The 55,206-nt window shown below is 61.2% G+C and carries 57 protein-coding genes and 1 riboswitch (2 of these 58 running past the window's edge); of the genes, 37 read left to right on the top strand and 20 right to left on the bottom strand.

Annotated elements, in window-relative coordinates; genetic code table 11:
* The 4 genes from NA8A_RS01900 to NA8A_RS01915 form a co-directional block, all read left to right on the top strand.
* On the top strand, window positions 1-347 hold the end of the coding sequence (locus NA8A_RS01900) for a sensor histidine kinase (RefSeq protein WP_009755696.1). It extends 1,192 nt beyond the left edge of the window; 347 of the gene's 1,539 nt are visible here — the last part of the coding sequence; its start codon lies beyond the left edge, outside the window; its stop codon occupies window positions 345-347.
* Complete coding sequence (locus tag NA8A_RS01905; RefSeq protein ID WP_009755697.1) at window positions 344-952, top strand: response regulator transcription factor; 609 nt, start codon at window positions 344-346, stop codon at window positions 950-952. The genes NA8A_RS01900 and NA8A_RS01905 overlap by 4 nt, the downstream gene beginning before the upstream one ends.
* A gap of 87 nt (window positions 953-1,039) precedes the next feature.
* Window positions 1,040-1,522 carry a GlcG/HbpS family heme-binding protein gene (locus NA8A_RS01910; RefSeq protein WP_009755698.1) on the top strand — a complete coding sequence of 161 codons (483 nt, stop codon included), beginning with the start codon at window positions 1,040-1,042 and terminating at the stop codon, window positions 1,520-1,522.
* A gap of 75 nt (window positions 1,523-1,597) precedes the next feature.
* Window positions 1,598-2,263 carry an ankyrin repeat domain-containing protein gene (locus tag NA8A_RS01915; RefSeq protein WP_009755699.1) on the top strand — a complete coding sequence of 222 codons (666 nt, stop codon included), beginning with the start codon at window positions 1,598-1,600 and terminating at the stop codon, window positions 2,261-2,263.
* 13 nt (window positions 2,264-2,276) lie between these two features.
* On the opposite strand, the gene NA8A_RS01920 is transcribed toward NA8A_RS01915, so the two are convergent.
* Window positions 2,277-2,780 carry a DUF4405 domain-containing protein gene (locus tag NA8A_RS01920; RefSeq protein ID WP_009755700.1) on the bottom strand — a complete coding sequence of 168 codons (504 nt, stop codon included), beginning with the start codon at window positions 2,778-2,780 and terminating at the stop codon, window positions 2,277-2,279.
* A 234-nt stretch (window positions 2,781-3,014) separates the two neighbouring features.
* Here NA8A_RS01920 and phnC point away from each other — a divergent pair, with 234 nt between their 5' ends.
* From phnC to phnN, 7 genes are all read left to right on the top strand, one after another.
* Entirely contained in the window at window positions 3,015-3,854 is an 840-nt protein-coding gene (gene phnC, locus NA8A_RS01925; RefSeq protein WP_040671608.1) for a phosphonate ABC transporter ATP-binding protein, read from the top strand.
* 82 nt (window positions 3,855-3,936) lie between these two features.
* Window positions 3,937-4,845, top strand: a complete 909-nt coding sequence (gene phnD, locus NA8A_RS01930) for a phosphonate ABC transporter substrate-binding protein (RefSeq protein WP_009755702.1) — start codon at window positions 3,937-3,939, stop codon at window positions 4,843-4,845.
* Between the two features lie 192 nt (window positions 4,846-5,037).
* Window positions 5,038-6,006 carry a phosphonate ABC transporter, permease protein PhnE gene (phnE, locus tag NA8A_RS01935; RefSeq protein ID WP_009755703.1) on the top strand — a complete coding sequence of 323 codons (969 nt, stop codon included), beginning with the start codon at window positions 5,038-5,040 and terminating at the stop codon, window positions 6,004-6,006.
* Between the two features lie 2 nt (window positions 6,007-6,008).
* On the top strand, window positions 6,009-7,559 hold the full coding sequence (gene phnE, locus NA8A_RS01940) for a phosphonate ABC transporter, permease protein PhnE (RefSeq protein WP_009755704.1): 1,551 nt from the start codon (window positions 6,009-6,011) through the stop codon (window positions 7,557-7,559).
* A gap of 148 nt (window positions 7,560-7,707) precedes the next feature.
* Window positions 7,708-8,415 (top strand): DUF1045 domain-containing protein, encoded by a 708-nt coding sequence (locus NA8A_RS01945; protein ID WP_009755705.1) that lies wholly within the window; start codon window positions 7,708-7,710, stop codon window positions 8,413-8,415.
* 2 nt (window positions 8,416-8,417) lie between these two features.
* Window positions 8,418-9,557, top strand: a complete 1,140-nt coding sequence (locus tag NA8A_RS01950; protein ID WP_009755706.1) for an alpha-D-ribose 1-methylphosphonate 5-triphosphate diphosphatase — start codon at window positions 8,418-8,420, stop codon at window positions 9,555-9,557.
* The gene (phnN, locus tag NA8A_RS01955) at window positions 9,554-10,186 is read left to right on the top strand and encodes a phosphonate metabolism protein/1,5-bisphosphokinase (PRPP-forming) PhnN (RefSeq protein ID WP_009755707.1); all 633 of its coding nucleotides are present in this window, start codon (window positions 9,554-9,556) and stop codon (window positions 10,184-10,186) included. The genes NA8A_RS01950 and phnN overlap by 4 nt, the downstream gene beginning before the upstream one ends.
* Window positions 10,187-10,246: 60 nt before the next feature.
* Here phnN and bfr read toward each other — a convergent pair whose 3' ends face one another.
* The 9 genes from bfr to phnG form a co-directional block, all read right to left on the bottom strand.
* On the bottom strand, window positions 10,247-10,732 hold the full coding sequence (bfr, locus tag NA8A_RS01960; RefSeq protein WP_009755708.1) for a bacterioferritin: 486 nt from the start codon (window positions 10,730-10,732) through the stop codon (window positions 10,247-10,249).
* Entirely contained in the window at window positions 10,698-11,012 is a 315-nt protein-coding gene (locus NA8A_RS01965) for a hypothetical protein (protein ID WP_009755709.1), read from the bottom strand. The genes bfr and NA8A_RS01965 overlap by 35 nt, the downstream gene beginning before the upstream one ends.
* Window positions 11,013-11,315: 303 nt before the next feature.
* Entirely contained in the window at window positions 11,316-11,930 is a 615-nt protein-coding gene (locus NA8A_RS01970; RefSeq protein ID WP_009755710.1) for a DapH/DapD/GlmU-related protein, read from the bottom strand.
* Window positions 11,927-12,634, bottom strand: coding sequence for a phosphonate C-P lyase system protein PhnL (phnL, locus tag NA8A_RS01975; RefSeq protein WP_009755711.1), 708 nt, complete (start codon window positions 12,632-12,634; stop codon window positions 11,927-11,929). Before phnL ends, NA8A_RS01970 begins: the two co-directional genes overlap by 4 nt.
* Before the next feature lie 2 nt (window positions 12,635-12,636).
* Window positions 12,637-13,413, bottom strand: a complete 777-nt coding sequence (phnK, locus tag NA8A_RS01980; RefSeq protein ID WP_009755712.1) for a phosphonate C-P lyase system protein PhnK — start codon at window positions 13,411-13,413, stop codon at window positions 12,637-12,639.
* A gap of 118 nt (window positions 13,414-13,531) precedes the next feature.
* Window positions 13,532-14,419 carry an alpha-D-ribose 1-methylphosphonate 5-phosphate C-P-lyase PhnJ gene (locus tag NA8A_RS01985; protein ID WP_009755713.1) on the bottom strand — a complete coding sequence of 296 codons (888 nt, stop codon included), beginning with the start codon at window positions 14,417-14,419 and terminating at the stop codon, window positions 13,532-13,534.
* Window positions 14,416-15,531 carry a carbon-phosphorus lyase complex subunit gene (locus tag NA8A_RS01990; RefSeq protein ID WP_009755714.1) on the bottom strand — a complete coding sequence of 372 codons (1,116 nt, stop codon included), beginning with the start codon at window positions 15,529-15,531 and terminating at the stop codon, window positions 14,416-14,418. Before NA8A_RS01990 ends, NA8A_RS01985 begins: the two co-directional genes overlap by 4 nt.
* Before the next feature lie 3 nt (window positions 15,532-15,534).
* Window positions 15,535-16,146, bottom strand: a complete 612-nt coding sequence (gene phnH / locus NA8A_RS01995; protein WP_009755715.1) for a phosphonate C-P lyase system protein PhnH — start codon at window positions 16,144-16,146, stop codon at window positions 15,535-15,537.
* Complete coding sequence (gene phnG, locus NA8A_RS02000) at window positions 16,146-16,613, bottom strand: phosphonate C-P lyase system protein PhnG (protein WP_009755716.1); 468 nt, start codon at window positions 16,611-16,613, stop codon at window positions 16,146-16,148. Before phnG ends, phnH begins: the two co-directional genes overlap by 1 nt.
* 125 nt (window positions 16,614-16,738) lie before the next feature.
* On the opposite strand from phnG, the gene phnF reads away from it, so the two are divergent.
* The 9 genes from phnF (at window position 16,739) to NA8A_RS02045 (ending at window position 27,342) form a co-directional block, all read left to right on the top strand.
* A complete protein-coding gene (gene phnF / locus NA8A_RS02005) occupies window positions 16,739-17,482 on the top strand; it encodes a phosphonate metabolism transcriptional regulator PhnF (protein ID WP_009755717.1) in 744 nt (247 codons plus the stop codon).
* A gap of 145 nt (window positions 17,483-17,627) precedes the next feature.
* Window positions 17,628-18,833: an ABC transporter substrate-binding protein gene (locus NA8A_RS02010; protein ID WP_009755718.1), complete on the top strand. Its 1,206-nt coding sequence runs from the start codon at window positions 17,628-17,630 to the stop codon at window positions 18,831-18,833.
* A gap of 120 nt (window positions 18,834-18,953) precedes the next feature.
* Entirely contained in the window at window positions 18,954-20,633 is a 1,680-nt protein-coding gene (locus tag NA8A_RS25415; RefSeq protein WP_009755719.1) for an ABC transporter permease, read from the top strand.
* A gap of 11 nt (window positions 20,634-20,644) precedes the next feature.
* The gene (locus tag NA8A_RS24990) at window positions 20,645-21,292 is read left to right on the top strand and encodes an ATP-binding cassette domain-containing protein (RefSeq protein WP_009755720.1); all 648 of its coding nucleotides are present in this window, start codon (window positions 20,645-20,647) and stop codon (window positions 21,290-21,292) included.
* Entirely contained in the window at window positions 21,289-23,745 is a 2,457-nt protein-coding gene (gene hrpB / locus NA8A_RS02025; protein WP_009755721.1) for an ATP-dependent helicase HrpB, read from the top strand. The genes NA8A_RS24990 and hrpB overlap by 4 nt, the downstream gene beginning before the upstream one ends.
* Window positions 23,746-23,849: 104 nt before the next feature.
* On the top strand, window positions 23,850-25,199 hold the full coding sequence (locus tag NA8A_RS02030; RefSeq protein WP_009755722.1) for an ActS/PrrB/RegB family redox-sensitive histidine kinase: 1,350 nt from the start codon (window positions 23,850-23,852) through the stop codon (window positions 25,197-25,199).
* Window positions 25,200-25,237: 38 nt separating this feature from the next.
* Window positions 25,238-25,804 (top strand): ActR/PrrA/RegA family redox response regulator transcription factor, encoded by a 567-nt coding sequence (locus NA8A_RS02035; protein WP_040671613.1) that lies wholly within the window; start codon window positions 25,238-25,240, stop codon window positions 25,802-25,804.
* A 249-nt stretch (window positions 25,805-26,053) separates the two neighbouring features.
* Window positions 26,054-26,701: a S24 family peptidase gene (locus tag NA8A_RS02040; protein WP_009755724.1), complete on the top strand. Its 648-nt coding sequence runs from the start codon at window positions 26,054-26,056 to the stop codon at window positions 26,699-26,701.
* A 74-nt stretch (window positions 26,702-26,775) separates the two neighbouring features.
* Entirely contained in the window at window positions 26,776-27,342 is a 567-nt protein-coding gene (locus NA8A_RS02045; RefSeq protein ID WP_240532714.1) for a thermonuclease family protein, read from the top strand.
* 23 nt (window positions 27,343-27,365) lie between these two features.
* On the opposite strand, the gene NA8A_RS02050 is transcribed toward NA8A_RS02045, so the two are convergent.
* Window positions 27,366-29,027: a lysine--tRNA ligase gene (locus NA8A_RS02050; RefSeq protein WP_009755726.1), complete on the bottom strand. Its 1,662-nt coding sequence runs from the start codon at window positions 29,025-29,027 to the stop codon at window positions 27,366-27,368.
* 146 nt (window positions 29,028-29,173) lie between these two features.
* Between NA8A_RS02050 and NA8A_RS02055 the strand changes: the two genes are divergently transcribed.
* Both NA8A_RS02055 and NA8A_RS02060 read left to right on the top strand, forming a co-directional pair.
* Window positions 29,174-29,581 (top strand): tellurite resistance TerB family protein, encoded by a 408-nt coding sequence (locus tag NA8A_RS02055; RefSeq protein ID WP_009755727.1) that lies wholly within the window; start codon window positions 29,174-29,176, stop codon window positions 29,579-29,581.
* Between the two features lie 218 nt (window positions 29,582-29,799).
* Window positions 29,800-30,630, top strand: coding sequence for a sterol desaturase family protein (locus tag NA8A_RS02060; RefSeq protein ID WP_009755728.1), 831 nt, complete (start codon window positions 29,800-29,802; stop codon window positions 30,628-30,630).
* On the opposite strand, the gene NA8A_RS02065 is transcribed toward NA8A_RS02060, so the two are convergent.
* A complete protein-coding gene (locus NA8A_RS02065; RefSeq protein WP_009755729.1) occupies window positions 30,624-31,487 on the bottom strand; it encodes a transporter substrate-binding domain-containing protein in 864 nt (287 codons plus the stop codon). The two genes, NA8A_RS02060 and NA8A_RS02065, sit on opposite strands and share 7 nt — an antisense overlap.
* Before the next feature lie 747 nt (window positions 31,488-32,234).
* On the opposite strand from NA8A_RS02065, the gene NA8A_RS02070 reads away from it, so the two are divergent.
* Window positions 32,235-34,268 (top strand): glycosyltransferase, encoded by a 2,034-nt coding sequence (locus NA8A_RS02070; protein WP_240532724.1) that lies wholly within the window; start codon window positions 32,235-32,237, stop codon window positions 34,266-34,268.
* Here the strand turns inward: NA8A_RS02070 and ppk2 are convergent.
* Window positions 34,190-35,089, bottom strand: a complete 900-nt coding sequence (gene ppk2, locus NA8A_RS02075; RefSeq protein WP_009755731.1) for a polyphosphate kinase 2 — start codon at window positions 35,087-35,089, stop codon at window positions 34,190-34,192. The two genes, NA8A_RS02070 and ppk2, sit on opposite strands and share 79 nt — an antisense overlap.
* 101 nt (window positions 35,090-35,190) lie before the next feature.
* On the opposite strand from ppk2, the gene NA8A_RS02080 reads away from it, so the two are divergent.
* The gene (locus NA8A_RS02080) at window positions 35,191-36,462 is read left to right on the top strand and encodes an ATP-binding protein (protein WP_009755732.1); all 1,272 of its coding nucleotides are present in this window, start codon (window positions 35,191-35,193) and stop codon (window positions 36,460-36,462) included.
* Between the two features lie 101 nt (window positions 36,463-36,563).
* Window positions 36,564-37,283 (top strand): phosphate signaling complex protein PhoU, encoded by a 720-nt coding sequence (gene phoU / locus NA8A_RS02085; RefSeq protein WP_009755733.1) that lies wholly within the window; start codon window positions 36,564-36,566, stop codon window positions 37,281-37,283.
* A gap of 187 nt (window positions 37,284-37,470) precedes the next feature.
* On the opposite strand, the gene NA8A_RS02090 is transcribed toward phoU, so the two are convergent.
* Window positions 37,471-37,989 (bottom strand): GcrA family cell cycle regulator, encoded by a 519-nt coding sequence (locus NA8A_RS02090; protein ID WP_009755734.1) that lies wholly within the window; start codon window positions 37,987-37,989, stop codon window positions 37,471-37,473.
* A 373-nt stretch (window positions 37,990-38,362) separates the two neighbouring features.
* Between NA8A_RS02090 and NA8A_RS02095 the strand changes: the two genes are divergently transcribed.
* The 3 genes from NA8A_RS02095 to NA8A_RS02105 are packed head-to-tail and all read left to right on the top strand — an operon-like array spanning window position 38,363 to window position 41,476.
* A complete protein-coding gene (locus NA8A_RS02095; RefSeq protein ID WP_009755735.1) occupies window positions 38,363-39,556 on the top strand; it encodes an aspartate aminotransferase family protein in 1,194 nt (397 codons plus the stop codon).
* 19 nt (window positions 39,557-39,575) lie between these two features.
* Window positions 39,576-40,493: an ornithine carbamoyltransferase gene (gene argF / locus NA8A_RS02100; protein ID WP_009755736.1), complete on the top strand. Its 918-nt coding sequence runs from the start codon at window positions 39,576-39,578 to the stop codon at window positions 40,491-40,493.
* Window positions 40,475-41,476 (top strand): Hsp33 family molecular chaperone, encoded by a 1,002-nt coding sequence (locus tag NA8A_RS02105; RefSeq protein ID WP_009755737.1) that lies wholly within the window; start codon window positions 40,475-40,477, stop codon window positions 41,474-41,476. The genes argF and NA8A_RS02105 overlap by 19 nt, the downstream gene beginning before the upstream one ends.
* Here the strand turns inward: NA8A_RS02105 and apaG are convergent.
* A complete protein-coding gene (apaG, locus tag NA8A_RS02110) occupies window positions 41,469-41,861 on the bottom strand; it encodes a Co2+/Mg2+ efflux protein ApaG (protein WP_009755738.1) in 393 nt (130 codons plus the stop codon). The two genes, NA8A_RS02105 and apaG, sit on opposite strands and share 8 nt — an antisense overlap.
* Before the next feature lie 298 nt (window positions 41,862-42,159).
* Here apaG and NA8A_RS02115 point away from each other — a divergent pair, with 298 nt between their 5' ends.
* Entirely contained in the window at window positions 42,160-42,765 is a 606-nt protein-coding gene (locus NA8A_RS02115; RefSeq protein ID WP_009755739.1) for a CDP-alcohol phosphatidyltransferase family protein, read from the top strand.
* 70 nt (window positions 42,766-42,835) lie between these two features.
* Here the strand turns inward: NA8A_RS02115 and NA8A_RS02120 are convergent, their stop codons facing one another.
* On the bottom strand, window positions 42,836-44,026 hold the full coding sequence (locus NA8A_RS02120) for an O-succinylhomoserine sulfhydrylase (RefSeq protein WP_009755740.1): 1,191 nt from the start codon (window positions 44,024-44,026) through the stop codon (window positions 42,836-42,838).
* 48 nt (window positions 44,027-44,074) lie between these two features.
* A riboswitch (SAM riboswitch) is annotated at window positions 44,075-44,152 on the bottom strand.
* An 83-nt stretch (window positions 44,153-44,235) separates the two neighbouring features.
* On the opposite strand from NA8A_RS02120, the gene NA8A_RS02125 reads away from it, so the two are divergent.
* Window positions 44,236-45,327, top strand: coding sequence for a 2'-deoxycytidine 5'-triphosphate deaminase (locus NA8A_RS02125; RefSeq protein ID WP_009755741.1), 1,092 nt, complete (start codon window positions 44,236-44,238; stop codon window positions 45,325-45,327).
* A 6-nt stretch (window positions 45,328-45,333) separates the two neighbouring features.
* Here NA8A_RS02125 and NA8A_RS02130 read toward each other — a convergent pair whose 3' ends face one another.
* Window positions 45,334-46,131: an ion transporter gene (locus NA8A_RS02130; protein WP_009755742.1), complete on the bottom strand. Its 798-nt coding sequence runs from the start codon at window positions 46,129-46,131 to the stop codon at window positions 45,334-45,336.
* Between the two features lie 122 nt (window positions 46,132-46,253).
* The gene (locus tag NA8A_RS02135; RefSeq protein WP_009755743.1) at window positions 46,254-47,162 is read right to left on the bottom strand and encodes a LysR substrate-binding domain-containing protein; all 909 of its coding nucleotides are present in this window, start codon (window positions 47,160-47,162) and stop codon (window positions 46,254-46,256) included.
* A 162-nt stretch (window positions 47,163-47,324) separates the two neighbouring features.
* On the opposite strand from NA8A_RS02135, the gene NA8A_RS02140 reads away from it, so the two are divergent.
* The 5 genes from NA8A_RS02140 (at window position 47,325) to NA8A_RS02160 (ending at window position 52,288) form a co-directional block, all read left to right on the top strand.
* Window positions 47,325-47,975 (top strand): RraA family protein, encoded by a 651-nt coding sequence (locus NA8A_RS02140; RefSeq protein WP_157174126.1) that lies wholly within the window; start codon window positions 47,325-47,327, stop codon window positions 47,973-47,975.
* A 28-nt stretch (window positions 47,976-48,003) separates the two neighbouring features.
* A complete protein-coding gene (locus NA8A_RS02145) occupies window positions 48,004-48,957 on the top strand; it encodes a tripartite tricarboxylate transporter substrate binding protein (RefSeq protein WP_143087931.1) in 954 nt (317 codons plus the stop codon).
* A gap of 148 nt (window positions 48,958-49,105) precedes the next feature.
* Window positions 49,106-49,555 carry a tripartite tricarboxylate transporter TctB family protein gene (locus tag NA8A_RS02150; protein ID WP_009755746.1) on the top strand — a complete coding sequence of 150 codons (450 nt, stop codon included), beginning with the start codon at window positions 49,106-49,108 and terminating at the stop codon, window positions 49,553-49,555.
* A gap of 9 nt (window positions 49,556-49,564) precedes the next feature.
* Window positions 49,565-51,058, top strand: coding sequence for a tripartite tricarboxylate transporter permease (locus NA8A_RS02155; RefSeq protein ID WP_009755747.1), 1,494 nt, complete (start codon window positions 49,565-49,567; stop codon window positions 51,056-51,058).
* Between the two features lie 30 nt (window positions 51,059-51,088).
* Window positions 51,089-52,288: a pyridoxal phosphate-dependent aminotransferase gene (locus NA8A_RS02160; protein WP_009755748.1), complete on the top strand. Its 1,200-nt coding sequence runs from the start codon at window positions 51,089-51,091 to the stop codon at window positions 52,286-52,288.
* 195 nt (window positions 52,289-52,483) lie between these two features.
* On the opposite strand, the gene NA8A_RS02165 is transcribed toward NA8A_RS02160, so the two are convergent.
* Together NA8A_RS02165 and NA8A_RS02170 are read right to left on the bottom strand one after the other, a co-directional pair.
* Complete coding sequence (locus tag NA8A_RS02165) at window positions 52,484-52,747, bottom strand: hypothetical protein (RefSeq protein WP_009755749.1); 264 nt, start codon at window positions 52,745-52,747, stop codon at window positions 52,484-52,486.
* A 186-nt stretch (window positions 52,748-52,933) separates the two neighbouring features.
* Window positions 52,934-53,842 carry a LysR family transcriptional regulator gene (locus tag NA8A_RS02170; RefSeq protein WP_009755750.1) on the bottom strand — a complete coding sequence of 303 codons (909 nt, stop codon included), beginning with the start codon at window positions 53,840-53,842 and terminating at the stop codon, window positions 52,934-52,936.
* A 171-nt stretch (window positions 53,843-54,013) separates the two neighbouring features.
* On the opposite strand from NA8A_RS02170, the gene NA8A_RS02175 reads away from it, so the two are divergent.
* Together NA8A_RS02175 and NA8A_RS02180 are read left to right on the top strand one after the other, a co-directional pair.
* Window positions 54,014-54,427, top strand: a complete 414-nt coding sequence (locus NA8A_RS02175; protein WP_009755751.1) for a RidA family protein — start codon at window positions 54,014-54,016, stop codon at window positions 54,425-54,427.
* 87 nt (window positions 54,428-54,514) lie between these two features.
* Window positions 54,515-55,206, top strand: the 5' portion of a protein-coding gene (locus tag NA8A_RS02180) for a transporter substrate-binding domain-containing protein (RefSeq protein WP_009755752.1). The gene runs 91 nt beyond the window's last position; the window shows 692 of its 783 coding nt (coding positions 1-692); the start codon lies at window positions 54,515-54,517; the stop codon falls past the right edge of the window.

Here is a 55,206-nt window from a genome sequence, read left to right on the forward strand (position 1 = left end):
ATCCGGTGGAGATGGAGCAGGTGGTGTTCAACCTGATGCGCAACGCCATCGAGGCTCTGGAAGGAATGAAGCCGCCCCGCCGTATCGTGGTGGAACTGAAGCGCGGGGACGGCGCGGTCACACTCGATATTTCCGACAACGGTCCCGGCCTTTCGCCTGCGGTTAGGGATCGCCTCTTCACGCCTTTCACAACGACACGACCGGAAGGAACAGGCCTCGGTCTGGCGCTCAGCCAGCGGCTGGTGGAGCGCGCTCATGGCGAAATCTCTCTGAAGGACGGGGGATTGGGAACGACCTTCCGCATCGTCCTGCCGCCGGCGGACGAAATGCCGGGAGAAAAGGAATGAGCCTGCCCGTCTATCTGGTCGACGATGACGAGGCGGTGCGCTCGGCGCTCAGCCTGCTTTTGTCCACGGTCGGTATGCAGGTAACGGCTTTTGCCGATCCGCAATCCTTCCTGGCCAGAATCGGGGCCCTTGGGCCGGGATGTCTGGTGCTCGACATCCGTATGCCAGCAATTTCCGGATTGAAGCTGCAGGAACGGCTTGCGGAGCAGGGCATCGACTGGCCGGTCATCGTGATTTCAGGGCATGGCGATATCGAGGCCTGCCGGCGCGCATTTCGCAACGGCGCGCTCGACTTTCTGTCGAAGCCGGTCGATGAGCAGGATCTGATCGAGGCCATCCAGAAGGGGCAGGAGGTGCTTGGCAGGACGTTGCGCGCCCGCGCGGAGAAGGCGGAGACGCTCGATCTGCTCTCGGCCCTGACGAGCCGCGAAAGCGAGGTCCTCGCCCTTATCGCTAAGGGTTTTACCACAAGGCAGATCGCGGAAGGCCTGGGCCTTTCTCCCCGCACGGTCGAAAGTCATCGCTCGGCCATAGGAACCAAGCTCGGCACGACCTCCCAGGCCGAATTGACCCGCATCTGGCTCGAAGGGCGTGTCACTCCGTAGAACTACGGAGGCAATCGAGACCGCTACGAATATTGCCGGCCGGGTTCAGGAAGTAGCTTTTCTTCATCGCAAGAAAGGAGACCCCTGATGATCCGTGAACTTATTCTCGCAGCCGCCGTTTCAGCACCTTTCGCCGCTTCGGCGCAGGAGCTGCCAACCACTCCCTATCTGCCGCTCGACATGGCGACGACAGCTGCAAAGGCCGCTCTCGATGCCTGTGCCGCCGAAGGTCACAACGTCAGCGTTGCCGTGGTGGCGCGCGACGGCGCGACAAAGGTTCTGCTTAAGGCCGACAAGTCCGGTCCGCACACGGCAGGCAGCGCCCAGGGTAAGGCTTTCACATCTGCGGCCATGGGCCGCGACACGGCAGGTCTGGCCGAATTTATCAGCGGCAACCCGCAGAATGCGGGCCTGCGCGATATGGATAGCCGTATGGTTATTCAGGCCGGCGGCCTGCCGGTAAAGCTCGGCGGTGCGCTGGTTGCCGGCATCGGCGTGGGTGGGGCGCCCTCCGGCGCCGTCGATGCCACCTGTGCCCGCGCCGGGCTGGATGCCATCGGCGCCGAATAAAATCCTGCAAGGGAAGCGTGCGGCGGGCAATGTGGCTCGCCGCGCGTGTGCCATTCACTGAGAAGGAGCGTAACGATGCTCGCCAGAATCCTTCTGCCGCTGCTTTTGGCTCTGCCCATTCCTGCCCAGGCTCAAACTCCTCCTTCGCCCGCCGAGGCTGCAGCCTATGAGGGATTGCACAAGGCTGCCCGCGAGGGCGATGTCGCCGCGATCCGTTCGCTTGCGAAAGCGGGAGCGGATATGAATGATCGGGACAGCCGGGGGCGGACGCCCGTCCACGTCGCAGCCTTTGCGTCCAATGATGATGCTCTTCGCGCCCTGGCCGATGCCGGGGCTGACATGAATGCGCTCGAGAGCCAGGCCTATGACGCGGTCACCATTGCAGCTGTGGCGGATGATCCCGAATTGATGTCTCTGGCGATAGCACTTGGCAATCGGGCAGACCTCACCACCAGCCCCTATGACGGTACGGCGCTGATCGCGGCCGCGCATCTGGGCCATGTGGAGATCGTGAAGCGTCTTGTCGAGGCCGGCGCTCCTCTCGACCACGTCAACAATCTGGGATGGACGGCGCTGATCGAAGCCGTGATTCTGGGCGACGGTGGAAGTGATCACCAGCAGGTTGTGCGCCTTCTGGTTCAGGCAGGCGCCGACCGTTCGATCGGCGACCGCGATGGCGTCACACCGCTTCAGCATGCACGCTCCCGTGGCTATGTCGAAATGGTCGAAGTCCTCGAATGAGGCGATGGCTCGCCTAATCCCGCGCCAGCGCGGAAACCAGTTCGGCCTCGCTCTTTTGCGAGGCTGCCGCTATGTCGGTGAGCGTCTGTTCGCTACCCGCGACGGAGAAGCCGGCAGCTGCAAGCTTTGCCTGCAATGCCTCCGGCGTCATATCCAGCACGGGCGCCATTTCTGCCACCGAAGCCGTCAATGCCTTGTGCGCGAAGGCAAATTGCGGCGGCCCGCCCGCCCGGTCGCCTCGACTTGCAGAAGCCGGATAGAGAAAAACCAGCGCTGCTGCCAGAGAGGCGATGAGCGCAATCGCCATAGGCGCGTGCCGCAGATAGCTTGTCATCGGCTTCCAGTTTTTCCAGATATGGAACGCGAAGGGTAGGATCAGCACCATGCTGAGCCACTCGTGCATTCCATGGAAACCCGACGGCCCCACATGGAAGAAAAGAGCTATTCCCGAGACGAGGGAAACGAGAAACAGACCGGTGATGAAGGGGGTGGCGTAGCGCGACAAAAGCCGTGGCATGCTGGTCTCCGCATTTCATGTTGCGCTGCATCATTCTCTCAACGCTCTGTTTTGTCACATTAAATATCGGTTATGTTTGCGCGCGGGAATTCCGTTGCCAATGCCCGTTAGACCCTCTCCCTGTGAACTGTCAAAAAACCGTCATCGCGACGACATGCCGGTTTCATGCGCGCCCGCTAGGCAAATTGCATGAATGGGCCGGAAAGGCCCTCGACCTATTCGCGGGAAAACCTGATGCTGGAAATTCGCCAAGTCACGCGCCGCTTTGGAGCCAACACGGCCGTGCGCGATGTGACGCTTGAAATCGAACAGGGCCAGATGGTCGGCGTTATCGGCCGCTCCGGCGCCGGCAAATCCACCCTTCTGCGCATGATAAACCGTTTGATCGATCCCTCTTCGGGGTCGATCTTTTTTCATGGAGCAGAGGTTTCCACCTTGCGTGGCGCCGATTTGCGACGATGGCAGCGCGATTGCGCGATGATCTTTCAGCAGTTCAATCTGGTTCCCCGCCTCGATGTGCTGACCAATGTCCTGCTTGGCCGTCTCAATCACCGTTCCACGGTGCTCAACCTTTTGAACATGTTCACCCGTGAAGAGCGCATTCGCGCGATCGCAGCGCTGGAGCGTCTCGACATTGCACAGACCGCATTGCAGCGCGCGGGTACGCTTTCAGGCGGCCAGCAGCAGCGTGTGGCGATTGCTCGCGCCCTCATGCAGGAGCCGAAAGTCATTCTCGCCGACGAGCCGATTGCCTCGCTCGACCCGCTGAATGCCAAGGTGGTGATGGATTCGCTTGCCGACATCAACGCCCGTGAAGGCATCACTGTCATCACCAACCTTCACACGCTCGACACCGCCCGCGCCTATTGCAGCCGCATCGTCGGCATGGCCAAGGGCGCCGTTGTCTTCGATGGCCCGCCGGAGGCGCTGACGCGCGATGCCGTCAGAATGATCTATGGCGGCGAGGAAGGCGCGGAGCTTTCCGAAGCCATCACCTCGACCAGCATCAGCCTGCCTGAAACGCGGGCCAGGAAATCTTCCGGCCACGCGGTGCCCGCACTCGCCACCGCCTGAACGCCGGGATCGCCTTGCCCGCGTAACGGGCCGCCATTCCATGAAACATTGCCGGCAAAACCGGTGTCAAAGGAGAGACGTCATGTTCAAGAAAGTCCTGATGGGCGCTGTCGCCCTTACCGCAATGATGGTTGGAGCCGCCGCGGCGGAAGACCTGAAGGAATTCCGTATCGGCATCCTCGGCGGCGAAAACGAAGCCGACCGTCTGCGCAATTTCCAGTGCATGGTCGACCAGCTTCCGGAAGTCCTCGGCGTTGAAAAGGTCTCGCTTTTCCCGGCCGCCGATTATGACGGCGTGATCCAGGGGCTTCTGGGCGGCACGCTCGATTATGCCGAGCTCGGCGCGTCCGGTTATGCCAAGGTCTATCTCGAGAACCCGAATGCAGTCGAGCCGATCCTGACCACGGTCCAGACCGACGGCTCTACCGGCTATTATTCCGTCATGGTGGCGCGCAAGGATTCGGGCCTGGCCAAGCTGGAAGACATGAAGGGCAAGAAGCTCGGCTTTGCCGATCCCGACTCCACTTCCGGCTTCCTCATCCCCTCGGTGACGCTGCCCAAATCTGTTGGCGCTTCGGTTGAAGAGTTCTTCGGTTCCACCGGTTTCGGCGGCGGCCATGAGAATCTGGTTCTCGAAGTCATGAAGGGCACCTTCGATGCCGGCACGACCTGGGCATCGGGCGTTGGCGAGTTCTCCGACGGCTATTCCTCAGGCAATCTCCGCAAGATGGTCGACAAGGGCATCCTCGACATGGATGACCTCGTCGAGCTCTGGAAATCTCCGCTCATCCCGAACGGCCCAGTCGTCGTTCGCACGTCCATGAATGCGGACATGAAGGGCAAGTTCAAGCAGTTCATGATGGAGATGCCGGAGAAGGACCCAGCCTGCTTCTCTGCCATTCAGGGCGGTGACTACAAGGGGTATGTCGAAGTGACCCCGGCCTTCTACGAGCCGATTTTCGACGCCCGCCGCTCCAAGATCGGTTCGTAAACCGGTCTCGCGAAAAAGCAAGCAAACGCCTCTTGAGCCTTTCGGCTGCGCTGTCTTTCTCTCTTGCGGGAGAAGGGCAGCGAAAGGGGCGTTTGCCGCGTTGAAGAACCAGCGCTTTTTGCATTCAGGCTGAATGACCTGATGTCCGCCTGAATGCGGAAACAAGAAGATCGAGTACGCGGAAGCCCTTCCATGACAGCAACCACTCACACGACGCTTCTTTCCGAAGCCGGACATGCGGTCGAGCGCCACTGGCGCGAGCTCGCCGGTCGCCGCCGCCTTTACACGATTGGCGGGCTTCTCTTCCTCATGCTTGCCATGGGTGGTTCGCTTTGGTTCGCAAATGAATCCAACGCCGGAAAGTTTTTCGACCGGCTTCCCTATTTTTTCGATTTCGTCGGCCAACTCGTACCGCGGGATGGTTGGGAAATCTGGCGCGCCCTGTTCGACCTGCCATCGCCCTATGACGACGGCAGCCTGAAATACAATTATCCTGCCGGCCGGATTTATCTGACCGAAACGCTCTATCTGCCCGAATATTTCTACAAGATGCTGGAGACCATCAATATCGCGCTGGTTGCCACGCTGATCGGTTTCGGCTGCGGGTTCGTTCTGTGTTTTCTCGCCGCCTCCAACATCACCACACGGCGCTGGCTGCGCTTCTTCGTACGCCGCTTCATGGAAATCCTGCGCGCCTTTCCTGAAATCGTGATTGCGGGCTTCTTCCTCGCTGTTCTGACGATCGGTGCCGTGCCGGCCATCATCGCTGTGTCGATCCACACCATTGGCGCCCTCGGCAAGATGTTCTTCGAAGTGGTGGAGAACGCCGACATGAAGGCGGAGGAGGGGCTTCGCGCTGCTGGCGCCAATTGGGTCGAGCGCGTGTGGTTTTCCATCGTTCCGCAGGTCATGCCGAATTTCCTGAGCTACGCGCTGCTGCGGCTTGAGATCAATGTGCGTGCCTCCACCATCATAGGCGCGGTGGGCGGTGGTGGCATTGGCGAGGCGTTGCGCCTGTCCATCAGCCGCACGCACGAGGCCAAGACGCTCGCCATCATCCTTCTCCTGTTCTGCACCATCGTCGCGGTGGACCAGCTTTCCGCCTGGCTGCGAGCGCGCATCGTGGGCAAGCAGGCATTCGAATTCGGCCGGGGGGCGTGATCATGACGGAAGCAGAAGAAACCGCGCTGATTGCGCGCCATACCGCCGTTTTCGAGCGACCGCTTCTGGAGCGTATACGGGCTGGCCTCATCTTTGCAGGCGTCAGCCTCTATCTCGTTTTCGCATGGTGGCTGTTCGGCATCGGGCAGGTTCTGTCCGATGGCAGATGGGACATTGCCGGTGCATATCTGGCCGATTGGGTTTCCTATGAGGTGCGCCCAGATGTCGATTTCCAGGGCGAGGCGCTGGAGGTTTCGTTCCCGCGGTTTTCCCCGCTTGGCGAGAACCCCGATCCGGACTGGCTGGTGACACAGAAGGCCATGGTTGAAAGCCGTGCCGAAACGCAGGCGGATGTCGCAGGGGCAGCCGGCGGATCGACCAGCGATGCGGGCTTCCTGGGGGCGCTCTCCGCTGAGCCCGCTCCGGCTCCGGCGGGCGATGCAGGCTTTCTGGGATCCCTGTCCGGCAGCGCGGCTTCGTCTTCCTCGACCGGCACTGCGGAGCCTGCCGCGACAGCGCCGGCCCGCAGTGAGGCTGTCGTTGCGGCAGATATTTCCTTTGGCGGCGACACGTCGGTTAGCATCGTTCCGGGGCTCGTCACCGTCACCCATGCGGGTGAGACGCTTCTGCTCGACATCGTTGAAGACAAATCCGTCACTGCGCGCGGCGATCTGCCCGAATGGGCAAGCCAGCGCGCGCCGGGGGCCAAGGTCATCGCCCGTTTCGGCTTTGCCGGCCGCGCCGAGATCGAAGATGACGAGGTAAAGCTGCGCCGTCGCTTCCTGGGGTGGGAGAATTTCGTTTTCGACACCCGCTCTCCCTTCTGGGGGCTGCCGGCCTCGCAGGTAATCGGACTGATCGTGTGGGGTGAGCGCATTCAGCCCGAACGTTCCAATTTTGCGCTTGCCTTCGAAAATGTCTGGAACAACGCCGACTGGCAGCACGGCGATGTCTGGACGAAGTTGCTTCAGACCATCGTCATGGCCTTTGCGGGAACGGTGCTTGCCTCGATGCTGGCGTTCCCGCTTGCCTTTGCAGCTGCGCGCAACATCACGCCCAACCGTTTCGTGAACCAGTTGATGAAACGCTTCTTCGATTTTCTGCGCTCGGTCGACATGCTGATATGGGCGTTGTTCTTCACGCGTGCTTTCGGACCCGGGCCGCTTGCGGGCATCTCGGCAATCTTCTTCACCGACACGGGCACATTCGGAAAGCTCTACGGTGAGGCGTTGGAGAACATCGACGACAAGCAACGCGAGGGGGTGCGTTCGGTTGGCGCCGCGCCGGCTTCGGTCCAGCGTTTTGGAGTGGTCCCGCAGGTTCTGCCCGTGTTTTTGAGCCAGTCGCTTTATTTCTGGGAGTCCAACACCCGCTCCGCCACAATCATCGGCGCGGTCGGTGCTGGCGGCATCGGTCTCAAATTATGGGAGGCGATGCGCACCAACCAGGACTGGGAGAACGTCGCCTATATGGTGATTTTGATCCTGATCGTTGTTTTCGTCTTCGACGCGATCTCAAGCGCGTTGCGTCATCGTCTCATCGGGATGCGCTGAAAACGGCAGATGCACTGAAAACGGAATGAGAGGGGTTCCGAATACCGTTCCGGTTTCCAGACCGATGCGCTAGGCTCGATACGCATACGGGATTCGTTATTTTGTCACGCAAATCGCCTATTGCATCGTGATCGGCGAGGAGAAGATCATGCGTTATGCCATTTACTTCACCCCTGAACAGAACGATCCGCTGACACGGGCCGCTGCCCGCTGGCTCGGGCGCGATGCGTTTACGGGCGAGCAGAATCCACCGGTCGAGACGGATGTATTCACGGCCGCCGAAATTGCCTTTCACACGGCTGCGGCGCGCCGATACGGTTTCCACGCGACGCTGAAGGCGCCTTTCAGCCTGGCCGAAGGGCAGACCGAGCAGGGGCTCATTGCCGCACTGGCGGATTTTGCGCAGCGCACGGACCCGCTTTTCCTGCCGCGCGGGGTGGTGCGCCGGCTGGATGGCTTTTATGCGCTGGTGCCCGAGGAACGCTCGGCGAGCCTCGACAGGTTTGCCGGAAGCGTCGTCGAATCCTTCGAGCCATTCCGGGCGCCTTTGAGCCCCGAAGACATCGAACGCCGTAATCCGGAGAATTTGAGCCCCGCTCAGCTAAAAAATCTCCACAAATGGGGTTATCCTTACGTCTTCGAGGAATTCCGCTTCCACATGACCCTCACGGGGCGCGTGCCGCAGAATGAAGCAGCACGCATGGAACGCGCCATCGACGGCTTTTTCGGTCCGCTTTTGTCGGAGCCGCTTGAAATTGCATCGCTTGCCCTCTTCGTGGAGCCGGAACCGGGAGCCCCTTTCCTGGTCAGGTCCTTCCACGAATTGGGCTGGGCCAAGACACGAAAGACCGCATGAGAATGACGACCGAACTGATATTGAAGAATGCCCGCATCATCCTGCCCGACGAGGTCGTGACGGGCAGTGTGGCGATCCGTGACGGACGCATCGTCGACGTTTCCACCGGACCGGCGAACGCCGGCGAGGACATGGAAGGCGATTACATCCTGCCTGGGCTCGTCGAGCTGCACACTGACCATCTGGAACGCCATTACGCTCCGCGTCCGAAGGTGCGCTGGAACCCGATTGCCGCCGTGCTCGCCCACGATGCGCAGATCGCTGCCTCCGGTATCACGACGGTGTTCGATGCGTTGCGCATCGGCCTCGACGAGGATGCGGACCTGGAATCAAGCGAGATGCGCCAGCTTGCGGATGCCATCGAGGGCAGCCTTGCCGCAGGCCGTCTGCGCGCTGACCACTTCTTCCATCTCCGCTGCGAGGTTTCGGCGCCTGACTGCCTGGAGGGCTTCGCGCTTTTCGACGGCGACGACCGCGTCAAGCTTGCCTCGCTGATGGACCATTCCCCGGGCCAGCGCCAGTTCACGCAGATCTCGACTTACGAGATGTACTACCGCGGCAAGACCGGCATGAGCGAGGAGGCGTTCAAGAGCTTCTGCGAAAAGCGCATGGAACAGTCGCGCCGCCATTCTTCGGTCAACCGCAAGGCGATTGCCGAGATGTGCCATGATCGCGGCATCGTGCTCGCCAGCCACGATGACGCCACGCTCGACCATGTGGACGAGGCGGCGGAGCAGGGGGTTCGCGTTGCCGAGTTCCCGACAACCGCGGAAGCCGCGCGTGCCTCCCGCGAGGCGGGCATGCAGATTCTGATGGGTGCGCCCAATGTGGTGCGTGGTGGTTCCCACTCCGGCAATGTCTCCGCGCGCAGTCTCGCCGAAGACCGCACGCTCGATATCCTCTCTTCGGATTACATCCCCTTCAGCCTTGTTCAGGCGGTGTTCTCGCTGGGCGAGACCGTGGACCACATATCGCTGCCGCAGGCTGTCGCCATGGTTACGAAGAACCCCGCCGAGGCCGTGGGGCTGGAAGATCGCGGTATCGTCGAGGAAGGCCGCCGCGCCGATCTCGTGCGTGTTCGCGTGGATGAGCATGTGCCGGTGGTCCGTTCTGTCTGGCGCGAGGGAGCGCGGGTGGCATGAGGTCGTCCGCCACGCTGGAGCGCGTCATCGACGAGCAGGAATTCCCGATCCGCAACGGCGTTTTCGTTGCCGTCGCAGGGCCCTCGGGTGCCGGTAAGGACTCGGTGATCAATTATGCGCGCCAGCGTCTCGGTCCGCTTGAAAACGAGGTGACCTTTGTACGTAGGGTCATTACCCGCGCCATGGATGGCGCGGGCGAGGCGCATGACTGCCTTACCGATGCCGCCTTCGAGAAGGCGCGCCTCAACGGATGCTTTGCCGTCAGCTGGCAGGCAAATGGCCTGCGATACGGTCTTCCCGTCAGCGTCGACGAAGTGGTGCGCGGCGGGAATGTGGCGGTTGCAAATGTGTCGCGCAGCGTCATTCCCGCCTTGCGCGAGCGTTATGAGAACGTGATCGCCGTGCTGATCACCGCAGGGCGCGATGTTCTTGCCGACCGATTGTCGCGGCGCGGCCGTGAGACGCGTGAGGAAGTTCTGGAGCGGCTGGAGCGCGCCCACGCAAAGGAGCTTGTCGTTGAGAACGCGACGGTGATCGATAATTCTGGCGCATTGGAGGAGGCGGGTGAACGCTTCCAGGATATTTTGCGCCGCGCCGCGGCATGGAGCGCGGTGAGCGATTCCATCTGAACATTGTGCGGTCTACTTCTCCCCGCGAGCGGGGAGAAGGACAATTGTGGCGCTGCGGGTTTACTCGGCCGCGTCGGCGGAAGCGGCGTTGAGCTGGCCGTATTTGGCCTCACCGATCTTCTCGAGCAATTCGAGCTGCGTTTCGAGAAAGTCGATATGGCCTTCCTCGTCGGCAAGCAGTTCCTCGAACAGCTTCATGGTCACATAGTCGCCAGCTTCGTGGCAGATGTCGCGTGACTTCTTGTAGGAGGTGCGGGCGTCATATTCTCCGGCGAGATCGGCCTCCAGCACTTCCTTGACGTTCTGGCCGATGCGCAGGGCGCCGACCGACTGGAGATTGGGGTGTCCTTCCAGGAAGATGATGCGCTCGACCAGCTTGTCGGCATGGTGCATCTCTTCGATGGATTCGGCCCGTTCCTTGGCTGCAAGTTTGGTGAACCCCCAGTCCTCGAGCAGGCGATAATGCAGCCAGTACTGGTTGACCGCGCCGAGTTCGAGGAAGAGCGCCTCGTTAAGCCGCTCGATGACCTTTTTGTCGCCTTTCATGCATTCTGCTCCCGTACCGCTCGCGCAGCGCGCGAACCTGATCTAGATAGGTCACGATCTCGGCGCCTTCGGCACCGCTGTGACGGTGGTGGTACTCTTCGGTTACCCGGATGATCGTTTCCACCACATTTGGGAAGCAGCCGCAACAGCGACCACGCTTGGAAAGTGTGTGATAGACCTTGGCCGGAACGATGAGCTGCCAGGCATCCTCGTCGAGAAGCGAGATGATCGTCTCCTCGATCTCTTTCTGGGTAATCAGGTTGCATTGGCAGACAAGCATGGCGTGTCGGTCTCTCTGGTCGATACGAAAAACGTCCCGACCTGAAGCCGATTCCCACTCTACTGGAAGCTTGCGCCAAAACCCTTCAAACCCTGCCTGGCCAGAAATGCGGCTCATAAATGCAGCATGTCGCGTGGCAGAAAGGCTGGCGACGAGGCGTCCGGTGATCGAATGGGTTAAAGGCCCAGGCATCTGTGGACGCATCCCGTGGATGCGCAGGCATTCAAACAGCGAGTCCGGGCGCCTGTCAATAAAAACCTGACAATTATGTTCAGGGTAAGCTGCGGCGCGATGGCGCGGGGCTCACGCCCCATGCTTGTCCAGAAATTCCTCCGCGCCAAGCGAACGGAAATCATCCAGCGTCTGGCGCAGTTTCCCGTGGTCCCAGTCCCACCAGCACAGCGCCTGATAGCGTTCGGCGGTGCGCCGGTCGAAGCGTTCACGGATCGGGCGTGCGGGCACACCGCCCACGATGGTGTAGGGCGCCACGTCTTTCGAGACGACAGCACCTGCTCCGACCACTGCGCCATCGCCGATGCTCACGCCGGGCAGAATGGTGGAGCCGTGCCCAAGCCAGGTGTCATGGCCGATCCGCACCATGTTGTCCCGCCGCCAGCCGAAGAAGTCCGCATCGTGCTGTGCGTCCGGCCAGTAATCGGCGGAGCGATAGGTGAAGTGATGCAGCGTCGGCCGCCAGGTGGGGTGATTGGTGGCGTTGATGCGCACCGCAGCCGCGATGTTGGAGAATTTCCCGATCTCCGCACACCAGACGCTGCAATCCTGGGTCATGTACGAATAGTCGCCGAGACTGGCTTCATGAACGCGCGAACGCTCACCGATTTCAGTGTAGCGCCCGAGTGTGGAATCGACGATCTCGGCGGTCGGGTGAACCGAGGGCTTTTCGGAAAGCTGTTTCATGCCGCTTTCCTTTCCGGCGCGAAGCCCGTCACGTCGATCACCCGGTCGGCGACGATGTCACGCACGTCCTGATCGTGAAAAATGCCGAGAAGCGCCACGCCAGCTTCCTTTTTCCGGGCGATCATATCGATCACGATCTCGCGGTTCGCCTTGTCGAGCGAGGCGGTCGGCTCGTCGAGCAGAAGCACCGGATGGTCGGTGATGAAGCCGCGTGCAATATTGACGCGCTGCTGCTCGCCGCCGGAGAATGTCGCGGGAGGGAGGGACCAAAGCCTTTCGGGAAGGTTGAGTTGTGCAAGCAGTGTTTCGGCTTTCTGACGTGCAGTTTCCGCCGCTTCACCGCGTGCGATCAGGGGCTCGGCCACGACGTCGCGGGCCGATACGCGAGGCACGGCCCGCAGGAACTGGCTGACATAGCCGATCGTGTCGCGCCGGATGGCTATGATGGTGCGTGGATCGGCGTTGGCGAGGTTCACAAGCGCTTCGCCATGGCTCACGATGATCTGGCCGCTGTCGACGGCATAGCTGCCATAGATCATCTTGAGGATCGAGCTCTTGCCCGCGCCCGATGGGCCGCCGAGCACCGCGCATTCGCCCGCGCGCAGCGCGAATGCCACATTCTCGACCACCGGGAGCTTGATGCCGCCGCGCAGATGCATGGTGAAGCTCTTGCAGACTTCTGAAACGACGAGGGGGGTCGACATGATCACACCTGCAGGATGGAGGAAACGAGAAGCTGCGTATAGGGCGCCTGAGGGTCGTCCAGCACCCGGTCGGTGAGCCCGCTTTCCACCACATGGCCGTCCTTCATCACGATCATGCGGTGGGAGAGCAGGCGGGCGACGGCCAGGTCATGGGTCACGACGATGGCCGACAGGCCGAGTTCGTGCACCAGCCCGCGCAGGAGGTCGAGCAGGCGCGCCTGCACCGAAACGTCGAGCCCGCCGGTCGGTTCGTCCATGAAGACGAGGCGCGGCCCGGTCACGAGATTGCGCGCGATCTGCAGGCGCTGGCGCATGCCGCCGGAGAAGGCGCGCGGCTGGTCGTCGATCCGGTCGGCGGAAATCTCCACCCGGCCAAGCCAGTCGGTGGCCGTGGCGCGGATGTCGCCATAATGGCGCTGGCCGACCGCCATCAGGCGCTCGCCCACATTGGCGCCGGCCGAAACAGTCATGCGCAGCCCGTCGGAAGGGTTCTGGTGCACGAAGCCCCAGTCCGTTCGCATCAGGAAGCGCCGTTCCGCCTCGCTCATGCGGTACAGGTCGTGAAACAGCCCGTCCCGCATCCTGTAGGAGACGGAGCCGGATGTCGGCAGCAGCCGGGTCGAAAGGCAGTTGAGCAGGGTGGTTTTGCCGGAGCCGGATTCGCCCACGACCGCCAGCACCTCGCCGGGGTAGAGATCGAAGGAAATGTCGCTGCAGCCGATCCGGTTGCCATAGAATTTCGAGATGGAGCGAACGCGAAGCAACGGTTCGTCAGTCATTGGATTTCTCCACGAATATTCAGAAGTTTGCGCAGCCCCTTATCCGCCTGCCGACGCCTTCTCTCCTTCTTCGAGGGAGAAATGGAGGATGACCGCAACGCTGACGCGCTGTCGTTTCTCACGTTGCAGCCTCCTCGCCAGACAGATGCCCGCGATGGCCTTCGGCGCGGCGTTCCTCGCAATGATCCGTGTCGGAGCAGACAAACATGCGCCCGCCGCGATCGTCGAGCACGACTTCGTCGAGATAGACCCCATGCGCCCCACAAAGAGCGCAAGGTTCCTCGAAGCGCTGCACTTCGAAGGGATGGTCGTCGAAATCGAGGCTTTCGACATGTGTATAGGGCGGGATGGCATAGATTCGCTTTTCGCGCCCCGCCCCGAAAAGCTGCAGTGCCTTCGACATATGCATCTTCGGATTGTCGAATTTCGGTGTCGGCGAAGGATCCATCACATAGCGCCCCTCGACCTTCACCGGATAGGCGAAGGTGGTGGCGATATGTCCGTGCTGAGCGATGTCCTCATAGAGCTTCACATGCATGAGCCCGTATTCTTCGAGCGCGTGCATCTTGCGGGTTTCGGTCTCACGCGGTTCCAGAAAACGCAACGGCTCGGGGATCGGCACCTGGTAGACGAGCACCTGGCCTTCCTTCAGCGGTTCCTCGGGGATGCGGTGGCGCGTCTGGATGATGGTGGCCTCACCTGTATGCGTGGTCACCGAAACCTGCGCCACCTTCTGGAAGAAGGCGCGGATGGAAACGGCGTTGGTGGTGTCGTCGGCCCCCTGGTCAATGACCTTGAGCACATCCTGCGGCCCTATCACCGACGCGGTGACCTGCACGCCGCCCGTGCCCCAGCCATAAGGCATAGGCATTTCGCGGCTGGCGAAGGGCACCTGATATCCGGGAATGGCAATGGCCTTCAGGATCGCCCTGCGGATCATGCGTTTGGTCTGCTCGTCCAGATAGGCGAAGTTGTACTGCGCGATGGCTTCGGCGTGAGCATTCATTCGGCGGCCTCCCGGCGCTGCGGTTTTTCGGCGTCCGCCTGGCGGCGCTCCTCATATTCGCGGCGCATCTGGCGCACGAGACCGAGTTCGGCCTGGAAATCCACATAGTGGGGCAGTTTCAGATGTTCGACGAAGCCTGTCGCCTGCACATTGTCGGCATGCGAGATCACGAATTCCTCGTCCTGCGCCGGCGCGGTGATGTCCTCGCCGAGTTCGGAGGCCCGCAAGGCCCGGTCGCACAGGGCCATGGCCATCGCCTTGCGTTCCGACTGGCCGAACACCAGCCCGTAGCCGCGGGTGAACTGCGGTGGCACCTTCATGGAACCCTTGAACTGGTTGACCATCTGGCATTCGGTGACGCGGATGCGTCCGAGCGTCAGCGGAAAGTCGAGCTCAGGCACGTCGATCTCTACATCCACCTCACCGATGCGGATTTCACCGGCGAAAGGGTGGTTGCGGCCGAAGCCGCGCTGGGTCGAATAACCGAGGGCGAGGAGAAAGCCTTCATCGCCGCGCGACAGCGCCTGCAGGCGCAGGTCGCGGTCCATGGGAAACTCGGGCGCTTCGCGGGTAATGTCGCCGGGCTCGCGGTTTTCCGGCAGCGAGCCGTCCTCCTCGATCAGCCCCTCATGAGCAAGAATGTCGGATACGCGAGGCATGGCCTCGCTCTCCCGCTCGCGCGTCTCGGGCGTTGCCGGATCGCTGTCGCCGGCCAGTTCGGGGTCTAGCAACCGGTGCGTATAGTCGAAGGTGGGACCGAGAAGCTGACCGCCCGGCAAGTCCTTGTAGGTGGCTGAAACGCGTCGCTCGACCAGCATTGCCGCCGTTTCGATGGGGCGCGTATAGCCGAAGCGCGGCAGTGTGGTGCGGTAGGCGCGAAGAAGGAAGATCGCTTCAATCATGTCCCCACGCGCTTGCTTGACGGCAAGCGCTGCAAGTCCGCAATCGTAGAGCGAGCCCTCCGCCATCACGCGGTCGACCGCCAGCGCAAGCTGTCCGGTGATCTGCTCCAGCGTCAGCGCCGGCACGGAGCGGTCGCCCCGCCGGCGATCGGCAAGTAGCTTATGCGCATTGCGGATGGCAGCTTCCCCGCCTTTCACGGCAACATACATGGCTCAACCCTCCTGATTGACGATACGGGTGGTACGGGGCAGGGCGGCCATGCCCTCGCGGCTGACCAGGACAAGGTCGATCCCGCGCGGGAAACGCGCGCGGTTCTGTGCCCATTGGCGCGTGAAGTGGCGGGGCATGGGATGTGGCGCAAGCGTGCGCTGCGTCTCGATGCCTGGCCCTTCAAGAAGAAGTTCGGGGCCCCCAGAAAGGCTCTTCACCTGCAAGATGAGCGTCGCCGAACGGTCCGGATATTCCTGCGAACCCTGTGCGAAGTTCTCCAGCCCGATGAGGTTTTCAGGTTCCGCGCAAAAGGCGAAATGCGCCTCGGACGGCGTTGCGGTCAGTGGCGCGCCCGTGTGAAACGCAAGCCAGGCGCGCACGGCTTCTTCCGCTGCGAGCGGCGCGTCGAGCCAGATCGGCGTGTCCTGATCGCAGGATGTCAGCGCCACTGCCGCAGCTTCTGGCGTCAAGGGAGCGGGCGGGCGCGTGAGGCCGAGATCCCGGGCGACGGTGCCGGGTTCGGCCATCGCCTGCATGAGTGCGCGAAAGACACTCTGCGCGTCGAACACCGGGTTGCGAAAACCGCCTTCGATGGCGATGGAGGCAAGTGACATCAGTCTTCTCCCCGGACCATGGTGAAGAAATCGACCCGGGTCGCCGCGGTCTCGCTACGCCGTTCCGCATCGCCTTCCGCGAGCTTGTCGCGTAGCGGCGCGAGGATCTTTTCTTCGATGAGGGTTTCGAATTCGGGCTTTTGGCGCAGCGCGTCGACGAGGGCCGCAACCTTTGCCTTGGTCTTCTCGCGGCCCAGCATATAGGCATGGCCGACTTCGCCGGTGGCGAGCTTGACGGTGGCGCGTGTGACGGTGGCTTCGCCGAAATTGAAGGCGGCTCCGCCGCCGCCCATGCGCCCGCGAACGGTCACGAGACCTGTTTCCGGCCCGCGAAGCGTCTCAGCCTCCTCCGGCAATGCGGCAGAGGACCAGAGCTGCATCAGTGTCTCGCCGGGTGCCGCCGCCATGACGGCCATGGCCTCGCGGCGGCGCTCCAGTGTGGCCTGTCTTTCCTGGCGTGAGACCATGATGACTCCTTTCGGTAGGACTAATATTTGTCTATTGTTCTAGACAACTAAACATATTATGCTTCCTCCAATAGGGCTTGTCCATGACGTGCTTATGACAGGCGTGCGGTGTTGGAGAATTGCCAATGGCGGAAGCTGAAACCATCGAAAGGCGCAGTGGCGTGGCCCTGTGGCGGCAGATCGCCGACCGGATGCGGCGTGAGATCGCGGCAGGGCTTGCCGATGAAGCCGGCCGCATGCCGCCGGAGATCGTGCTGGCGGCGCGTTTCGGCGTTAATCGCCACACGGTGCGCACGGCCATCGCCTCGCTGGTACAGGAAGGTGTCTTGCGTGCCGAGCAGGGGCGGGGCACCTTCGTCGAGCGGCGTCAGCGTCTGTCCTATCCCATTCGTGCCCGCACGCGTTTCTCCGAAGGTCTTGCCGGCCAGACAACCGGGCTTAAGGCGGTTTTGCTCGAACATGTGGTGGAGAGTGCCTCGGTGGAAGTGGCGGCGGCGCTTGATCTGGTGTCCGGCGCACCCGTCCTCCGTCTGGAGACGCTGTCGCAGGCCGATGGCCGCCCCATTTCGCGCGCGAGAAGCTGGTTCGATGCCAAGCGGTTTGACGGCATCGTGGAAGCGTTCCGCAAGACGGGTTCCATTACCGCATCCTTCAAGATGCTGGGGCTTGCCGATTATCTGCGCCATTCCACGGTGGTGACGGCCTTGCATGCGGATGCGTCCGATCTTGCCGATCTGCGCCTTTCGCCGGGTGCGATCGTGCTTGTCACCGCAGCCATAAATGTCGATCCCGATTGCCGCCCTGTTCAGTATTCGCAGACGCGCTTTGCCGCTGATCGCATCGAACTCCAGATCGCCGGCGAGAGCTGATTTCACTGCGCCTTCACCGTGAAGTGACCTGATGCGAGGTAACGGTGCATTGATCTTGCCGGCGCGGCCATGCTCTATCGAACGACCCAGATGACGGGGCGCAAGGTCCACCCGGGAGGTTCGATTGAGAAAACTGGCTATTTCCATGGCGCTTCTGGCGCTCGGCAGCATGTCGGCCTTTGCCGGAGGTTCCGCCCCCGATCCTTCCGACTGGGACGCTGTGGTCGAGAAGGCGCGTGGCGAAACGGTCTATTTCAACGCATGGGGCGGTTCGCAGAACATCAATGCCTATATCGAATGGGCTGGCGAGAAGCTGAAAGAGCGTTATGGCGTCATGCTCAGGCACGTGAAGCTCGACGATACGGCCAATGCCGTCGCCAGCGTCGTTGCGGAAAAGGCAGCGGGACGCAATGAAGGCGGCACCATCGACCTGATCTGGATCAACGGCGAGAACTTCGCCGCGATGAAGCGGCAGGGCCTCCTGATGACGCCAGGCTGGGCGGAAAAACTGCCGAACTTCGCCTATGCCGATGTTGAGAACAAGCCGACCATCCGCACGGATTTCACCATCCCTGTCGAAGGGCTGGAAAGCCCCTGGGGGATGGCGAAGCTGGTTTTCTTCTACGATTCCGCCCGCACGCAAGCGGCGGCCTTGCCGAAGGACGCCGACGGACTGCTTGATTGGGCGCGCCAGAACCCTGGCCGTTTCTCCTATCCGCAACCGCCGGATTTCATCGGTTCGTCCTTCCTGAAACAGGTTCTGGCCGAAAAGATCGCCGATCCCGCGCTGCTCCAGAAGCCGGTGGAGGAGGCTGATTTCGAAGAGGTTACGAAACCGCTCTTTGCGTATCTCGACGAGTTGAACCCGCTGATGTGGCGCTCGGGCCGCGCCTTCCCGCAGAACTATCCGGCCATGAAGCAGCTTCTGGCGGATTCGGAGGTCGACATCATTTTTGCCTTCAATCCGGCGGAGGCATCGAGCGCCATCGCCAATGGCGAGCTTCCTGGCACGGTACGGTCCTTCACCTTTCCGGGCGGAACGCTGGCCAACACCCACTTTCTGACCATTCCATACAATGCGCCGGCCAAGGCGGGTGCGCTGGTCACCGCTAATTTCCTCCTGTCGCCGGAAGCGCAGGCGCGCAAGGAAGATCCGGCCATCTGGGGAGATCCGACGGTGCTGGCGCTCGACAAGCTCGACCCGGGTGATCGCGCGCGGTTCGATGTGATCGATCTCGGTGTGGCGACGCTGCGCCCCGATGAATTGGGCCCGGCGCTGGATGAACCACATCCAAGCTGGATGGAGCGCATCGAAACGGAATGGAAACGTCGTTACGGAGTGGCGAACTAGACAGGATGATGGGAGCGTCATGCGGCCGGCGCATGAGGGGCGGGCATCGAGACAGAACTGGAAAAGCGCCCGCATGACATTCCCGCTCCCGCATCCCGTCCCGACCGGAACCGCAGCCCCATGCTGACCCGCCTCGGCCCCGTGCTCGCAATAGGTCTCCTGACCCTGCCGGTCGCCTTCGGCCTCGCAGGCACCGTGTTGCCGGCCTTCGGCTATCTCCCGGCTCTGGGAGGAAAGCATTTCAGCCTCGATCCCTTCGCGGTGCTTGCCACCGAGCCGGCGCTGTTCGCATCGGCGGGTATGAGCCTGGTTGCCGGGCTGGGCACGGCACTGGTTTCGCTCACCGTCGTCATGCTGTTCACCGCCGCCTGGGTCGGAACGCCGGCCTTCCGGCGGATGGAACGATTGCTTTCGCCTCTTCTGTCGGTGCCGCATGCGGCTGCGGCCTTCGCGCTCGCCTTCCTGATTGCGCCCTCGGGACTGGTCGCCCGCATCGTCTCGCCGGAATTGACCGGTTGGCAGCGTCCGCCCGACATTCTGATCGTCAACGACCCGATGGGGCTGTCGATGATGGCAGGGCTGGTGGTGAAGGAAATCCCCTTCCTGCTCCTGATGACGCTCGCAGCCCTGCCGCAGGCAAGGCCCGTGCGCACGCGCGCGCTTGTCGCCTCCATGGGCTATGGGCGTGTGGCGGGCTTCGTCTTCGGCCTGTGGCCGGTTATCTATCCGCAAATCCGCCTGCCGGTTTTCGCTGTGATCGCCTTCGCCTCCTCGGTGGTGGATGTCGCCGCCATCCTTGGCCCAACGGCACCGGCACCGCTTGCCGTCCGACTGGTCGGATGGATGAGCGACCCCGATCTTTCCATGCGCTTTCTGGCATCCGCCGGAGCGCTGCTTCAACTCGTCGTCACAGCGCTTGCGATCGCCATCTGGATCGGGCTCGAAAAGGCGGCGACCGGCTTGCGGGATCGGTTCGCCTTCGCAGGTGTCCGCTTGCGGTGCGATGGCATGGTGAGGGCCGGCGCGCTGGCAATGATGCTGACTTCGGCAGCGATCATCTTTGCAGGCCTTGCCGCACTCGCGCTGTGGTCGGTTGCAGGTCTCTGGCCGTTTCCCGATGCGATGCCTGCCTCTTACAGCCTCAGGACCTGGATGCGTGCCCTGCCGCAATTGCGCGATCCCATGCTGACGACGCTTGCCGCCGCTTTTGCATCGAGCGCCGTGGCGGTCGTCATCGCAATCCTGTGCCTCGCGCACGAGGATCGCATGGGGCATGCGCCGGGACGGTGGGCCTTCTCGCTGATCTACCTGCCGTTGCTGGTGCCGCAGGTGGCATTTTTGTTCGGCCTTCAGCTTCTGTTCGTGCTGGCAGGCGTGGAGGCGACCATGCCGGCATTGATGCTCGCTCATCTCGTCTTCGTGCTGCCCTATGCCTATCTCGGCCTGAAAGACCCATGGCGCGCCTTCGACCGGCGCTACGATCAGCTTGCGGCGGGTCTTGGCAAACGCGCCTGGCTGCGTTTTCTTCACATTCGCCTGCCCATGCTGGCGCGCCCGATTTTGGCTGTCATGGCGGTCGGCTTCGCTGTGTCGGTCGGGCTATATCTGCCCACGGTCCTGATCGGGGCGGGGCGCCTCACCACTGTCACAACCGAGGCCGTGGCGCTTGCCTCAGGCGGCAATCGCAGGGTCATCGGCGTCTACGCCTTCATGCAGATGTTTTTGCCGGTACTCGGCTTTGCCGTTGCCACGCTCGTGCCGGCACTGATATTCCGGCGCTTCCGCGACATGCAGTATTGATCGGACGAAATGTGAAGGATGCCGGCCTTTTCATCGACGGGGTAAGGATCGCGCTTGCGGGCCGCGAGATCGTGTCGCTCACGCGCCATGTGGCGCCGGGCGCGGTGCTGACCGTCATGGGACCGTCGGGCGCGGGGAAGTCGACGCTGCTTGCCTTCATCGGCGGGTTTCTCGATCCGGTGTTCAGCGCCTCTGGCCGGTTCTTTATCGACGGGCAAGATATCTCCGCCCTGCCGGCCGAGGAGCGCCATATGGGCATTCTGTTCCAGGACCCGTTGCTCTTTCCGCATATGAGCGTCGGGGGCAATCTTCTCTTCGCCCTGCCGGCGGCAATTCGCGGGCGCACCGCGCGCAAACGTCAGGTGGAGGAGGCGCTGCAAGGCGTCGACCTCGAAGGTATGGAAGCGCGCGATCCCGCGACGCTTTCGGGAGGGCAGAAGGCGCGTGTCGCGCTCGCCCGTGTTCTCGCTGCTCATCCGCGCGCTCTGCTTCTGGACGAGCCGTTCTCAAAGCTCGACGCTGCGCTGCGCCAGCAGATGCGCGAGCTGGTTTTTGCCAAGGCCCGTGAAAGAGGCCTGCCGGTACTCCTCGTCACCCATGATGAGGCGGATGCGGCAGCCGCGGGCGGCGACATCGTGACCATTGGCGGGACGGAATGAGCAGGGAACTGCCGCACCTTCCTGTCACGGAGGTCCTGCCGGTCCTGCAACGGGCGCTGGAGGAAAGGGGCAAGGCTGTCCTTGTGGCGCCGCCCGGCGCGGGCAAGACGACGCTTGTGCCGCTGGCCTTGCTCGATGCGGACTGGGCATCCACCGGGCGCATCGTGCTTCTGGAGCCGCGTCGGCTTGCCGCGCGCGCGGCTGCACGCCGCATGGCGGCTCTTCTCGGCGAGGAGCCGGGCGAGACGGTGGGCTACGCCATGCGCATGGAGCGCCGCCTGTCGCCGCGAACGCGCATCCTCGTCGTCACCGAGGGCGTTCTCGCCCGCATGATCGTCGAGGACCCGGAGCTTTCGGGCATCTCGGCGGTGCTGTTCGACGAGTTCCACGAGCGTTCGCTGGACGGCGATTTCGCGCTGGCGCTGGCGCTCGATGCACAGGCCGCGCTGCGACCCGATCTCAGGCTTCTTGTCATGTCGGCAACACTTGATGGCGCTCGGGTCGCGTCGCTTCTGGGTGATGCACCGGTGATAGAAAGCGAAGGCCGCAGTTTCCCCGTCGAGACGCGCTATCGGGAGCGCCCGGCGCAGGAACCCATCGAGGATGCGATGGCGCGCGCCATCCGCGAGGTTCTCGCCGAGGAAGAGGGCAGTGTGCTTGCTTTCCTGCCCGGCCAGCGCGAGATCGAACGCACCGCCGAGCGCCTTGCAGATCGCCTGCCGAAGGACGTCGACATCACGCCGCTCTATGGCGGTCTCGAGGGCAAGGCGCAGGATGCTGCCATCCGTCCGCCGGCTACGGGACGGCGCAAGGTGGTTCTCGCGACGGCCATTGCCGAAACGTCCGTCACCATTGATGGGGTGCGCGTCGTGATCGACAGCGGTCTGTCGCGCCTGCCGAAGTTCGAGCCGGCGACGGGTCTGACGCGGCTGGAGACGGTGCGCGTCTCGCGCGCTTCAGCCGATCAGCGCGCCGGCCGCGCGGGGCGCACAGCGCCCGGCATCGCTTTGCGTCTGTGGCGGGCCGAGCAGACGGCGGCCTTGCCTGCTTTCACTCCGCCGGAAATTCTCGATGCGGACCTTTCCGGCCTGCTTCTCGATTGCGCAGCCTTCGGTGTCGCCGATCCGGCAAGCCTTGCCTTTCTCGACCCGCCGCCGCCTGCGGCCCTTGCCGAAGCGCGGGCACTTCTGGCACGGCTTGGCGCGCTCGACGGAACGGGCCGCCTGACGCCGGAGGGGGCTGCCATGCGCAAGCTCGCTCTGCCGGTACGGCTTGCGCATATGGTGTCGGTAGCGGCACGGCGCGGCCATGGCCAGGCGGCCGCCGATCTGGCGGTTCTCCTCTCCGAGCGTGGCCTGGGTGGGAATGCCGTTGATCTGGACGAGCGCCTGCAACGCTTTCGCAGGGAGCGTGGCACGCGTGCCGAGCAGGCGCGCTCATTGGCGATCCGTCTGGCGAAATCCGCCGGCGGCGACAGGGGCGCATCCGTCCCGCAGGCCGGAGCGCTTTTGATCCATGCGTGGCCCGATCGCGTTGCCAAGGCGCGGGGGGCATTCGGTCGTTTTGTGCTTGCCAACGGGCGCGGCGGTGTTCTGGCAGCGGAGGAGCGCCTTGCCGGTGCAGCCTATCTCGTGGTGGCCGATTTGCAGGGCCGGGCGGAGAACGCCCGCATCGCGTCGGCTGCGGCAATCGCTGAAGAAGAGATATTCGGCGCATTGGGCGACGATATCGAGGAGAGTATCGAAAGCGGATTCGACCGTGAGCGCGGTTCGTTGCGCCAGCGTAAGGTGCGTCGGCTGGGCGCCATCGTTTTTTCCACGCAGGCCATGCCGTCCCCGTCCGGCGTGGAGGCCGACCGGGCGCTTGTCGAGGCGGTGCGCGCTAACGGGCTCTCGCTTTTGCCTTGGGACAAGGAGACGGAGGCTTTGCGCGGTCGCCTCGGCTGGCTGCACCATGCCAAGGGCAAACCCTGGCCCGATATGAGCGACGAGGCGCTGACTGCGCATCTGGAAGACTGGCTGCAACCGTTCCTCACTGGTGAAAGCAGCCTTGCGAAGCTGAAACCGACATCCCTGCGCGAAGGGCTGGTTTCGCTGGTGCCGCATGAATATCAGCGCCGGCTGAAGACATTCGCGCCCACTCATTACGACGCCCCCTCGGGAAGCCATGTGCCGATCCGCTACGAGGCGGAGGGGCCTGTTCTCGCCATCCGCGTGCAGGAGCTTTTTGGCTTGAAGACACATCCCTCCATCGCCGAGGGCATTCCGCTGAAGCTTGAGCTGTTGTCGCCTGCACACCGTCCCATCCAGACGACGCTCGACCTGCCGGGCTTCTGGGCGGGCTCATGGGCCGATGTGCGCGCCGACATGCGCGGCCGCTATCCCAAGCATGTCTGGCCGGACGATCCGGCCAACGCTGCCGCCACGCACCGCGCCAAACCGCGAGGCACTTGAAGAGCTCAACGCTCTTGCCGACAGACTATTGAGCCATGATGATCGCTCAAAACATGCGGCAAATAAATTCTTGGAGGAACGGGAGACTTCCCGCATAAGGCGGCATGCTTGAAGATATCAGGGCCCATGACACGAGCCACGGCCTCAGGCTCAATACGCTGATCAAGCTGCGCTGGCTCGCCATTATCGGGCAGAGCGCCGCAGTGATCGTCGTCGCCTACGGGCTCGATTTTCCACTCCCGGTCGGCCTGTGCTTTGCGCTGATCGCGGCATCGGCCTGGCTCAACGTGCATCTTGCATTGCGGTTTTCCGCAGCCCACCGTCTGCCACCGCTGGCAGCTCTGGGCATTCTGACCTTCGATGCTTTCCAGCTTTCGGGCCTGCTTTACATGACCGGCGGGCTGACCAACCCCTTCGCTCTTTTGATGACGGTGCCCGTGGTCATTTCGGCTACCTCCCTGCCATTGCGATGGACTGCGCTTCTGGGGTTTCTGGTCGTCGCGCTGGCGACGGCGCTCGCCGTCTTCCACCGCCCGCTCCCATGGTTCCCGGGAACGGAGCTCGTCATGCCGCTCATCTATGTGATCGGCATGTGGCTCGCCATCGTTTCGAGCATCGCCTTTACCGGCGTCTATGCCTATCGCGTCGCAGAGGAGGCAAGGCTTCTGGCGAACGCGCTCGCCGCGACCGAGCTCGTCCTGCAACGCGAGCAGCATATTTCCGCGCTTGATGGACTTGCCGCCGCCGCCGCGCATGAACTCGGCACGCCGCTGGCGACAATTGCGCTGGTGGCACGCGAGATGGAGCGCGCCCTCGGCAATGACGAACGCTTCCGCGAAGACGTCACGCTGCTGCGCACGCAAAGCGAGCGCTGCCGTGAAATCCTGCGTCAGCTCACGAGCCTGTCGACAGAAGGCGAAGCGCATATGGCGCGGTTGCCCTTCACCTCGCTGATTGAGGAAACAGTGGCGCCGCATCGCGATTTCGGCATCGATATCCGTTTCGAGCCAGGCATCACGCAGGGGTCGGAGCCAGTCGGGCGTCGCAATCCCGGCGTGCTTTACGGGCTTGGCAATTTGGTCGAGAACGCGGTCGACTTCGCGCGCGAGACGGTCACCATCAGATGGCATTGGAATGATGACGAAATCGGACTTCTGGTGATCGACGACGGTCTGGGCTTCCCTGTCGAAATTCTCGACCGGATCGGTGAACCCTACATGTCGAAGCGCGGTGCCGCAGCCAGCAGTGGCGGCGGATTGGGGCTTGGCCTCTTCATCGCCAAAACGCTTCTGGAGCGGTCCGGCGCGACGATCCGCTTCGGCAATCTCGCCGAAAAGGGCAAGGGCGCTTTTGCCGAGGTCACATGGCCGAGATCGGTATTCGTTGTGCAGGGGCCCGCCCTGGAAGATGAGATCAAAACTCCTAAATTGGAAAAGCCGACGAATATAGGTTAGAAACATTCCAGGATGACAACGTGCTGAACGTGCTCGATATGACGAATGATACCGTGGAAGACCCCGAGACCCTTCTGGGTGAAGATCGCTCGCTTCTGATCGTCGATGATGACAAGCCTTTCCTGACCCGTCTCGCGCGCGCCATGGAAAGCCGCGGGTTCACGGTCGGCACGGCTGAATCCGTCGAGGAGGCCGTAGCCAGCGTCAAGTCGGCGCCGCCCGCCTTTGCCGTGATCGACATGCGCCTTGCCGATGGTAATGGTCTGGATGTGGTCGCAGTCATCCGCGAAAAGCGCAAGGATGCGCGCACGGTCATTCTGACGGGTTACGGTAATATCGCCACTGCCGTGACGGCAGTGAAGCTCGGCGCTGTCGATTATCTGGCCAAGCCTGCCGATGCCGACGATATCTTTTCCGCGCTCACCCGCCAGGCAGGCGAGAAGGTGGCGCCGCCCGAAAATCCCATGTCTGCCGACAGGGTTCGGTGGGAACACATCCAGCGTGTTTACGAGATGTGCGACCGCAATGTCTCGGAGACCGCCCGCCGCCTCAACATGCATCGCAGGACCCTGCAACGCATTCTTGCCAAGCGCGCACCCCGTTAAAGCATTTTGCGGCCAGATGGTAACATCTGAGGTCTGCATGAATGGGGAGAGCAAGGAGCTGGAGCGGTTGCAGGCAGGTGAAATCGCCTGACGTCCGCCAGCGGCTCCGGCGCGTTTTCGGAAATTAAAGGACCGGCATTTTCTGATCGTGCTTCCGGCACGCATCAGTTTATGGACAAGCGCGAATGAGGGCGTTAAAAGTGCGGAACAGGTATTTTTTCCTGTTTCAACTCCGGAAGGAAACCCGCCGTGCTTTCGCACCAGAAGGTCTGGGCAGCCATAGACGCGCTGGCTGAGCGTCATTCGCTTTCGGCCTCTGGTCTGGCTCGGAAGGCGGGGTTGGATTCGACCGCGTTCAACAAGTCCAAGCGGCGTTCCGCCGATGGGCGTCCGCGCTGGCCTTCAACGGAATCGATCTCCAAGATCATGGACGCGACCGGCACGTCGCTCGCCGATTTCATCGGCCTTGTGCAGAGGCTGGGTCGCCCGTCGGATGCCTATCCGCAACCACCGTCAAGCGTGCCCTTGATCGGTTTTGCACAGGCCGGCGCGGGTGGCTTCTTCGACGATGCCGGGTTTCCCGCAGGGCAGGGCTGGGAACATGTCGATCTGCCCGCCGCTGCGGCCGATGGAACCTATGCATTGCAGGTTCAGGGCGAATCCATGATGCCGCTCTATCGCAATGGCGACACGCTGATTGTCGATCCGTCCGCCCGGTTGCGGCAAGGGGATCGTGTGGTGGTGAAGACAGCCGATGGCGAGGTGATGGCAAAGGTGCTCCAGCGTCAAAGCCGCGAAGAGGTGGAGCTTCTTTCGCTCAATCCCGAACACCCGAACCGTGTTTTTACCAGGCAGGAGGTCGAATGGATCGCGCGCATCGTCTGGGCGAGCCAGTAGGCGGGCGCAGTGCCCCTTTCCATATCTGCGCATTTGGCATGGCGGCCGCGGTATTTGCAGGATTCGCGTTTCCATTGACCGCGAGCGCTCAGGATGGAGGAGGGACTGGGCAAGCGCGCGGTCCACGCGTGATAGCGCCTGAACTGGTCGCTCCTTTGCCGGTCGATCCTTCCATGCTGGAGCGCATCGAGCCGCGCCAGCCGTTGAGCGGGCTCGCCGGGCCCGCGCCCGAACCGAAGCTTCGTAAGGAAGATGCGTTGTTCTTCCGTCCGGTAGCTGTTGCCGCCGGCATGTTTGAATCCGAGGGACGCACGGTTACCATTGCCGGCATTCGCGTCATACCGCCAGACCGGACCTGCGAAGCGCGTGATGGCGGTGCATGGCCTTGCGGAGTGCAGGCGCGCACTGCATTCCGCTACTGGCTGCGCGGGCGCGCCATCGCTTGCGAAAGCGGACCCGGCGGCGAACCGCCGGACACGGACAAGCCGCTGACCTGTTCACTTGCCGGCTACGATATTGGCAAGTGGCTGATCGAAAATGGCTGGGCGATGCCCGAACCGGGCGGTCCCTATGAGCAGGATGGCGAAAATGCCCGCCGTGCAGGCAAGGGCATTTTCAGTGGCGGCCCTTCCAGTTCCTGACGGCCCAGTTCCTGACTGCTGCGTCAGCCTGCCAGCGTGCCGTCGAGTGCGGCCTCGATGAGGGCCCGCGTTTCCTTAACGCCATAAAGGGCTGCAAACGAACCGAACCTGGGCCCGCGTTCCTGGCCGAGAAGCACCTGATAGAGCATCTGGAAGAAGGCCCCGGAAACGCCGGGGCCGCCCGTCGGGCTCTTGCGCTGGAGATCCTGATAGCGCTCGATGCCGCGCGCCACGTCGAGGATCGCATCCTGGATCGCTTCGCCGTCGGCATCTTCCGGCAGGGTGGCCAGCGAATCCGAGATGGCGCGCAGTGCCGCGCGTTCCACGTCGTCGGGGGCACGGAAGGTTTTTGCCGGTCTGACGAAATCCTCGAAATAGCGCAGCGCATAACCGGTGAGCCGGTCGAGTTCGGGATGGGTCTGTGCCGTGACGCCCGGCGCATACCGCGTGATGAAGCCCCACAACACGTCCGTGTTTTCCGCATTCGAGGCGCTGACCAGATTGAGCAGCAGCGCGAAGGGAACCGGCAGCTCTGTCCTGGGCGGCTCACCGTCGTGGATATGCCAGACGGGGTTGTTCATCCGGTTCTTCCAGTCCTGCCGCCCATAAGCCGACAGGAAAGTGTAGTACTCGTCGACGGTGCGCGGGATGACGTCGAAATAAAGCTTCTTCGCCGTCTTCGGCTTCTGGAACATGTAGAGCGAAAGGCTCTCCGTGGGCGCATAGGCCAGCCAATCGTCGATGGTCAGACCATTGCCCTTCGACTTCGAGATCTTCTGCCCCTTCTCGTCCAGGAACAGTTCGTAATTGAAGCCTTCTGGTGGCGTGCCGTCGAGTGCGGAACAGATCTGCGCGGCAAGCTTCACGCTGTCGATCAGATCCTTGCCGGACATTTCGTAATCGACCTTGAGGGCGGCCCAGCGCATGGCCCAGTCGGGCTTCCATTGCAGCTTGCAATGGCCGCCGGTGACCGGCGTCTCGAAGAGTTCGCCGCTGTCGGGGTCGCGCCACACGATCGTGCCGGCATCGAGCTTGCGTTCCTCCAGAGCCACCTGCATCACCACCCCCGTCCTGGGGTGGATCGGCAGGAACGGCGAATAGGTCTGAGCGCGTTCCGCGCGCAGCGACGGCAGCATGATCTCCATCACCGCATCGAAGCGCTCGAGCATGGCCAGAAGTGTCGCATCGAAGCGCCCCGACGCGTAATATTCCGTCGAGGAGGCGAACTCGTAATCGAAGCCGAACCGGTCGAGGAAAGCCCTGAGCCGCGCATTGTTGGCCGCTCCGAAGGAGGGATACTCGTTGGAGAACGGATCGGGCACTTGCGTGAGCGGCTTGCCGAGATGTTGGCGCAGCATCTCCTTGTTGGGCACGTTGTCGGGCACCTTGCGCAGGCCGTCCATGTCATCGGAGAAGCACAGGATCTTGGTCTTCACCTTGTCTTCGGTGAGAATGCGGAACGCATGGCGCACCATGGAGGTTCGCGCCACCTCGCCGAACGTGCCGATATGCGGCAGGCCGGAAGGGCCGTAGCCTGTCTCGAAAAGCACCGTTTCCGGGAATGCGCCGGCCTCATAGCGTTTGACGATTTTACGCGCTTCTTCGAAGGGCCAGGCCTTGCATTCGGCCGCGGTCTCCAGAATTTCGGGCGAAAGTTCTAGCGCGTCTTGGCGTGCCGTCGTCATGTCGCTTTCCAGGAATTGGTTTCACTTAAGGGCCTTGCGTGTAGGACGGCCATGGCGGTGCGTCAATCGACACGACAGTTTTTCATTGCGGCGGGGGCTCCGGCTCCCTAACTTTCCGGCAAATCATACCCCTAGCGGAGCGTTAAATGGCACAGCCGACAGCCCACGAAGCCCTTATTTATCTGATGGTCGTCATGTCAGCGGCCGACCGCGACATGACCGATGCGGAACTTGCCATCATTGGCGAGACCATCCGCAACTGGCCGGTTTTCGAGGGCTTCGACGACGACATCATAGCCGTCGCGCGTCAATGCCAGCAGATTTTGCAGGAAGACGACGGGCTGGAGCGCATCCTCAATGCTGTCCGCGACGTGGTTCCTGCGAAGCTGCACGACACGGCCTACGCGATTGCTGTCGAGGTGGCCGCCGCCGACCGGCACGTGGAACCTGAAGAGGCGCGCATGCTGCATATCGTGCGCAGCCGTCTGCATCTGGAGCCTCTGGTCGCCGCCGCCATCGAGCGCACCGCGCAGGCCCGCCGCCGGCGGCTTTAGGCGCAGCACACCGCGGTCCCTCCCCTGGCTGTTTGATCTTGGGCAGATGCGTTGTGCGTGTCGAACCACGCACGGGATCGGTGTGAGGAATGCGGATCATGGCGTTCGGAGGGGCACGCCTCCGCGTGAGGGCAGCGTTTTCACACGGTGAGGGACAGGCAAGGGTAGATCAACGTCATTTGACTGGCGCCTGATCACACCCATCGGGATAATGCGGCATGAGCTCTTTTCTTTATTCGGAAGCCGCAGTCCGGCTTGCTGCTTTCCTTGGCATTTTCACGACCATGGCCGTCTATGAACTATGGTCCCCGCGTCTGGAGCGCGCCGAGATGGTGGGGGCGCTGAAGTCGCGGCGCTGGTTTGCCAATCTGTCGATGGTGCTTTTGTCTTCAATCGTACTGCGCATCGTCTTTCCGGCGGCTGCGGTCGGTGCGGCCTTGTGGGCGCAGGACATGGGGATCGGCCTTTTCAATGTCCTTGCGCTGCCGCAGGCAATTGCAGGCATCCTCGCCTTCATCCTGCTCGATTTCGCAGTTTGGCTGGAGCATGTTGCGAGCCACAAGATACCGCTGTTGTGGCGCATCCACCGCATGCACCATGCCGACAACGGCTTCGATGTCACGACGGGGCTACGCTTTCACCCGTTGGAAATCCTCCTTTCCATGGTGTGGAAGGCGGGTATCGTGGTTGCACTTGGCGCACCGGTCCTGTGGGTGCTGATCTTCGAGATTGTGCTCAACGGCACGTCGATGTTCAATCATTCAAATGTGCGCTTGCCGCTTGGGCTGGATCGCGTTCTGCGTCGCTTCCTGGTGACGCCCGACATGCATCGCGTTCATCACTCCTCGATCCCCGACGAGACGGATTCCAATTACGGTTTTAATTTCCCGTTCTGGGATCGCCTGTTCGGCACCTATGTGGCACAGCCACGTCGTGGGCACGAGGCGATGGAAATAGGGCTTTCCGAATATCGCGGCGGGCTCACCGCGAAGCTTGGCTGGATGCTTGCCTTGCCCTTTCGCCCAGGGCGTTCAAGACGCGGTCAGTAGAAGCTCACCGGGAAATAGCGCTGGTAGAGTTCGGTAAAGGCGCCGCTCGCCTCGATCTCGTGCAGGGCGAAATTGATGGCCTCCGCAAGCATGGGGTTGTCTGTGGGAACCGCGATGGCAAGCCCCTGTCCCAGATAATCCTGCGCCATATAGGGGCCACCGGCAAAGGTGCAGCAGTTTTTCGCCTCAGGGCTTGCCAGCCAGAAACTCAAACGCATTCCATCGCCGAAAACGGTGTCGATCTTGCCCGACTGCAAATCTTCGTAGAGCCATTGAGCCTTGCTGTAGGTTGTCGCACGGGCATCAGGGAAGAGGTCGCGCAGGAGCCGCTCATGTGTGGTCCGGCCGAGCACGCCGACGCGTTTTCCCGAAAGGCTTTGAGCGATCGGCTCTTCCGGCAGGGAGGAGCGCTTTGCAATCAGCCTTGCAGGAAAACGCATATATGGCTGCGAAAAGAGATAGTGCTTCCGATTTTCCGGAGTGACAGCGAGCCCGGCCACGATTGCCTCTGCGCGTCCATCTTCAAGTGCGGGCCGTAACTCTTTCCAGGGCAAAGCCTGGATCTGACAACGGTCGGTTATCGAAAGCTCGGCGCAGATGCGGCGCACCAGATCGACGTGAAAACCGGTGAGAATGCCTGCGCCATCGATATAGTTGAACGGGAAGAAATCCACCGTGGTCACAAAACGAAGCCGCGTGATGGGGGAAAGGTCCGGCTTCGCGATGCGCTGGCTGGGGCCCCAGAAACCCGGCGTATTTTTCTGCTGGGCATTGGCATCGGACAGAAACGCAAGAAGGACAGCGGCGGCCATGGCGACCGCGAGGCCGCGGATGCGGTTTCCCTGTGCGCTTTTCATGAAGTGTCTTCCGTCCGTGCCCGAACTGTTTTCCCTGTAACGGACTAGTTGGCACGTCGATAGTGGTTTGGCAAATCCCCGATACGGGAAGCAACGAACGGATTTCATCAAAAAAATGCCTGCCTGCATCGGAACGGACTGCAACCATCGATGGCAGCGCTTTTCTTGAAGCCTTATACCCTCGGCTAGTTTCACGTTTCTGTTTTCGATGCCCGGTTGCCTGCGGACGCCGATTTCGAGGCGGAAAGCATCGAATTCCGGATGAGTGGGCAATCGGGCATACTCGAAACGATCACGGGAGTTGCCGGTCAGGCATGTTTTATTGCAATTTAAAATTGCATATAATTTTTAATTCCCGAAAAAATTGAATAGTCAATATGAAATTTTGCGTTGACTCGGAATGTCCCAAAATTGATAATTTTTTTACGAAAACTGTGGATTTCAAAAATATATCTGGAAATTGTCATGCGTTGTGGGGGTGTGTGATGGGTTTCTATTCTGAAATTTTCGATTCCTTCAAAGGAAATTATTTCTTATATACCGATACTAAGCATTTAGAGGGGTTGGTTGGGGCTCAGATAATAACTTTTATATTTAAGGGGAAGCTCTTTCTTCGTTCTAAGGCAGAGGGATCTGCTTCCTGCCATGATTGAAGGTGGTGGGGGAGCAGAACGGAAAAGCTTTCATCAGTCATTCTCGGCTTCGTTGCCGAAGGCGGTGCAGCCTTCTCCCGTCGGCGATTGGCAGGTGCTGTTGAAACGGCTGAATGTGCCCGTTTTCGAGATCGAGCGTATTGCCCAGCGAGCGGAGATCTGCGGTGTTTCCTTCCAGACGGAATTGCTTGCCTCGGGTGCGGTGTCCGAGCGCGAACTCTTTCGCGCGCTCGCCGATGATCTGGGGCTTGCTTATCTAGACAGGCCGGATCCTTCCGACTTGGTAATGCGTGAGTGGCAGGGGTTTGCTGCGCTGGCGAACCGGGGCGGGGTGCGCATGGCGCTTACCCTTGATCGCGACGGTCGTTCCATTGTTCTGATCGCGCCGGACCGTCTCAATATTCCTGCTTTGCGTTCCTTCGTCAGGCGCTATCCGCGCGCGGCCCGCCGGTTGCGGGTGGTTCCTCCGTCACACTTGCGCGAGACGGTCAGAAAGCGCTTTCGCCCCGAGCTTATGCGCGCCGCGACGGATGGGCTGTTTTCTTCCCACCCGAAACAATCTTCGCGTTTCGTGGTCAATGCCTGGCAGGGGGCCGCACTTGGGGCGCTGCTCGTCACGCTCGCCTTTTTTTCCTGGACGAGGCCGGCCGCAGCTCTGCTTTCTGTTCATGGGGTGCTGTCGGTGGCCTTCCTGGCCTGCGTGGTTTTACGCATTGCAATCGGCCTGTCGCGCGAGCCGGAGAAGAAGCCAAATTTCACCGACATGGATCAGGCCGAGGCCCCTGTCTATTCGGTGCTGATTGCCCTCTACAAGGAAGCCGATGTCATACCCGACCTGCTTTCTGCGCTCGGTCGTCTGGTGTGGCCGCGTTCCAAACTGGAGATCAAGCTGGTTTGCGAGAGCGACGATCGTGAAACTCTGGAAGCCATTCGCTCCCATGAATTACGGCCTTATATCGAAGTGATCGAGGTACCCGCCGGAGGGCCACGCACCAAGCCCAAGGCGCTTTCCTACGCATTGCCGATGACCTCGGGAGAGTTCGTGGCTCTTTACGATGCGGAGGATCGTCCGCAATCCTTCCAGCTCGTCGAGGCCTGGCAGGCTTTTCGCGATGGCGACGAGAAGCTTGCCTGCGTGCAGGCCCCGCTCACCATCTCTAACAGTGGGGAAAGCTGGATTTCCTCCATGTTTGCGCTGGAATATGCGGCCCTTTTCCGCGTGGTGCTGCCCTGGCTGGCGCGCCGCCGCCTGATGCTCCCCCTCGGCGGCACCTCGAACCATTTTCGCCGCTCTGCCCTGAATGCGGTCGGAGGGTGGGACCCTTACAATGTTACCGAGGACGCGGATCTGGGATTGAGGCTATGCCGCTTCGGATACCGGACGTCGATGATCGCCAATGCGACCTATGAAGACGCACCCACCCAGGCGCGGGTCTGGGTGCCCCAGCGCACGCGCTGGTTCAAGGGTTGGGCGCAGACATGGCTGGTTCACATGCGCGATCCCGGCGCTGCCGTGCGTGAACTTGGCTTGCCTTCCTTCGTCATCATGCAGGTTTTGTTTGCGGGCATGGTTCTTTCCGCGCTCGCTTACTCGATCTTTTGGGCAACGGTTCTGGGGCTCGGGGTCTATGTCGCGCTTGATGGCGAGTTCCGCCCCGGTCATTTCTGGCTGCTCATGCTCGACGGGGCAAACGTGGTCTTGGGCCATGCGGCTTTTCTGTATATCGGATGGCTTTCCTTGAACCGGACGGAACGGGCAGGTTTCTGGAAAAAACTCCTCTGGACGCCGGCCTATTGGTGCCTGATGTCGCTGGCGGCCTGGCGATGCCTCTGGCAGCTCTACTGGAACCCGCATCATTGGGAAAAGACACCGCACAAGCCGTATCGAGGTCCCTATATCGGTACTGGAGCGTCTTCGTCGAAAAGCCTCCAGCCAGAAGCCGCAGCAATGCGTGTCGGCAGGAGCAGGAAAGAGCCCGGCCGTCACGTGGGGCCAGGGTGGCAGGCCGTGCCGCCCTTTGCCCGCTCGGTTCGCTTGCGCGCGACGCGTCAGACCAGGAAACCCGGGCCCGAACCGATGATGAGCTGGTCCTCGGCGCCGATTGCATCCAGGTCCCTTCCGTCATAGGCGACGGAGAGAAGAATGCGGCGGATGACGGCAAGCCGTGCGCGCCGCTTGTCGTTTGCGCGCACGACTGTCCACGGCGCATGGGCGCTGTGGGTCCGCTCGAGCATGAGGTCGCGCATTTTGGTGTAGTCTTTCCACTTCTTGATGCCCGCGACATCCATCGGAGAGAATTTCCAATGCTTCAGTTCGCTGTGCCGGCGGTCGTGGAAGCGTTCGAGTTGGGTTTCCTGCCCGATATTGAGCCAGAACTTGAAGAGATGGATGCCGTCATTGACGATGGCGCGTTCGAAATCGGGAACTTCGTCCAGAAACTGCTCATGCTGTGACGGAGTGCAGAAGCCCATGACCGGCTCGACGCCACCCCGATTGTACCAGGAGCGGTCGAAGGTGACGAATTCGCCCGACGTGGGGAAATGCGTCACATATCGCTGGAAGTACCACTGGCCGCGCTCCGTTTCGCTGGGCTTCGGCAGCGCCACGTTGCGCGCCATGCGCGGGTTCATGTACATTCGGATCCGGGCAATCGTGCCGCCTTTTCCGGCTGCGTCCCGCCCCTCGAAAAGGGCCATCACCCGCTCGCCGGAAGCCTGCATCCAGCTCTGGAGCTTGACGAGCTCGATCTGGAGCCGCTCCAGCTCCTTTTCATAGGTGTCCTTGTCGTATTCCTTGTCATATGGAAAGCCGCCTGCCGCAAGCGCGTTGTCCTTTACCCAGCTTGGCAGTTTCGGATCGTCGATGTCGAAGGTCCGCTTCTTGCCGTCGACCTTGATTTCGATGGGGTCGATCTTGTCTTGCGAGGGGTTTTCCAAAGGCTTGTTCATATTTCTCGTTCCTGAACCGTGGGAGAATGCATGCTATTTGCTGCCCGGCATCAGGTCTAGCAGCGATCAAATGACGTGGCTGTGTCGAGCCGCGCGGTGGTATGGAGTTCTGGGGCGCGCTGCTCCCCGATGGAGCCGATTGGCATATGAAGACGAATAATGGAAAATCCGGATCAAAGGCGCCGGAAGTCCTGCAGCCCTCTGGTCCGGACCAGCGGGGGGGCGGCAGTTTGCGGGAGCGCCTGCAAAACAGGCTGGCGGGCTTCTTTCCGCCGGATCGTCAGGAGGATGATTTGCCCGTCGCAACAAAGGGGCCGGTGAGTATAGATACGCTGCCTGCTGTCTCTCTCGCAGCCGCTGTTCCCGATCCACTTTATATTTTCGATCGCAATGCCGAAATCCTGTTTGCCAACGAAGCTGCCAACAGGGCTTTCGGCCCCATATCCTCTGGAACCTCCCTGCGCTTGAAGTTCCGCGCCCCGGAAATGCATGAACTGATCGCTGACGCGATTGCGAGCGATGGCAGTTCGCGCGCCATCAATTATTCAGAACGCGTACCTGTGGAGCGAGCATATCGCGTTTCGGCAAGCAGCATTGGCGACGGCACGGAACTGTTTGTGCTGTTGTTCAAGGACCAGAGCGAGGCGCGCCGCATCGACCGCATGCGGGCCGATTTCATCGCCAATGCCAGCCATGAGCTGCGCACGCCGCTCGCCTCGGTGTCAGGCTTTATAGAAACGCTGCGTGGCCCTGCACGCGACGACCCGGTGGCGCGTGAGAATTTTCTTCAGATCATGCACAACCAGACCCAGCGCATGGCGCGCCTGATCGATGATCTGCTTTCGCTGTCGCGTCTGGAGATGAAGCCTTATCTGAAGCCCAGCGGTCGCGTGGACCTCGTGCAGCTTCTGGATGGGGTGGTTGAATCCATGCGCCATCTTGCCGGCGAAAGTGGCGTGACCATCGAAAAGGCATTTCCCTCCACGCCGATCTTTGTCGCGGGAAACCACGATGAATTGGTTCAGGTGTTCGAAAATCTGATGGAAAATGCTTGCAAATATGGTGGTGCGGGCGGCCGGATCCTTGTTTCTGCGGAGCAGGCGGGGCCGCTCGAAGAGGTGCGCGCGACGGTGCGCGACTTCGGGCCCGGCATTCCGGAGGAGCACATTCCGCGTGTCACCGAGCGCTTCTATCGTGTGGATGTGGAAACGAGCCGCGCCCAGAAAGGCACGGGGCTTGGGCTCTCAATCGTCAAGCATATCCTCACCCGCCATGACGCGCGCCTGTCCATCCGCTCGAAAGTCGGCAAGGGTGCTGCGTTCACGGTGCACTTTCCGCCGTTGCCGCCGGGCGCGGCCAGTCGCCCCGCTTAGACGGTCAGCTACGCAACTATTTTTCTTTGCTCTTTCATTTTCCTGCAATCGCAATAGCTTAGTCATGGACGCGATTGCCAGAAAACAACGGAAAACTTATCATGCAAACCCATCATACGATGCGATCTTTCGACGACGAGCTGAAGTATCTCGTGGACCAGATCGCAGCGATGGGTGGGTATGCCGAGCGCATGGTGGCCGAGGCCATGGAAGCGCTCATCCAGTCGGATGCGGGGCTCGCCCGCAAGGTCGTGGCGGATGACGTTTTCCTGGACGAGAAGGAGCGCGAGATCGGTGAACGCGCGGTCATCATCATCGGCCGCCGTCAGCCCGTGGCCGGCGATCTCCGGGAAATCGTCGGCGCCATCCGCATATCCTCGGATCTCGAGCGCATCGGCGACCTTGGCAAGAACATTGCCAAGCGCGTCGTGGCCGTGACCGAGAGCAAGCAGCCCGTTCGTCTTTTCCGGGGGCTCGATGCGCTTGCAGGGCTTGCCCTGACCCAGCTTAAGGAGGTGCTCGATGTCTATGCCTCGCGCTCCATCGAGCGCATCGGCTTCGTGCGCGATCGCGACGAGGAAATCGACGCGATGTATACGTCCCTGTTTCGCGAACTCCTGACTTACATGATGGAGGATCCGCGCAACATCACGCCCTGCACGCATCTTCTCTTCTGTGCGAAGAACATCGAGCGCATCGGCGATCACGCCACCAATATCGCCGAGACGGTGCATCATATCGTCACGGGTATGCAGCTTCCGCTCGAACGCCCGAAGGAAGACAAGAGCCATCGGATCATTGCGGGTCCCGGAGCTTCCTGAGCCCGGAGTATTTTGCAGTCAGGTGGTATCACCTGACACCTGCATAAATAGAGCATATTCCAGTCAAGTCGTTCTGCCTGACTGCGAGGGTGTTCGGAAAACAAAAAAGCGGAACCTTGCGATCCCGCTTTTTCGTGCCCCTGCCCAGAGCCCCTTACCTTGCCAGAGCCCCTTACCTTGTAAGAGATCAGCGCGCCCGACGGCGCTCCGAAACCGGTTGATAGGCAATGCGCGAATGATAGTTGCAGTAGGGGCCGGATTCACCGGCCTCATTGCCGCAAAAGCTGAATTCCTCCGAAAGCGGATCGCCATTCGGCCATTTGCAGGTGACCTCGGTGAGCTGCACGAGGGAGAGTTTGCGCGAGATCGGCACCACGACGTCGCTCACGGGGCGAAGATAGGTGCGTGCCACCGGCTCTTCTTCGAACTGTGCCTGAAGAGCGGTCGCGCCGATGGTCGCGGTTACCGGGCGGGTGTTGCGCGGCCGGCGGGCTGTGCTCGGAGCGTTTGTAGTGGCCTGCGGCGCCTTCTTCTGACGCGTGCGCGGGCTTGCGGCGCGGCCGCGGCTGGAGAGCTTCAGGCGGTGCACCTTGCCGATCACGGCATTGCGGCTCACGCCGCCCAGCTGCGCGGCGATCTGGCTTGCGCTAAGGCCTTCGGCCCATAGCTTCTTCAAGGTTTCAACCCGCTCGTCAGTCCAGTTCATCTGGCTGCTCCTGTCCAGCGTGCGGAATCCGAATCCTTCAACGCTCGACGAGAGCCGAGCGAGCACCGTATAAAGCTGCTAGGTATGGGTTGCCGCACAAAATGTAGTTTTTGCTGGGTCAGAAGCTACCTTATCGGCTGACTCCGTGACAAGAGTCCTTACCGTAAGCTGATTCGCTTTTTGCGGTTTTCCCCAGTTTGCTTTTTTTGCTGTCATCTTCCCGTTGCGCCGTTTGAATTGACAGGCATCGGGAAAAGACAGATAAAACACAGGCTCTGCCGCCCCTTGGGCGGCATTTTGATTTCCTCATCCTCGCGCGGGGCACACGACGTGGCGTGAGGACTAACCCTCAGGCTCAGCGGAGACCGTCTGGATGCGTGAATCTGCGCTTTATGAAACCTTCGCCCGTCAACCCCTCGCCTTTGAAAAAGGCGAAGGCTGCTGGCTGGAGACGATCGACGGTGAGCGCTATCTGGATTTTGCGGCGGGCATTGCCGTGAATTCCCTGGGGCACGCCCATCCGCATCTCGTCGCGGCATTGACCGAGCAGGCGGGAAAGCTCTGGCATGTCTCCAATCTCTATGACATCCCCAATCAGCGCACGCTTGGGGAGCGTCTGGTTGCCCATACCTTTGCCGACAAGGTGTTCTTCACCAATTCCGGTGCCGAAGCGCTTGAATGCGCCATCAAGACGGCGCGCCGCTATCACTATGTGAACGGCCAGCCGGAGCGCTATCACGTCATCACGTTTGAAGGCGCGTTCCATGGCCGTACGCTGGCGACCATCGCCGCCGGTGGCCAGGCAAAATATCTGGAAGGCTTCGGCCCCAAGGTGGAAGGCTTCGATCAGGTTCCTTTCGACGATATTGAGGCCCTTCAGAAAGCCATCGGGCCGCAGACCGCCGCCATTCTCGTGGAGCCCCTTCAGGGCGAGGGCGGCGTGCGCCGCCTGCCGAACGCATCCCTGCGTCGCCTGCGTGAAATCTGCGACAAGAACGGCCTTCTGCTCATGTTCGATGAGGTGCAGACGGGCGTTGGCCGCACAGGAAAGCTGTTCGCCCATGAATGGGCTGAAGTCACGCCTGACATCATGGCGGTTGCCAAGGGTATTGGCGGCGGGTTCCCGCTCGGTGCCTGTCTTGCCACCGATGAGGCGGCCAAGGGTATGAAGCCTGGAAGCCACGGCACCACTTTCGGCGGCAATCCGCTGGCGATGGCCGTCGGCAATGCCGTGCTGGACGTTGTGCTGGAAGAGGGGTTCCTGGACGCCGTGGTCCAGAAAGGTTTACTCCTGAAACAGAGCCTCGCCGCCATTGCCGACGAATTTCCGGACGTCATCGAGACCGTGCGAGGCGAAGGTTTGCTGATCGGTATCAAGTGCAAGGTGCCGAACGCGCTTCTGCAGCAGGCCATGGCCGATCAGAAGCTGCTGGTGGTGCCCGCCGGCGACAATGTGCTGCGGCTTCTGCCGGCCCTGACGATCACCGACGAGGAGATCCGCGAGGGCGTGCGCCGTATGCACGATGCCGCCGCCGCAGTGCACGCCGCCCAAAAAGCCAATGCTTGAGAAGAACAAGGAGGCGGGCATGGTCAGCGCCCCGCGCCATTTCATCGACCTTTCGCAAATTGCGCCGCAGGAGTTACGCTCCATGCTGGACGATGCGCGAGCCCGCAAGGAGCGACTGAAGGCCGGAGAGCGGGAAAGGCCGCTGGACGGCAAGGTCCTGGCGATGATCTTCGACAAGCCGTCGACCCGCACCCGCGTCTCCTTTGATGTCGGCATGCGCCAGCTCGGCGGCGAGACGATCATGTTGACCGGTACGGAAATGCAGCTCGGCCGTTCCGAGACCATTGCCGACACGGCTAAGGTGCTGTCCCGCTATGTCGACGCGATCATGATCCGCACGACCGCGCATGAGCGTCTTCTGGAGCTCGCCGAAAACGCCACCGTTCCGGTCATCAACGGCCTCACGGATGACACGCATCCCTGCCAGATCATGGCCGATGTGCTGACATTCGAGGAGCATCGTGGCCCGGTGAAGGACAAGCTGTTCGCCTGGACGGGCGATGGCAACAATGTTCTTCATTCCCTGATAGAAGCTTCGGCGCGTATGGATTTCCGGCTGAACATTGCCGTGCCTCAGGGCAGTGAGCCGATGGCGCAATATGTCGACTGGGCCAGGGCCAATGGCGGCAGGGTCGCCTTCCAGAAAACGGCTGAAGCCGCCGTCGATGGCGCCGATTGCGTCGTCACCGACACATGGGTGTCCATGGGGCAGGAACATCGCGCCCGTGGCGACAATGTCTTCCGGCCTTATCAGGTCAATGAAGAGCTGATGAAAAGGGCAAAACCCGACGCGCTGTTCATGCACTGCCTTCCCGCCCATCGCGGTGAGGAGGTGACGGACGAGGTGATCGACGGTCCTCATTCGGTTGTGTTCGACGAGGCTGAAAACCGCCTGCATGCGCAGAAAGCGGTCATTGCATGGTGTCTCGGCCAGTGAGCGCGGACAGGAAAGAACTCGGCGAATTCGGTTTCGCCGGCGACGACAACGTCGTTCCCTTCGATGTGGAACCGCTGGATGTGCGCGGCCGTGCCGTTCAGCTCGGTCCCATGCTTGACCAGATTCTCGGCCGGCACACCTATCCCGAGCCGGTGGCATGTCTGCTCGCTGAGATGATCACCATGACCGTGCTTCTGGGCAGTGCCCTGAAGTTCGAGGGGAAATTCATCGTGCAGACCCGCTCCGACGGGCCTGTCGATATGCTGGTGGCTGATTTCTCGACCCCGAGCGCGGTACGCGCCTATGCGCGCTTCGACGAGGCACGGCTTGCCGAAGCCGTTGCCGCCGGCAAGACAAAGCCCGAGGACCTGCTTGGCGCAGGCGTCCTGGCGCTGACTGTCGATCAGGGCGCGCATATGCAGCGCTACCAGGGCATCGTGCAGCTCGACGGGTCCACGCTTGAGGACGTGGCGAGAACCTATTTCCGCCAGTCCGAGCAGATACCGACCGAAGTCCGCCTTGGCGTGGCCAAAATGGTGCTGCCCGGCGAACAGGCCGGTCGCGAGCATTGGCGGGCCGGCGGTTTAATGCTGCAATTCCTGCCCAATTCGCCCGAACGTATGCGGATGGCCGATCTGCCGGGCGGCGATGGCGACGAGGAGAACGACGGCTCATCGCATCCGGAGGACGATGCCTGGCAGGAGGCGCTTGCGCTGTTGTCCACGGTGGAGCCAACCGAACTGATCGATCCGACCGTGGGGGCGGAGCGTCTTCTCTACCGGCTTTTCCATGAGCACGGTGTGCGCGTCTATGCAGGCGTGGATGTGCGCGACGAGTGTTCCTGCTCGCGCGAAAAGATCAAGACCATTCTCGATGGCTTTACGGCAGAGGAGATCGCCGACAGCGTTGAGGATGGCAAGATCCGCATTACCTGCGAATTCTGCTCGACCGAATACGAATTCGACCCTTCCGACTTCAGTTGATCTGCACAGGTGCGCCCGGCAGGTCGAGCGAAAAGGCGGGTATGTCGATTTCGAAGAGAAACCCCTGCGGGCCGCGCATCGTGTAGCGTCCCGACATGATGCCGGAAGGTGTCGGCAGCGGGCAGCCGGAGGTATAGGTGTAGCTGTCGCCGGGATTGAGCACCGGCTGCTCGCCGACCACCCCTTCGCCGCGCACTTCCTGAACACGCCCAAGCTCATCCGTAATGTGCCAGTATCGCGAAATGAGCTGCACCGTTTCCTGCGACTGATTGGTGATGGTGATGCGGTAGGCCCAGACGAAATGGGCGGCATCGGGATCGGATTGCGCGGGCAGATAGCTCGGTTCCGCACACACCTCGATGGATTGTGTCAGCGCTCGATACATGGATTTGCTCTTTCTGAGCCGGTGGTTTTCGACCTTGTCCGATACCGAGTGAATGCGGCAAAAACATTGGGATGAGGCCGTCCTGGGAAAGCGGGAAGATGGCGCGCACCCATGGCGGCGTCAAGTGTGCTGCATGTAGGCTGCCGGTTGCCATGACGGTATTGTGAGAGGAATGAGAGCGGCATTTGGGTTAAAGCCATTCTGCGGCGGATGATGTCGCCCTGCGGGTCGCGCGGCGATCGAGGGCTGTGCGTGAGATAATATTCCGCCGCTTGCCCGCATGAATGGAGTTTTGCCGATGCTCGATGGTTGGGCGCGCAACAGGATCGATCCGGGAATATCCCTTCTGGCGAAGGCGTTCGCCCGGGCGGGCGTTCGCGCCAACGCTGTCACGTTGGCGGGGCTGGCTCTTGGATTGGCCGCGGCTGGTCTTATTGCCTTCGGACATTTCCTGCCCGGACTTGTGATGATACTCGCCAGCCGATTATGCGATGGGCTCGACGGGGCGGTCGCGCGCATCCATGGCAAGACCGATTTCGGCGGCTATCTCGATATCGTGCTGGACTTTGCCTTTTACGGTGCCGTGCCGCTTGGCTTTATCATGTTCGATCCCTCCGCGAACGCGGTGGCGGGTGGGTTTCTCCTGCTTGCATTCTATGTGAACGGCGCGAGCTTCCTCGCTTATGCGGTCATGGCCGAACGCCGCGGGCTGGAAACGGATGCACGAGGCGACAAATCCCTGTTTTTCACGACAGGTCTGGCCGAGGCCACGGAAACGCTGATCGTCTTTGTCTTGATGTGCCTATTCCCGGCCTGGTTTCCGGTCCTCGCATACGCATTCGCAGCCGTCACGGCCTACACCACGCTGTCGCGTATCGTGCTGGCGGCAAGGGAGTTCGGCTGAGCATACCCTTGTCTTTCCGCATGCATGCGGAAAGACAAAAGGACAGAGCGCGGCCAGGCTGCAAACCGTATCAGACCGCTGCCAGCGCGCGCTCTATGTCGGCCAGAAGATCGTCGCCATGTTCGAGCCCGACCGACAGGCGCAGCGTGCCGTCGCCGATGCCCAGTTCCGCGCGTGCTTCTTCTGAGAGGTTTTTGTGCGTGGTGGTTGCCGGGTGGGTGATCAGGCTCTTCGCATCTCCAAGATTGTTGGAGATCTTCACGATTCTCAGGGCATTTTCGAAGGCGAAAGCTTCTCTCTTGCCGCCTTTCAGTTCGAGGCAAAGCAGCGTCGAGCCGCCGCTCATCTGGCGGGCGATGATATCGGCCTGCGGATGGTCCTTGCGGCCGGGATAGATGACGCGGGCGACCTTGCCGTGATCGGCCAGGAAATCGGCAATGCGCGCGGCGCTTTCGGTCTGCTGGCGCACGCGCAGGGGCAGCGTTTCAAGCCCCTTGAGAAGGGTCCAGGCATTGAAGGGCGACAGGCTCGGGCCGGTATGGCGGAAGAAATCCTGGAGCTCTTCGTCGATCCATTGCTTGTCGGAAAGAACCACGCCGCCCAGACATCGGCCCTGGCCGTCAATATGCTTGGTGGCCGAATAGACAACCACATGGGCGCCCAGTTCCAGCGGTTTCTGCATCATCGGCGTGGCGAAGACATTGTCGACCACGAGACGCCCGCCTACTTCGTTGGCAAGGGCAGCCACGGCCGCGATATCCGCCACTTCCAGCGTCGGGTTCGTCGGGCTTTCGAGGAAGAAGAGCTTGGTGTTCGGGCGAACGGCGGCCTGCCATTCCTCGATCCTGGAACCGTCCACCAATGTGGCCTCCACGCCGTAGCGTGGCATCAGCGTCTCGACCACCCATCGGCAGGAGCCGAACAGGGCGCGTCCGGCCACCACATGGTCGCCCGCCCGCACCGAGCACAAAAGCGCTGCTGTGACAGCGGCCATGCCGGAGGCCATGGCGCGGGCTTCCTCTGCGCCCTCAAGCGCGCACATGCGGCGCTCGAAGATGTCGACCGTCGGATTGGCATAACGCGAATAGACGAAGCCGGGCACCTCGCCCTTGAAGCGTGCTTCGGCGGCTTCCGCGCTGTCATAGACAAAGCCTTGCGTGAGGTAGATCGCCTCGGAGGTTTCGCCGAATTGCGATCGCTGGACGCCGCCATGCACCAGCGCCGTCTGAGGATTCCAGTCGTCTTCGGAATGGTCTGTCATCGTCTCTGCACTCAACAAAAAACCGGCCGCGAAAGCCGCATGCCGGTTCGATGGTCGAGCACGGCCTTTTAGCGACTTCTTTAACGTGGCTGCAAGCCGACCGGCCAAATCACCACGGGATAAAGGGTCAATAAACCTTCAAGCGCCTTGCGTCAACGTGAGCCGGCGCTAAACCTCGTTCAGTTGGTGAGCGTGCAGGGAGACAGGCGTTGGCGAAAGCGGGCATCCTTCCGGACAAGGATATTGCGGCTCTGTTCGAGAGAGGTGCGCTGATTTCCGCCCGGCCGCTGGACGATGACCAGATCCAGCCGGCCAGTCTCGACCTGCGATTGGGCAGTGTGGCCTTCCGTGTTCGCGCAAGTTTTCTGCCGGGCCCGCAGGACCGTGTTTCCGACAAGCTCGAGCGGCTGAAGTTGCACGAAATCCAGCTCGGCGAAGGGGCTGTTCTGGAAACGGGCTGCGTCTATATCGTGCCGCTTCTGGAGGCGTTGAAGCTTCCCGCCGGCATATCCGCCTCCGCCAACCCCAAGAGCTCCACAGGTCGCCTGGACATCTTCACCCGCGTCATGACCGATCATGGCCAGGAGTTCGACAAGATTCCCGAAGGCTATAGCGGCCCGCTCTATATGGAAGTGAGCCCGCGCACCTTCCCGATTGTCGTGCGCACGGGTTCACGCCTATCGCAGGTACGGTTCCGCACGGGTAAGGCACTGCTGAGCGAGGGCGAGCTCGCCGACCTCCATGCGAGCGAAACGCTGGTCGCTTCGGAAGCGCCGAACATTACCGGCGGCGGTATCGCCCTTTCGGTCGATCTGAGCGGCGGTGAGGACGGGCTGATCGGCTACCGCGCCAAGCACCATACCGCGCTTGTGGATGTCGACCGTCGTGCCGCGCTCGAAGTTGCCGATTTCTGGGAACCCCTGCGGGGCGATGGCGCCGGCGGACTGATCCTCGACCCGGATGAATTCTATATTCTCGTGTCGCGAGAGGCGGTTCATGTGCCGCCATTGCATGCTGCCGAAATGACGCCTTTCGATCCCCTGGTTGGGGAATTCCGCGTCCACTATGCCGGGTTTTTCGATCCGGGCTTCGGCCATTCCGGGGCGGGAGGGCGCGGCAGCCGCGCCGTTCTCGAAGTACGCAGCCACGAAGTGCCCTTCATTCTGGAACATGGCCAGATTGTCGGGCGTCTGGTCTATGAGCAGATGCTTTCACGCCCGAATGCGCTTTACGGAGCGGACCTGAAATCGAACTATCAGGGTCAGGCCCTCAAGCTCTCCAAGCATTTTCGCGCGTCCTGACGCGGGCTATTTGCCGGCTGTTTCCTTTTGCGCTGCGAGTGTCCGCACGTCCTCGCGCAACGCCCTGATTTCCGCAAGGATCGTTTCCTGCTCCGCCTGTAGCGCCGTACGCTCGGCGGACGCCTCGGCATCGTGCTCTGCCTGCATGGCCGACACGATGATACCGATGAACAGGTTGAGCACCGTGAAGGTGGTGGAGACGATGAAGGGAATGAAGAAGAGCCAGGCGAGCGGATAGACCTCCATTACCGGTCGCACGATGCCCATCGACCAGCTTTCCAGCGTCATGATCTGGAAGAGGGAATAAGCCGAATGGCCGATTGTGCCGAACCACTCCGGGAAGGAGGCGCCGAACAGTTTCGTCGCCATCACCGCGAAGACATAATAGACAAGCCCGAGCAGCAGCATGATGGAGCCCATGCCGGGCAGCGCAGCGATCAGTCCGCCGACGACGCGGCGCAACGATGGCACCATGCTGACCAGCCTGAGAACGCGCAGGATGCGCAGCGCACGCAGCACGGAAAGCCCGGCTGTCGCGGGAATGAGGGCGATACCCACCACAAGAAGATCGAACACCCGCCACGGATCGTGGAAGAAGCGGCCCCGATGGACGGCGAAGCGCGCGATCAGCTCCGCCACGAAAACGCCGAGGATGATGCGGTCGAGCGCAACCAGAAGCGGCCCCGCCGCCTCCATGGCGCGGCTCGATGTTTCAAGGCCGAGCGTGATGGCGTTGATGACGATGAGGGCGGTGATGAACGCTTCGAAGCGGCGCGACTGGATCAGGTTCTTGAGGGCGGTCACGTCTGCAGTCCGGTTGGGCGGTTATGATGGATCAGGGTGGCACACAGTTGGTGTCTCCTGCTTCTCGCGTCAAGCGACAAAAGACGGCAAATCGCGCCTGTGTCTCCAAGGATCGGCTGGCGTCAGACGCCGGAAGCATCCCGCGGGAAGGATGACGTCAGCCAGTTCTTGACGGTGTTGGCAAACAAAAGGCCTGTCTGAGGTTTGATCTTGTGCGCGGGCCACAGCAGCCAGACGTTGAGATAGGCCGACGGCAGAAAGGGCTTGGCGACGACGCGCTCCGGCGAGTAATCGGCCGGCGTGAAGGGGTCGATGATGGTGACGCCCATTCCGTTTGCAACGAAGGCGCAGGCGCTGTCGGAATGTTGCGCCTCGATCTGGATGTTCCTCTGGATGCCGAGATCGTTGAACACCTTCTCAATGCCCATCCGCTCAGGATCCTCGATGCTGAGCGAAATGAAGTTCTCTCCGCGCAGGTCGTGCGGATAGACTGCCTTGGCTTGCGCCAGCCGATGGTTTGCCGGCATCACGCAAACGCGTTGCAGTCGGTGAAGGTGCTGGATCTCGATGCCCGAATGATCCGACGGCAGAATGCTGAACCCCATGTCGATCTGCTGGGCTGCGACGCTTTCCACGATGCGGCGTGAGGACATGCTGCGCAGCGATATCTTGAGGTCGGGCCGTTCTCCCAGGAAATCCACAAGAAGCCGCGGCAAGTTCCGGGAAGCGAGCGCAGGAAAGGCGGCAATGGTGAGTTGTCCGCTGCGCTGGTCGCGTATGTCGTTGGAGGCGCGACGAATCTGGTCGACGCCGAAAAACATCTGATCGACCTTGCCATAGAGCTGTTGTGCCTCGGGCGTGGGCAGGGTGCGCCCTGCCTTTCGTATGAAAAGGTCATAGCCGCATGAGGCTTCCAGATGGGCAATCAGTTTGCTGACGGCTGGCTGGGAAATGTGCAGCAGCTCTGCGGCGGCGGTGATGGTTCCGCTTTGCATGACGGCCCTGAAGGCTTCCAGCTGGCGCACATTCATCGGTCATTGCCTTTCACAACATAACTCTGGGTTATGATGGTCAGAATAAATAATATTGGATGGTTATTCCATAGGGCTTTATCCGTTTAGGAGCGAGATGGGCGCTTCCACGACGCCCGGAATTGAAGGGCATAGAGAATGAGCGGATCGCAGGAAGAGTTTTTGACCAGGCTTCAAAACGTCGAGACGGGTGTCGTTACCGATGCTCTTTCGCGTCTGGGCCTTTCGGGTTGGATGGACGCGGTCCTGCCGCTCGGTGCGGCCAACCGGATCGTCGCACGGGCAACCACCGTTAAGTTCGCGCCGCGCACTGGAATGCCCGGCCAGGCCGGCAACATCTACACGGCCATCCGGGGTGCGGCGGCGGGAACGGTGCTCGTGGTGGATTCGGGATGCTCCGACACTTGGCTCCTCGGCGAGAACGTCGCTCATGGCGCTTATTTCCAGGGGCTGGCGGGCATCATTTCGGATTCGCTGGTGCGCGATGTCGCCCAGCTCAGGGAAATGGATTTCCCGGTTTTCGCCAGAGGCATCTCCGTTCGTCCGCCAATGCTGGAGATGATTGGCATCGACGTGCCGGTCGAGTGCGGCGGCGCGCAGGTGCGTCCCGGCGATTACATCGTGGCGGATGCGGATGGGGTCGTAGTCGTGCCCCAGGCGCAGATCGAGCGCGTCATGGTGGAGATCGCAGACCTCGAGCAGCTTGAAAAGGACCAGGAACTGGCCCTGGCCGACCAGGCGCCGCTGGAGGTGATCAACGAGCTTCTCAGAAGAAAGAAGACCCGCAAGGGGTCTCAGGCCGTCAAGGCATAACCTCAAAAAGCAAACGGAGGGGAAACCCGTGAACAGACTTTTTAAATCAGCAGCAATGGCATGTGTTGCCGCATTCGGATTGGGCGTTGCTCCGGCAATGGCGGAATATCCCGAAAAGCCGGTCGAAATGGTGGTGCCCTATGCCCCCGGCGGCAGCACCGACGTTCTCGCGCGCAAATTCGCCCAGTATGCGGAAAAATATCTCGGCAAGCCGATGGTGGTGGTGAACAAGCCCGGTGCTGGCGGCCAGCTCGGCTTCACCGCGATTTCGACCGCGAAGGCCGATGGCTATACGATCGGCTGGATCAACTCGGGCATCATCACCAACGCGATTACGCGTCCCGATGTGAAGTTCAGTGTCGACACCTATGACATGGTCGCCAATCTGGTAACCAATCCGGGCGTGCTCTCGGTTACCGGCGATTCCGGCATCAACACGCTTGAGGAGTTCATCGCCGCAGCCAAGAAGGAAAAGCTGACCGTCAGCCACGAGGGCGTCGGAGGCGATGACTTCCTGGCCGTGCTGCAGCTCGAACAGGCTGCTGGCATCGAGCTCAACAAGGTGGCCTTCAACGGTGACGCAGAGGCCAAGGCAGCCCTCCTGGGTGGTCACATCAATGCGATCGAGGGCAATGTCTCCGAACAGGTGGAGATGGCCTCCGAGGGCGGACTGAAGCCGTTGGTCGTGTGGTCCAAGAAGACTGCCGCCGATATGCCTGACGTGCCGACCGGTGCCGCACTCGGCTACAATATTCTGAGTGCTGCATCCCGAGGCATTGCCGGCCCCAAGGGAATGGAGCCCGAGGCCCTCGAAAAGCTGCGTGAGGTGGCAACCAAGGTCGCCAACGATCCCGAGTTCATCGAAGATCTGAAGAAGCTCAACATGCCGATGGATGTTATGATTGGCGATGAATACCTGACCTTCATGAAGGAACAGGACAAGGCCTATCGCGATCTTTGGGAAAAGAATCCCTGGATGTAGGAAGCGATGATCGGGCGGCCCCGAGGCCGCCTGATCTCAAGTCGTCAAGGCGTCTTGGAATACGGGAACGGCTTGCCCGCGAGAACCGTTTCGCGGCGACATCAAGCCGGTTTCCGTTTCAAGACCGTGTATCTGAACGAGCTTGAATATGCGTAGAGACGTTATCGTCGCGGCCGCCCTGCTTCTTCTGGCCGTGGCATCTGCCGCCGGGGTCTGGACCCTCGAAGGCGGCGCCCGCAATTTCCCAATCACGATGGCCGGTCTGCTGGGCGCCGGCGCCGTAATCCTCATGGCGCGATCGATGCTGGGAAACCCTCCCAAGGGACAGGCAGAGGCTGACGAGGCACCTGTCGCCTATGGCCGTCTGCTGATCGTCGCCGCAATAACCGTGGGCTTCGTGCTGGCCATGCCCTGGATCGGGTTCTATCCGGCAACTTTTCTCTATCTTGCAGGTCTCTACTGCTGGCTGACGGCGATGCGCCCGGTTGCCGCCGTGGGGCTGGCAGTTGTGCTCACGGCCGCGATCTACGTGCTTTTCGGCCTGTTCCTGGCGGTCCCGACACCCGGCGGCGCCATCATCTCAACTTTGCTCGGCTAGGAGAGACCCATGGAAGCGCTCTTGGTCGCCGCTTCGAACGTATTTTCCCCGGAAGCCCTGCTCGTGCTGGTGATTGGCACGGTGGTCGGTCTTTTCGTCGGTGCGTTGCCGGGGCTTTCGTCCACGATGGGCGTCGCGCTGTGCATCCCCATCACCTTCGGCATGGACCCGGCGATTGCGCTGGTTCTGCTTGGCGCCATCTATTGCAGTTCTGTCTTCGGCGGCTCGATCACGGCAATCCTGTTGCGCACGCCGGGAACGGATGCCTCCATCGCCACCACTTTCGATGGATATCCGATGGCGCAGCGCGGCGAGGGCACCAAAGCCATCGGAATGGCGCTCGTCGCCTCGCTGGTGGGCGGTGTGTTCAGCGCGCTCGTGCTGTTGTTCGTGGCGCCGCCGCTGTCCAGGCTTGCCCTGCTCTTCGGCCCTCAGGAATATGTTTTCCTGGCGATCTTCGGCATGGTGTCGATTATTGGCGTGGCCAGCGGCCAGGCGCTGAAAGGTTTTGTCACCGCTGCGCTCGGGTTGCTGCTGGCGACCATTGGCCTCGATCTTTTCACCGGCTATCCACGCCTGACACTCGGGCAGGACGAATTGCTCGACGGTCTCCCCCTGCTGCCGGCGCTGATAGGCATCTTTTCCGTGTCGCAGGCACTTTCGTTGTGCATCTCGAATGAAGGCGCGGCTGCGGACAAGCCGATGCTCGATGTGAAGGGAAAGGTCCTGCCCGAATGGGCAGTGTTGCGCCGTGTTGCGCGCACGCTTCTGCGCTCCTCCGTCATCGGCTCGATCATCGGCATTCTGCCGGGCGCGGGGACAAGTGTGGCCGCCTTCATCAGCTATAACGAGGCCCGCAGGCATTCCGCACATCCGGAGCGCTTCGGCAAGGGCGAGATCGAAGGCGTTGCGGCCCCCGAAGCCGCTAACAACGCGGTCACCGGCGGTTCGCTCGTGCCGACCCTGACGCTCGGTATTCCCGGCAATGCGGTGACGGCGGTGTTTGTCGGTGGCCTGACGATCCACGGGCTGATCCCGGGGCCGAAACTGTTCACGCAATATGCCGATGTCACCTACACGCTGATCCTTTCGCTGATCCTCGCAAACATCCTGTTTGCCCTGGTCGGGCTCGTCTCCGCGCCGTGGATTTCGCGTGTCATTCGCGTTCCCAATGCGGTGCTCGGGCCGGCGATCATCGTCTTCAGCGTTGTCGGTTCCTATGCGTTGCGCAACAGCCTTTTCGATGTCTGGCTGGTTCTGGGGTTCGGCGTTGTCGGCTTTTTCATGGAACGTTGGCGTTTCCCCGGCGCGCCGCTGGTGATTGCACTCGTTCTGGGGCCGATCCTCGAAACGAACTTCCGCCGGTCGATGCAGATATCGGGTGGCGACTGGACAACCTTTTTCACCCGGCCGTTCTCGCTGCTGCTGATCGCGCTGATCGTCGTTTCGCTCTGCTATCCGCTGATTTCGCGGTGGCGCGGTGGCAAGCGACTGCTCGGCTGAAACTGTCTTTCTGTTTTTAATGAGGATGAGATGACACTTGTCGCCTCGCGCATGGCGCGCGTCCAACCTTCGGCCAGCGGCATGGCCGCCATGCGTGCCCGGCAGCTGATTGCCGCTGGTCACGACATCATCAGCCTCACCGTGGGTGAGCCGGACTTCGATACGCCCGACCACATCAGGGCGGCAGGAGAGGCCGCGATCCGCAACGGTCAGACCCGCTACACCAATGTCGACGGTATCCCGGCATTGAAGCAGGCTGTGGCGCGAAAGTTTCTCCGCGAAAACGGCCTGAGCTACGAGAACAACCAGATCGTCATTGCCTCCGGCGCGAAGCAGGTCATCTTCAACGCATTCCTTGCTTCCGTCGATCCCGGCGACGAGGTCATCATTCCCGCGCCCTATTGGGTGTCCTATCCCGACATGGTGCGCCTGGCCGGTGGCGAGCCGGTGGAAGTGAAGTGCCCCGCCGCGGATGGTTTCAAGCTGACACCGGAACGTCTGGAGGCGGCGATTACGCCGCGAACCAAGCTGCTGGTGCTGAACTCGCCCGGAAACCCCTCCGGCGCGGTTTACACGCGCGATGAACTCAAGGCGCTTGGTGAGGTTCTGCTCCGGCACGAGCGCGTCGGAATTGTCAGCGACGAAATCTACGAGCACATCACATTCGGCAATGTGCGGTTTGAAAGCATCGCAGCAGCCGAGCCGCGACTGGCGAACAGGACGCTCGTGGTGAACGGTGTATCGAAAGCGTATGCGATGACCGGCTGGCGCATCGGTTACGGGGCAGGACCGGCCGATCTGATCAAGGAAATCGTCAAGCTGCAATCCCAGAGCACTTCCAGCGCCTCCTCCATCAGTCAGGCGGCGGCACTTGCTGCGCTGGAAGGGCCTCAGGATGAGGTGCACAGGAATTGCAGCGTCTTCGAAAGGCGCATGAAGATCATCCGTGCCGCATTGAACGAGGCCGGCCTGTTCTGCGAGGAACCCGGTGGTGCGTTTTACGTCTATGCCGACTGCAGCGCATATATCGGCAAGAAGCGGCCGGATGGGCGCGTGATCGAAACCGACACGGATTTTGCGGAATATCTTCTTGAGGAGGCGAAGGTGGCTGTAATCGCCGGCACGGCATACGGCCTTTCCCCCTTCGTGCGTTTAAGCTTCGCCGTTGCGGACGATCGGCTTGCGGAAGCTGGCTCACGCATTTTGAGCGCTTGCCGGAAACTCGCATAGCCGAAGGCCGTTCGACGGAACCAGCTTGTTGCTAAGGGCGAGCAGGTGCTGAAATGCGCCGCTCGCCCGGAAGTCCGGGAGGCGGCTTTCTCTTGGATCGGTTCACCGTTTCGCGGAAACCCCGAACCGATCTATCTCTTTGTTTTTCCGCATTCATGCAGACGTCAGGTGGTTTCACCTGACTGCAAAATGCTCTTAGCGGGCCTTGTCGATGCGAAGGGCGTGTTCGCCGTCCCTGAAAGTGCCGAGCTTTCCATCGACGGTGCGCTCCGTGCCCCATCCGGGGTTCGGGCAGCTCACATTCGATGCCGAGCAGCTGTAACCCGCAGTCACCTCGCGCCCGCCATGCATCTCCTTGACGTAGCATTTTCCGTAATGCTTCGTTCCCGTCGCAGCCTGGGCCACGCCCAGCACCACAAGGTTGGCGACAATAGCGATTGCGATTTTCCCGACAGACATCTTGCTGCTCTCCTCCGGTTGTTGATGACGAGCGGCAAGGTGAACGATACCAAATGAACGCTTTCTGTGAGGAAGGTTCATTGCCTGTTCAGTCAAGGAGATTGGCAAAGACCCCTTATCTGAAGTTTCTTCTTCTGAAGATTTCAGGAGATGAGGTACTTTTCTCAAAAATGTGTGTTTTCCTGCTCAGAATGCGCGCTTGTGCGGTCGAAGCGGAATTGTCTTGCTTCCGTGAATTCTGTCGAGAATATCCAGGAACACTTTTATTCTATAGCTGGGAGGGCGCAGCGAAGACGCAATCGCACAGCCAGTGTGCTGGAATTTCGGGCTGTCGGGAGCTTCAACCAGGCTGAACCTCTTCTCGATCAACTGGGCATAGTTCGTCGGCAGCAAGCCCTGATAATGCCCGGTCGCAATCATCGCAGCCACGGAGTCCAGGCCGGTTGCTTCAGGCCCCCTTTGATAGCGCCCGATCCTGAGCGTTTCTTCGACATAAGGGTGTGGCCGATAGACCAGCGGAAGATACTCTATCTCCGCATCCTTGACCCGGCTTGAGACGAATATGCGATGAATTTCCGTGTAGAGCGGCAAATAGGAGAGATCGCGATCCCCTCGATAGTTCCCGCGGATGATCAGGTCGACACGCCCGTCTCTCAGCGCGAGTTCCAGCTCGGGGAATGTCATCACGTAAATCTGAGGTTCGACATTTGGAGCCCGGTCCCGCATGGCCTCCAATGCTTCAGGCAGCCTGCAGCCTGGATGGGTGAGTGTGTGCTCCCCGAGGCCAATCGCCAGCCGCCCCGACAAGACGCCGTGTACCGCATCGATCTCCGGGCGGATGCGGCTCAACGCCTGTAACGCAGCGGAAGCCAGGTCGAGCGCAACTATGCCTTCCGCAGTCAACCGGAAGCCGCTTGGCCCGCGTTCGCACAATTTCACGCCAAGCCTCTCTTCGACCTCCCGGACATGACGACTGATCGAAGGCTTTGACATCGCCAGCTTTTTCTCGGCAGCCGCGAAGCCTCCTGCCTCCGCTACCCCGCAGAACACCCGAAGAGACCGCAGATTGCGTTCATCAAAGTCAAGTTTCCTCATATTTGAAAGGTATTGAAAAATGAAACTTAGGCAACAAAAAAATCGCTTTTCGAAATGATGATGCCTTCATAACATTTCCTCGTGGCCGGCTGCTGATCGGAAGGCTGACCCACCCTGATCGCGACTTGAGAAGTAAGTTGCGAATGAAAAGTATTCCATAGGAAGAATTCGATGGCGCATACGCGAATCCGAAAATTCAATACAAAAGAAACATACCCTGAACAGAAGATCGATAATGATCTGTGTCAGGCGGTTGTCGCTCGTGGAACCACGGTATACTTGCGTGGCCAGATCGGTCAGAATCTGGATACTTCCGAATGTGTTTGTGTCGGTGATGTCGCCGGGCAGACAGAGCAGGCAATGAAAAACATCGACATGCTGCTCAAGGAATGCGGAAGCCAGCTCGATCATATCTGCAAGCTGACCATCTACATCTCCGATCCGCGTTACCGGGAGGACGTGTACCGTGTGGTCGGCCGTTGGCTGAAGGGTGTATTCCCGGTCTCGACCGGCATCGTCGTCACGGCGTTCGCACGGACCGAGTACCTGGTTGAGGTGGACGCCACGGCCGTTATCCCGGACTGAGCGCATGCCTCGGATGAGGAGAGTGTTGCCGCAGGGATAACCTGCGGCATCGTAGCAAGACCAAAAATCAATAAAGGGGAACTTATCATGAAGACCAAACTATTCATCGCAGCCATGGCCGCGTTGGTCACCTCATTCGTGGCCGCGCCCGCGTCCGCGGATATGCTCGACGACATCATCGCAAGAAAGACGATCCGCGTTGCGGTTCCTACCGATTATCCTCCGTTCGGTTCTGTCGGAAGCGATATGCAGCCGCAGGGCATGGATATCGACATGGCGAGGTTGATCGCAAAAAGCCTGGGCGTCGAAGTCGAGCTTATCCCGGTAACGGCGCCGAACCGCGTGGCCTATCTGCAGACCGGCAAGTCGGACCTCACCATCTCGTCCCTCGGCAAGACGGAAGAGCGGGCCAAGGTCATCGATTTCAGCATCGCCTATTCTCCATTCTTCGATGCCGTATTCGGCGCCAAGAACCCGCCTATCGAAAAGCATGAGGACCTGACCGGTCATACCATCGCAGTGACCCGCGGTTCGATGCAGGACCAGGAATTGGAAGAACTCGCACCGGGTGCCGTGGTGAAGCGGTTCGAAGACAACAACAGCACGATAGCAGCATTCATTTCCGGCCAGGTGGCGATGTTTGCCTCCGGCACGCCGGTTGCCGCCGCCATCAAGAAGCGCTCGCCCGATCTCGATCTCGAGCTGAAGATCGTTCTGGCAAACTCGCCGTGCTATGTCGGTGTCGCGAAGGGCGAAACGCGCCTTCTGGAGAAGGTGAA

The sequence above is a fragment of the Nitratireductor indicus C115 genome (assembly GCF_000300515.1).
In the GTDB taxonomy this organism is placed as follows: domain Bacteria; phylum Pseudomonadota; class Alphaproteobacteria; order Rhizobiales; family Rhizobiaceae; genus Nitratireductor; species Nitratireductor indicus.

Bases quoted from the DNA above. Each gene is read 5' to 3' on its own strand.
- NA8A_RS01905 (WP_009755697.1), top strand. From the start codon at position 344: ATGAGCCTGCCCGTCTATCTGGTCGACGATGACGAGGCGGTGCGCTCG.
- NA8A_RS01910 (WP_009755698.1), top strand. From the start codon at position 1,040: ATGATCCGTGAACTTATTCTCGCAGCCGCCGTTTCAGCACCTTTCGCC.
- NA8A_RS01915 (WP_009755699.1), top strand. From the start codon at position 1,598: ATGCTCGCCAGAATCCTTCTGCCGCTGCTTTTGGCTCTGCCCATTCCT.
- NA8A_RS01920 (WP_009755700.1), bottom strand. From the start codon at position 2,780: ATGCCACGGCTTTTGTCGCGCTACGCCACCCCCTTCATCACCGGTCTG.
- phnC (WP_040671608.1), top strand. From the start codon at position 3,015: ATGCTGGAAATTCGCCAAGTCACGCGCCGCTTTGGAGCCAACACGGCC.
- phnD (WP_009755702.1), top strand. From the start codon at position 3,937: ATGTTCAAGAAAGTCCTGATGGGCGCTGTCGCCCTTACCGCAATGATG.
- phnE (WP_009755703.1), top strand. From the start codon at position 5,038: ATGACAGCAACCACTCACACGACGCTTCTTTCCGAAGCCGGACATGCG.
- phnE (WP_009755704.1), top strand. From the start codon at position 6,009: ATGACGGAAGCAGAAGAAACCGCGCTGATTGCGCGCCATACCGCCGTT.
- NA8A_RS01945 (WP_009755705.1), top strand. From the start codon at position 7,708: ATGCGTTATGCCATTTACTTCACCCCTGAACAGAACGATCCGCTGACA.
- NA8A_RS01950 (WP_009755706.1), top strand. From the start codon at position 8,418: ATGACGACCGAACTGATATTGAAGAATGCCCGCATCATCCTGCCCGAC.
- phnN (WP_009755707.1), top strand. From the start codon at position 9,554: ATGAGGTCGTCCGCCACGCTGGAGCGCGTCATCGACGAGCAGGAATTC.
- bfr (WP_009755708.1), bottom strand. From the start codon at position 10,732: ATGAAAGGCGACAAAAAGGTCATCGAGCGGCTTAACGAGGCGCTCTTC.
- NA8A_RS01965 (WP_009755709.1), bottom strand. From the start codon at position 11,012: ATGCTTGTCTGCCAATGCAACCTGATTACCCAGAAAGAGATCGAGGAG.
- NA8A_RS01970 (WP_009755710.1), bottom strand. From the start codon at position 11,930: ATGAAACAGCTTTCCGAAAAGCCCTCGGTTCACCCGACCGCCGAGATC.
- phnL (WP_009755711.1), bottom strand. From the start codon at position 12,634: ATGTCGACCCCCCTCGTCGTTTCAGAAGTCTGCAAGAGCTTCACCATG.
- phnK (WP_009755712.1), bottom strand. From the start codon at position 13,413: ATGACTGACGAACCGTTGCTTCGCGTTCGCTCCATCTCGAAATTCTAT.
- NA8A_RS01985 (WP_009755713.1), bottom strand. From the start codon at position 14,419: ATGAATGCTCACGCCGAAGCCATCGCGCAGTACAACTTCGCCTATCTG.
- NA8A_RS01990 (WP_009755714.1), bottom strand. From the start codon at position 15,531: ATGTATGTTGCCGTGAAAGGCGGGGAAGCTGCCATCCGCAATGCGCAT.
- phnH (WP_009755715.1), bottom strand. From the start codon at position 16,146: ATGTCACTTGCCTCCATCGCCATCGAAGGCGGTTTTCGCAACCCGGTG.
- phnG (WP_009755716.1), bottom strand. From the start codon at position 16,613: ATGGTCTCACGCCAGGAAAGACAGGCCACACTGGAGCGCCGCCGCGAG.
- phnF (WP_009755717.1), top strand. From the start codon at position 16,739: ATGGCGGAAGCTGAAACCATCGAAAGGCGCAGTGGCGTGGCCCTGTGG.
- NA8A_RS02010 (WP_009755718.1), top strand. From the start codon at position 17,628: ATGGCGCTTCTGGCGCTCGGCAGCATGTCGGCCTTTGCCGGAGGTTCC.
- NA8A_RS25415 (WP_009755719.1), top strand. From the start codon at position 18,954: ATGCTGACCCGCCTCGGCCCCGTGCTCGCAATAGGTCTCCTGACCCTG.
- hrpB (WP_009755721.1), top strand. From the start codon at position 21,289: ATGAGCAGGGAACTGCCGCACCTTCCTGTCACGGAGGTCCTGCCGGTC.
- NA8A_RS02030 (WP_009755722.1), top strand. From the start codon at position 23,850: ATGCTTGAAGATATCAGGGCCCATGACACGAGCCACGGCCTCAGGCTC.
- NA8A_RS02035 (WP_040671613.1), top strand. From the start codon at position 25,238: ATGACGAATGATACCGTGGAAGACCCCGAGACCCTTCTGGGTGAAGAT.
- NA8A_RS02050 (WP_009755726.1), bottom strand. From the start codon at position 29,027: ATGACGACGGCACGCCAAGACGCGCTAGAACTTTCGCCCGAAATTCTG.
- NA8A_RS02055 (WP_009755727.1), top strand. From the start codon at position 29,174: ATGGCACAGCCGACAGCCCACGAAGCCCTTATTTATCTGATGGTCGTC.
- NA8A_RS02060 (WP_009755728.1), top strand. From the start codon at position 29,800: ATGAGCTCTTTTCTTTATTCGGAAGCCGCAGTCCGGCTTGCTGCTTTC.
- NA8A_RS02065 (WP_009755729.1), bottom strand. From the start codon at position 31,487: ATGAAAAGCGCACAGGGAAACCGCATCCGCGGCCTCGCGGTCGCCATG.
- ppk2 (WP_009755731.1), bottom strand. From the start codon at position 35,089: ATGAACAAGCCTTTGGAAAACCCCTCGCAAGACAAGATCGACCCCATC.
- NA8A_RS02080 (WP_009755732.1), top strand. From the start codon at position 35,191: ATGGAGTTCTGGGGCGCGCTGCTCCCCGATGGAGCCGATTGGCATATG.
- phoU (WP_009755733.1), top strand. From the start codon at position 36,564: ATGCAAACCCATCATACGATGCGATCTTTCGACGACGAGCTGAAGTAT.
- NA8A_RS02090 (WP_009755734.1), bottom strand. From the start codon at position 37,989: ATGAACTGGACTGACGAGCGGGTTGAAACCTTGAAGAAGCTATGGGCC.
- NA8A_RS02095 (WP_009755735.1), top strand. From the start codon at position 38,363: ATGCGTGAATCTGCGCTTTATGAAACCTTCGCCCGTCAACCCCTCGCC.
- argF (WP_009755736.1), top strand. From the start codon at position 39,576: ATGGTCAGCGCCCCGCGCCATTTCATCGACCTTTCGCAAATTGCGCCG.
- NA8A_RS02105 (WP_009755737.1), top strand. From the start codon at position 40,475: ATGGTGTCTCGGCCAGTGAGCGCGGACAGGAAAGAACTCGGCGAATTC.
- apaG (WP_009755738.1), bottom strand. From the start codon at position 41,861: ATGTATCGAGCGCTGACACAATCCATCGAGGTGTGTGCGGAACCGAGC.
- NA8A_RS02115 (WP_009755739.1), top strand. From the start codon at position 42,160: ATGCTCGATGGTTGGGCGCGCAACAGGATCGATCCGGGAATATCCCTT.
- NA8A_RS02120 (WP_009755740.1), bottom strand. From the start codon at position 44,026: ATGACAGACCATTCCGAAGACGACTGGAATCCTCAGACGGCGCTGGTG.
- NA8A_RS02135 (WP_009755743.1), bottom strand. From the start codon at position 47,162: ATGAATGTGCGCCAGCTGGAAGCCTTCAGGGCCGTCATGCAAAGCGGA.
- NA8A_RS02150 (WP_009755746.1), top strand. From the start codon at position 49,106: ATGCGTAGAGACGTTATCGTCGCGGCCGCCCTGCTTCTTCTGGCCGTG.
- NA8A_RS02155 (WP_009755747.1), top strand. From the start codon at position 49,565: ATGGAAGCGCTCTTGGTCGCCGCTTCGAACGTATTTTCCCCGGAAGCC.
- NA8A_RS02160 (WP_009755748.1), top strand. From the start codon at position 51,089: ATGACACTTGTCGCCTCGCGCATGGCGCGCGTCCAACCTTCGGCCAGC.
- NA8A_RS02165 (WP_009755749.1), bottom strand. From the start codon at position 52,747: ATGTCTGTCGGGAAAATCGCAATCGCTATTGTCGCCAACCTTGTGGTG.
- NA8A_RS02170 (WP_009755750.1), bottom strand. From the start codon at position 53,842: ATGAGGAAACTTGACTTTGATGAACGCAATCTGCGGTCTCTTCGGGTG.
- NA8A_RS02175 (WP_009755751.1), top strand. From the start codon at position 54,014: ATGGCGCATACGCGAATCCGAAAATTCAATACAAAAGAAACATACCCT.